The sequence below is a fragment of the Ideonella lacteola genome (assembly GCF_038066555.1).
Classification (GTDB): Bacteria; Pseudomonadota; Gammaproteobacteria; order Burkholderiales; family Burkholderiaceae_C; genus Ideonella; species Ideonella lacteola.
The window spans coordinates 57,147-114,817 of sequence record NZ_JBBUTG010000019.1 but is presented as its reverse complement, the minus strand read 5'-3'; the positions used below and the strand labels follow the sequence as shown (position 1 = coordinate 114,817).

Annotated in this window: 37 protein-coding genes (2 of these 37 cut by a window edge); 23 read left to right on the top strand and 14 right to left on the bottom strand. The window is 66.2% G+C overall.

The genetic code is table 11. The features are described from left to right. The 8 genes from AACH06_RS23165 to AACH06_RS23130 form a co-directional block, all read left to right on the top strand. Positions 1-2,085 carry the 3' portion of a methyl-accepting chemotaxis protein gene (locus AACH06_RS23165; RefSeq protein WP_341428153.1) on the top strand. The gene continues 513 nt to the left of window position 1, outside the view, so only the last 2,085 of its 2,598 coding nucleotides appear in the window; its start codon lies off the left edge, out of view; its stop codon occupies positions 2,083-2,085. Positions 2,086-2,095: 10 nt separating this feature from the next. Then, a complete protein-coding gene (locus AACH06_RS23160; RefSeq protein ID WP_341428152.1) occupies positions 2,096-2,632 on the top strand; it encodes a chemotaxis protein CheW in 537 nt (178 codons plus the stop codon). A 10-nt stretch (positions 2,633-2,642) separates the two neighbouring features. Then, positions 2,643-3,437, top strand: a complete 795-nt coding sequence (locus tag AACH06_RS23155) for a CheR family methyltransferase (RefSeq protein WP_341428151.1) — start codon at positions 2,643-2,645, stop codon at positions 3,435-3,437. Then, positions 3,379-3,954 (top strand): chemotaxis protein CheD, encoded by a 576-nt coding sequence (locus tag AACH06_RS23150; protein ID WP_341428150.1) that lies wholly within the window; start codon positions 3,379-3,381, stop codon positions 3,952-3,954. The genes AACH06_RS23155 and AACH06_RS23150 overlap by 59 nt, the downstream gene beginning before the upstream one ends. Before the next feature lies 1 nt (position 3,955). Further along, positions 3,956-5,047, top strand: coding sequence for a protein-glutamate methylesterase/protein-glutamine glutaminase (locus tag AACH06_RS23145; RefSeq protein ID WP_341428149.1), 1,092 nt, complete (start codon positions 3,956-3,958; stop codon positions 5,045-5,047). Positions 5,048-5,123: 76 nt separating this feature from the next. Then, positions 5,124-5,510, top strand: a complete 387-nt coding sequence (locus tag AACH06_RS23140; RefSeq protein WP_341428148.1) for an MAPEG family protein — start codon at positions 5,124-5,126, stop codon at positions 5,508-5,510. A gap of 80 nt (positions 5,511-5,590) precedes the next feature. After that, positions 5,591-6,379 (top strand): DUF2189 domain-containing protein, encoded by a 789-nt coding sequence (locus tag AACH06_RS23135; RefSeq protein WP_341428147.1) that lies wholly within the window; start codon positions 5,591-5,593, stop codon positions 6,377-6,379. Continuing rightward, the gene (locus AACH06_RS23130) at positions 6,376-6,597 is read left to right on the top strand and encodes a DUF2788 domain-containing protein (RefSeq protein ID WP_341428146.1); all 222 of its coding nucleotides are present in this window, start codon (positions 6,376-6,378) and stop codon (positions 6,595-6,597) included. Before AACH06_RS23135 ends, AACH06_RS23130 begins: the two co-directional genes overlap by 4 nt. A gap of 30 nt (positions 6,598-6,627) precedes the next feature. Here AACH06_RS23130 and AACH06_RS23125 read toward each other — a convergent pair whose 3' ends face one another. The 4 genes from AACH06_RS23125 to AACH06_RS23110 all read right to left on the bottom strand — a co-directional run bounded on the left by AACH06_RS23125 (position 6,628) and on the right by AACH06_RS23110 (position 12,771). Then, positions 6,628-8,817, bottom strand: coding sequence for a M3 family metallopeptidase (locus AACH06_RS23125; protein ID WP_341428145.1), 2,190 nt, complete (start codon positions 8,815-8,817; stop codon positions 6,628-6,630). A gap of 161 nt (positions 8,818-8,978) precedes the next feature. Beyond that, on the bottom strand, positions 8,979-9,716 hold the full coding sequence (phbB, locus tag AACH06_RS23120; protein ID WP_341428144.1) for an acetoacetyl-CoA reductase: 738 nt from the start codon (positions 9,714-9,716) through the stop codon (positions 8,979-8,981). Positions 9,717-9,853: 137 nt separating this feature from the next. Then, positions 9,854-11,038, bottom strand: a complete 1,185-nt coding sequence (locus AACH06_RS23115; protein WP_341428143.1) for an acetyl-CoA C-acetyltransferase — start codon at positions 11,036-11,038, stop codon at positions 9,854-9,856. 146 nt (positions 11,039-11,184) lie between these two features. Further along, positions 11,185-12,771, bottom strand: coding sequence for a PHA/PHB synthase family protein (locus AACH06_RS23110; protein ID WP_341428165.1), 1,587 nt, complete (start codon positions 12,769-12,771; stop codon positions 11,185-11,187). Positions 12,772-13,061: 290 nt separating this feature from the next. Here AACH06_RS23110 and AACH06_RS23105 point away from each other — a divergent pair, with 290 nt between their 5' ends. Beyond that, on the top strand, positions 13,062-13,301 hold the full coding sequence (locus AACH06_RS23105) for a hypothetical protein (RefSeq protein ID WP_341428142.1): 240 nt from the start codon (positions 13,062-13,064) through the stop codon (positions 13,299-13,301). Positions 13,302-13,353: 52 nt separating this feature from the next. On the opposite strand, the gene pgeF is transcribed toward AACH06_RS23105, so the two are convergent. Genes pgeF through AACH06_RS23090 form a run of 3 tightly spaced genes read right to left on the bottom strand, consistent with a single transcriptional unit; the run spans position 13,354 to position 15,593 of the window. Then, entirely contained in the window at positions 13,354-14,205 is an 852-nt protein-coding gene (gene pgeF, locus AACH06_RS23100; RefSeq protein WP_341428141.1) for a peptidoglycan editing factor PgeF, read from the bottom strand. After that, a complete protein-coding gene (gene maiA, locus AACH06_RS23095; RefSeq protein WP_341428140.1) occupies positions 14,205-14,837 on the bottom strand; it encodes a maleylacetoacetate isomerase in 633 nt (210 codons plus the stop codon). The genes pgeF and maiA overlap by 1 nt, the downstream gene beginning before the upstream one ends. 51 nt (positions 14,838-14,888) lie before the next feature. Then, positions 14,889-15,593 carry a fumarylacetoacetate hydrolase family protein gene (locus AACH06_RS23090; protein ID WP_341428139.1) on the bottom strand — a complete coding sequence of 235 codons (705 nt, stop codon included), beginning with the start codon at positions 15,591-15,593 and terminating at the stop codon, positions 14,889-14,891. 167 nt (positions 15,594-15,760) lie between these two features. Here AACH06_RS23090 and AACH06_RS23085 point away from each other — a divergent pair, with 167 nt between their 5' ends. The 4 genes from AACH06_RS23085 to AACH06_RS23070 all read left to right on the top strand — a co-directional run bounded on the left by AACH06_RS23085 (position 15,761) and on the right by AACH06_RS23070 (position 31,644). Then, a complete protein-coding gene (locus tag AACH06_RS23085) occupies positions 15,761-16,306 on the top strand; it encodes an NUDIX hydrolase (protein WP_341428138.1) in 546 nt (181 codons plus the stop codon). A gap of 49 nt (positions 16,307-16,355) precedes the next feature. Beyond that, on the top strand, positions 16,356-18,611 hold the full coding sequence (locus AACH06_RS23080; protein WP_423222071.1) for a type I secretion system permease/ATPase: 2,256 nt from the start codon (positions 16,356-16,358) through the stop codon (positions 18,609-18,611). Continuing rightward, the gene (locus AACH06_RS23075; protein ID WP_341428137.1) at positions 18,611-20,056 is read left to right on the top strand and encodes an HlyD family type I secretion periplasmic adaptor subunit; all 1,446 of its coding nucleotides are present in this window, start codon (positions 18,611-18,613) and stop codon (positions 20,054-20,056) included. Before AACH06_RS23080 ends, AACH06_RS23075 begins: the two co-directional genes overlap by 1 nt. A 176-nt stretch (positions 20,057-20,232) precedes the next feature. Beyond that, positions 20,233-31,644 (top strand): Ig-like domain-containing protein, encoded by an 11,412-nt coding sequence (locus AACH06_RS23070; protein ID WP_341428136.1) that lies wholly within the window; start codon positions 20,233-20,235, stop codon positions 31,642-31,644. A gap of 66 nt (positions 31,645-31,710) precedes the next feature. On the opposite strand, the gene AACH06_RS23065 is transcribed toward AACH06_RS23070, so the two are convergent. Then, complete coding sequence (locus AACH06_RS23065; protein ID WP_341428135.1) at positions 31,711-32,673, bottom strand: alpha/beta fold hydrolase; 963 nt, start codon at positions 32,671-32,673, stop codon at positions 31,711-31,713. Positions 32,674-32,789: 116 nt separating this feature from the next. On the opposite strand from AACH06_RS23065, the gene AACH06_RS23060 reads away from it, so the two are divergent. The 3 genes from AACH06_RS23060 (at position 32,790) to AACH06_RS23050 (ending at position 37,264) form a co-directional block, all read left to right on the top strand. Continuing rightward, entirely contained in the window at positions 32,790-33,692 is a 903-nt protein-coding gene (locus AACH06_RS23060; RefSeq protein ID WP_341428134.1) for an AraC family transcriptional regulator, read from the top strand. 14 nt (positions 33,693-33,706) lie between these two features. Continuing rightward, positions 33,707-36,400, top strand: a complete 2,694-nt coding sequence (locus tag AACH06_RS23055; RefSeq protein ID WP_341428133.1) for a protein kinase domain-containing protein — start codon at positions 33,707-33,709, stop codon at positions 36,398-36,400. Between the two features lie 393 nt (positions 36,401-36,793). Further along, complete coding sequence (locus tag AACH06_RS23050) at positions 36,794-37,264, top strand: RICIN domain-containing protein (protein ID WP_341428132.1); 471 nt, start codon at positions 36,794-36,796, stop codon at positions 37,262-37,264. Between the two features lie 172 nt (positions 37,265-37,436). Here the strand turns inward: AACH06_RS23050 and AACH06_RS23045 are convergent, their stop codons facing one another. Then, positions 37,437-39,341: a bifunctional diguanylate cyclase/phosphodiesterase gene (locus AACH06_RS23045; RefSeq protein ID WP_341428131.1), complete on the bottom strand. Its 1,905-nt coding sequence runs from the start codon at positions 39,339-39,341 to the stop codon at positions 37,437-37,439. Between the two features lie 44 nt (positions 39,342-39,385). After that, positions 39,386-40,153: a transglutaminase-like cysteine peptidase gene (locus AACH06_RS23040; protein WP_341428130.1), complete on the bottom strand. Its 768-nt coding sequence runs from the start codon at positions 40,151-40,153 to the stop codon at positions 39,386-39,388. A gap of 199 nt (positions 40,154-40,352) precedes the next feature. Here AACH06_RS23040 and AACH06_RS23035 point away from each other — a divergent pair, with 199 nt between their 5' ends. Further along, entirely contained in the window at positions 40,353-42,248 is a 1,896-nt protein-coding gene (locus AACH06_RS23035; protein WP_341428129.1) for a TolC family outer membrane protein, read from the top strand. Here AACH06_RS23035 and AACH06_RS23030 read toward each other — a convergent pair. Continuing rightward, a complete protein-coding gene (locus AACH06_RS23030) occupies positions 42,229-43,806 on the bottom strand; it encodes a M28 family metallopeptidase (RefSeq protein ID WP_341428128.1) in 1,578 nt (525 codons plus the stop codon). The two genes, AACH06_RS23035 and AACH06_RS23030, sit on opposite strands and share 20 nt — an antisense overlap. Positions 43,807-43,973: 167 nt before the next feature. Between AACH06_RS23030 and AACH06_RS23025 the strand changes: the two genes are divergently transcribed. Genes AACH06_RS23025 through AACH06_RS23015 form a run of 3 tightly spaced genes read left to right on the top strand, consistent with a single transcriptional unit; the run spans position 43,974 to position 47,385 of the window. Beyond that, on the top strand, positions 43,974-45,275 hold the full coding sequence (locus tag AACH06_RS23025) for a nuclear transport factor 2 family protein (RefSeq protein ID WP_341428127.1): 1,302 nt from the start codon (positions 43,974-43,976) through the stop codon (positions 45,273-45,275). 25 nt (positions 45,276-45,300) lie between these two features. After that, positions 45,301-46,632: a L,D-transpeptidase family protein gene (locus AACH06_RS23020; protein WP_341428126.1), complete on the top strand. Its 1,332-nt coding sequence runs from the start codon at positions 45,301-45,303 to the stop codon at positions 46,630-46,632. Positions 46,633-46,683: 51 nt separating this feature from the next. Beyond that, complete coding sequence (locus AACH06_RS23015; RefSeq protein ID WP_341428125.1) at positions 46,684-47,385, top strand: hypothetical protein; 702 nt, start codon at positions 46,684-46,686, stop codon at positions 47,383-47,385. 34 nt (positions 47,386-47,419) lie between these two features. Here the strand turns inward: AACH06_RS23015 and lpdA are convergent, their stop codons facing one another. The 3 genes from lpdA to aceE form a co-directional block, all read right to left on the bottom strand. Further along, positions 47,420-49,219, bottom strand: a complete 1,800-nt coding sequence (gene lpdA, locus AACH06_RS23010) for a dihydrolipoyl dehydrogenase (RefSeq protein WP_341428124.1) — start codon at positions 49,217-49,219, stop codon at positions 47,420-47,422. A 113-nt stretch (positions 49,220-49,332) separates the two neighbouring features. Beyond that, complete coding sequence (gene aceF / locus AACH06_RS23005) at positions 49,333-51,027, bottom strand: dihydrolipoyllysine-residue acetyltransferase (RefSeq protein ID WP_341428123.1); 1,695 nt, start codon at positions 51,025-51,027, stop codon at positions 49,333-49,335. 19 nt (positions 51,028-51,046) lie between these two features. Then, the gene (gene aceE, locus AACH06_RS23000) at positions 51,047-53,752 is read right to left on the bottom strand and encodes a pyruvate dehydrogenase (acetyl-transferring), homodimeric type (RefSeq protein ID WP_341428122.1); all 2,706 of its coding nucleotides are present in this window, start codon (positions 53,750-53,752) and stop codon (positions 51,047-51,049) included. Positions 53,753-53,951: 199 nt separating this feature from the next. Here aceE and AACH06_RS22995 point away from each other — a divergent pair, with 199 nt between their 5' ends. From AACH06_RS22995 to folD, 3 genes are all read left to right on the top strand, one after another. Next, on the top strand, positions 53,952-56,525 hold the full coding sequence (locus AACH06_RS22995; RefSeq protein ID WP_341428121.1) for a PAS domain S-box protein: 2,574 nt from the start codon (positions 53,952-53,954) through the stop codon (positions 56,523-56,525). Beyond that, positions 56,522-57,145, top strand: a complete 624-nt coding sequence (locus tag AACH06_RS22990; RefSeq protein WP_329716619.1) for a response regulator transcription factor — start codon at positions 56,522-56,524, stop codon at positions 57,143-57,145. Before AACH06_RS22995 ends, AACH06_RS22990 begins: the two co-directional genes overlap by 4 nt. Positions 57,146-57,262: 117 nt before the next feature. Then, positions 57,263-57,671, top strand: partial view of a bifunctional methylenetetrahydrofolate dehydrogenase/methenyltetrahydrofolate cyclohydrolase FolD gene (folD, locus tag AACH06_RS22985; protein ID WP_341428120.1) — the 5' portion only. Its footprint extends 446 nt past the window's final position; only the first 409 of its 855 coding nucleotides appear in the window; it begins with the start codon at positions 57,263-57,265; its stop codon lies off the right edge, out of view.

The window sequence follows — 57,671 nt, the reverse complement described above, 5'->3', positions numbered from 1 at the left end:
AACCTGATGACGGCGCTGATGGATCACCTGCCCCGAGCCGTCAACGAAGCCACCACGCTTCGAGCGATGGGTACTCAGGTAATGCACAACAAGCAGGTTTCCGCAGTCGACCGGGTGGCACTGCAAAACGAGATCGAGCGGATCACGTACTTCTTTGACCGCGGGTTGGGCCAGGTGACCCACGCGATGCACATGAACAAGGACTTGGAAGAGGCGCTCACCGCCCCATTGAACAAGGCCAAGGCCGAAACCGCCAAACTGACGGCGGCTATCAATGATTTGGCCGCCAAAGGCCGAGACGGCATCTCGGAACAAGCCTTCCAGGCGGTTGGCGCTGCCGCCGTCGAGGCCCAAGACCAACTGCTGGAGGCTGGCGCGAATACGCTCGAAGCGATCTTGACCGTTCGGGTGGATTCGATCACTCGTACGCGCAACACGCTCATCGGCAGCATGGCGCTCATGGCGCTGTTGGCGGTGGGGCTGGTGGTGGCGATCGTCCGATCAGTCACCCGCCCGCTGGGCCGGGCCGTGGAAGCCGCCACCGCCGTGGCCGAAGGCGACTTGTCGATGAAGCTGGATGACTCGGGCACCGACGAAGCTGGTCAACTGCTCTCCCAATTCGTCCGCATGCAGAACGCCATCCGTGAACGCAATGATCGCGACACCAAGCAAATGCAGGAGATGTCTCGGATACGTCAAGCGCTCGACGCCGTGTCGGCCAACGTGATGATGGCCGACGCAGACTCGAAGATCATCTACATGAACAGATCGGTGCTGTCGATGATGAAGCGCAATGAAGCGGCTCTGCGACAAGGGCTGCCAGGCTTCGATGTAGAAAGGCTGATCGGTCAGAGCTTCGACAATTTCCACCGCAACCCTGCGCACCAGCGCAGCTTGCTTGGCGGGCTGAAGAGCGAGCACAAAGTGCAGATCAAGGTCGCGGGACTCTCGTTCAGCCTGATCGCCAACCCCATCTTCGACTCGGCTGGGACGAGGCTTGGCACCGTGGTGGAGTGGGGTGATCGCACCGAGGAAGTGGCAGCAGAACAAGAGATTTCTGCGATGGTCAACGGTGCGTCACAGGGCGACTTCTCCCAGCGTATCGACACCTCCGGCAAGGCGCCGTTCTTTGCCTCCTTAGGCAGCTTGTTCAACGAACTGGTGTCTACCGTCAGCAAGACGATCGTCGAAGTGCGCGCCGCGGCAGAGCAACTGACCTCTGCATCGTCGCAGGTGTCGTCCACCTCACAGGCGCTGTCCCAATCGGCCTCCGAGCAGGCCGCGAGCCTGGAAGAGACCACCGCCTCGCTGCAGGAGATGGCAGCCTCGGTGAAGCAGAACTCGGACAACGCCACGGTCACCGACGGCATGGCCTCGAAGGCCGCCAAGGAAGCCATCGAAGGCGGCGAGGCCGTCGGCCAGACGGTGGAAGCGATGAAGTCCATCGCGAAGAAGATCTCGATCATCGACGACATCGCCTACCAGACCAATCTGCTGGCGCTGAACGCCGCGATCGAGGCGGCCCGGGCCGGTGAGCACGGCAAGGGCTTCGCGGTGGTGGCTGCCGAGGTGCGCAAGCTGGCCGAGCGCAGCCAGGTGGCCGCACAGGAAATCGGCCAGCTGGCCAGCGAATCGGTGGGCACGGCCGAACGTGCCGGCGCGCTGCTGGGCGAGATCGTGCCGTCGATCAACAAGACCTCGAACCTGGTGCAGGAGATTGCCGCCGCCTCGGCCGAGCAATCCAATGGCATTGGCCAGGTGACCAACGCGATGAACCACCTGAACACCTCGACGCAGCAGAACGCATCGGCCTCCGAGCAGTTGTCGGCCACCGCCGAGGAGCTGTCGGCCCAGGCCACGCAGTTGCAAGAGTTGATGGCCTACTTCCGCCTCGCCGACGACGGCGCCGGCGCGCCGGCCCCGATGGCGAGCAGCGGCGGCTCGCGGCGCGCCAGCCCGGCTGGCAGCAGCCAGGCGGTGCAGCGCGCACGCCAGGCTGCAGCGCAACGCGAAGCCGGCGGCCGTCGCGGCAAGGGCGGCGCCCAGGTCGACTCGGTCGACGAAGAGGCTTTCGCACCGTTCTGAGCGGCACACCATGGAAGCGCTTGACGTTTCAATCGACAGCGACGCCGACGGCGCAGGCGCGGCTTCGCAGCAACTGCTGCGATTCGCCCTCGGCGACGACGCCTACGGCGCGCCGATCGACCGCATCCGGGAGATCCTCGAGGTGCCCCCGACTACTGAAATGCCGCGCATGCCCTCGTTCGTGCTGGGCGTGATGAACCTGCGCGGCGCCGTGGTGCCGGTGATCGACCTGGGTGCGCGCTTCGGCCTGGCCGCCACCCGCATCGGCCGGCGCAGCTGCGTGATCGTGGTCGACAGCTCGACAGAGCCGACCAACGGCTCGGCGCGCCAGCCGCTGGGCCTGCTGGTCGACGCGGTGCACGAGGTGCTGGACATCGATGCGGGGGCCCTGGCCCCTGCACCCAGCCTGGGCACCCGGATCGCGCCGGAGTTCATCGCGGCCGTGACGCGCGCCCGCGACCAGTTGCTGACCATCATCGACCTGGATCGGGCGTTGAACAGCGACGATCTGGCCCAACTCATCTCCGCCGAAGCGGCACACGCCTGAGGCCACCCCCATGAACCTCTCCAACGAGTCGTTCCAGGCTGTGGCCGACCTGTTCCACGGCATTTCAGGCATTCGCCTGGCGGAGTCGAAGCGCTCGCTGGTGGCCGGCCGACTGCAGAAGCTGGCGCAGGTGCAGGGCATGCGGAGCCTCGACGACTATGTCGACCGCCTGCTGAGCGACCGCGACCCTGACGAGATCATCCGCGTCGTCGACAAGCTGACCACCAACGAAACCTACTTCTTCCGCGAGCCGCAGCACTTCCAGTTCATGGCCGAGGTGCTCGGCCGCTGGCCGGCAGGCAAGCCGTTTCGGGTCTGGAGCGCAGCCAGCTCGTCGGGCGAAGAGGCCTACAGCATCGCGATGCTGCTGGCCGAAAAGCTGGGGCCTTCGGGCTGGGAAGTGGTGGGTACCGATCTCTCCACCGAGATGGTGGCCTCGGCGCAGCGGGCGCTCTACCCGATGTCCCGTGCCCGACACACACCACGCGAATACCTCAAGCGCTATTGCCTGCGGGGCGAAGGCGCCTACGACGGCCAGCTGCTGATTTCGAAGGCACTTCGGCAGCACGTGCGATTCAGCACCGCCAACCTGATGGAGCCCTTGCCTGACCTGGGCCGATTCGACATCATCTTCCTGCGCAACGTGCTGATCTACTTCGACTCGCCGGCGAAGACCGCGATTGTCGAAAGCGTCAGCCAACTCCTTCAGCCCCATGGCTACCTTTTCGTCGGCCACGCCGAGTCGCTTGCCCACCTCCAAGTCGGGCTCCGCGCCGAACGCACGGCCGTCTACACCCGCACCTGAAGCCCATCGCCTGGGCGGCGAGAAGCTGGCCAGGGCTGGCGAGGCGCTGTTCCTGATGCCGGGCGAGTGGTACTTCGGCCGCGAGGCGATGAGCGTGCGCACGCTGCTGGGCTCGTGCGTGGCGGTGACGCTGTGGCACCCGGTCAAGCAGATGGGCGGCATGTGCCACTACCTGTTGCCAGAGCGCCGTGGCCCAGCGGGTGCGCCGGACGGACGCTACGGCATCGAAGCGATCGAATTGCTGGTGCAGCGGCTGAAGCGGGCCGGCACGCAGCCCGATGAATACGTGGCGCACCTCTACGGCGGCGCCGACACCATGCCGGATGCCACCGGCGTGAAGCTGAATGTCGGAGAGCGCAACATCGAGACCGGCTGGACACTCATCGACAAGTACGGATTTCAACTCGATGGCGTGGACGTGGGCGACCACATACCGCGTAACGTGACGCTGCACCTGGCCAGTGGCGAGGTGCATGTGAAGCGCGGCACACGCCACCAGACGCCGCAAGGGGAATGACATGCCAGCGATTCGCGCCGTGATCGTTGACGACTCCGCCATCGTGCGCAAGCACCTGGGCGATCTGCTGACCGCCGGCGGCATCGAAGTCGTGGCCACCGCACAGGACCCGCTCTTCGCGTGGCCGAAGATTCAGACCCTGCGGCCCGATGTGATCGTGCTGGATGTCGAGATGCCGCGCATGGACGGCATCAGCTTCTTGCGCAAGGTGATGGCCGAGCAGCCCACGCCGGTGGTGATGTGCTCGACGCTCACCCAGGCCGGTTGCGAAACCACGCTGCAGGCGCTGGCCACGGGCGCGGTGAGCTTCGTCACCAAACCCAAGATGGGATTGAAAGACTTTCTGGAAGACAGCAGCAACGGCCTGGTGGACGCAGTGCGTGCCGCGTCACGCGCCAACCTGCGCGCCATCGCACGGCCGGCCGTGGCCGCGAGCCAGGGTGCCCGGCCGGCGACGCCGCCACCCTCCATCGGCGCGTTGGCCGAAACCACCGACCGTGTCGTCGCCATCGGCGTGTCGACCGGCGGCGTGCAATCGATCGAAGTGGTGCTGCAGGGCCTGCCTCGCAACGCACCCGGGGTGATGATCGTTCAGCACATGCCCGAGCGCTTCACGGCCTCGCTGGCGGCCCGGCTGAATGCCATGTTCGATCTGGACATCGTCGAAGCCAAGGACGGCGACCGCGTGATCAATGGACGCGTGCTCATCGCCCCCGGCGGCAAGCACATGCGCCTGAAGCGCAGCGGCGCGCAATACCTGGCCGAGGTGGTCGATGGGCCCCTGATCAATCGCCATCGCCCCTCGGTGGATGTGCTGTTCCGCTCGGTGGCGCAACACGCCGGCCGCAACGCGATCGGCATCGTGATGACCGGCATGGGCGACGATGGCGCGCGAGGGCTGAAAGAGATGCGCGACGCCGGTGCCATCACCGGGGCGCAGGACGAGGCGAGCAGCGTCGTCTACGGCATGCCGCACGAGGCCTTGCGCATGGGCGGCGCCCGCGATGTGGTGGCGCTGCGCGACATCGCATCGTGGATCCTGCAGGCCAGCCGCGACCCTTCCGGAAGCCGAGCCAAGGCAGCCGCGCACTGACCCAGGCCGCTGCAGGCCCGAGCGCCTGTGGTTCGGACGGATACTGCCGGGCTTCGCAGCTTTGTTCCGCCCGCACATGCATTACGTCCACATCGTGGCGATGGTCGCCGTCCTGCAGTACATCTTCTTCTCCGCACTCGTCGGCCGGGCGCGTGGCACGTACGGCGTGAAGGCGCCGGCGGTCGTCGGCCACGAGATGTTCGAGCGCGCCTACCGGGTGCAGATGAACACGCTGGAACTGCTGGTCGCGTTCATCCCGGCGTTGTATGTGGCGGCGCACTACTGGGCCCCCGCCATCGTGGCCGGTTCCGGCGCCGTTTATGTGATTGGGCGCTTCATCTACTGGCGCGCCTACGTCGCCAATCCCTCCAGCCGCCAGCTCGGCTTTGTGCTCAGCATGCTGCCCGTGATGGGCCTGGCGCTCGCCGCGCTGGTGCCCGCGGTGATCGCCGTGGCGCGATAGGGGCGGCTCGCCCCATCGGTTGACGGCGGCTTGCGCCGCGTCAAGCCGGGGCAGCCGGTCTGCAGGCAGCATGCCGCACCATGCCCAATCGCCTGACCGAACGCGCCCTGCAACAGTCCCGCAGCTTCGGGGTGCGGCGCATCCCGGCGCTGCGACCCCTCGGCTGGCTGGCGCGCGGCTGGCAAGACCTCATCGCCCGCCCCCTGCCCGGCCTGCTGCATGGGGTGGCCTTGGCGGGCTTCGGTGCCCTGCTGATCTGGTACGCACGGCACCAGTTCTGGTGGCTGGCGGGCGCCATCTCCGGCTTCCTGCTGGTGGCGCCAGCGCTCGCCACGGGCCTCTACGCCATCAGCCGCGCATTGGAGCGGGGTGAACCGGCGGGGCTCTCGACGGCGCTGCGGGCCTGGATACCGCAGGATCACCGCATGGTGGTCTTCGGGCTGTTGCTCGCGCTGGCCGGCACCGGCTGGATGCTGACCTCGGCGTCGCTGATCACCAGCGCCCTGCCCGGCCAGGTGAATCGTCCGGTGGATTTCATCCGCCTGGTGGTGCTGCCTGACCACGGCGTGCTGTTCGAAACCTGGCTCGCCCTGGGGGCGCTGATGGCGGCGCCGGTGTTCGCCTCCAGCGTGGTGGCGATGCCGATGCTGCTCGATCAGCGCATCAGCGTGCTGGGGGCGGTGTTCACCAGCTGGCGGGCGGTGATGGAGCACCCCGCGCCGATGGCGCTGTGGGCACTGCTCATCCTCTCGCTCACCACGCTCGGCATGGCCACGATGATGCTCGGCCTGGTGGTCGTGCTGCCTTGGCTGGCCCACGCCAGCTGGCACGCCTACCGCGATCTGGTGCGGCCGATCGGGGAGCATTGATGTTCGGCTTCACCGAGGAACAGATCGCCAATTTCGGGCTGACGTTCGGCGTGACCGCGTTCATGCTCTACATGGCATTCATCATCTTCCAGCTGGCACGCGAATCGAAGGCCGGCCGCTTCGGCACCTTCGTGCTCTTTCTCGGCCTGGGCGTCGGGCTGGTGGGCTTCGCGGCCAAGGGCCTGATCAAGTTCTTCATGGCCGGCATCGTGGAATAGCGGCCCCGTGCGGCCCCGCCGTCGACAAGGTCAGGGCGTGGACTTGGCCGCCCCAGGCGCAGGTGACGACATCGGAGCAGCAAACCCATCGGCCCGCAGCAAAGCGCCCACCTCGGGGTCGCGCCCCCTGAAGTTGCGGAACGCCTGCGCCGGATCGACGGTGTGGCCCACGGCCAGCACGGTGTCGCGGTAGCGCCGTGCCACCTTGGCATCGAAGGGGTCGCCCGCCTCGATGAACGCGCCAAATGCGTCGTGTGACAGCACTTCAGCCCACAGGTAGCCGTAGTAGCCCGCGGCGTAGCCGTCGCCCGCGAACACGTGGCCGAACTGAGGGATGCGGTGGCGCGCCGCCATCGCGGCCGGCATGCCCAGCTCGGCAAAGGTCTTTTTCTCGAAGGCGCGCGGGTCCACCGGGGTGGCGCCCTCGAGGTGCAATTTCATGTCGAGCAGGGCCGAGGCCAGGAACTCGACCTTCCAGAAGCCTTTGTCGAAGTTCTTGCTGCGCTCGATCTTCGCCACCAACGCGGGAGGCAGCGACTCGCCCGCCTCATTGACCAGCATCGCCAGCACCGGCGGCGTGGGCAGCCAGTACTCGTTCACCTGCGACGGAAACTCACCGAAATCCAGCACCGATCGCGGGCCCGCGAGGCTGGGGTAGGTGACGTCCGAGCACAGCCCGTGCAGCGCGTGGCCGAACTCGTGGAACATCGTGACGGCATCGTCCCAGGTGATGAACACCGGCTCGCCGGCACGGCCGCGCTTGAAGTTGGAGTTGTTCGAGACGATCGGGCGCACCTCGCCGCCAAGCCGGCCCTGAGCGCGGTAGCTGTCCATCCAGGCGCCCGAGTTCTTGCCCTCGCGCGCATACGGATCGAAGTACCAGAGCCCGACATGGCCGCCCTGCGCATCCAGCACACGGTAGACGCTGACATCGGCATGGAACACCGGCACGTCGCTCACCCGCTCGAAGCGCAGGCCATACAGCCGGCCTGCCGCCCAGAACATCGCCTCGCGCACCTTGTCCAGCTGCAGGTAGGGCGTGAGCTCGTCGACATTGAAATCGAGCTGGCGCTTGCGCAACTGTTCGACGTAGTAGCGGTAGTCCCAGGGCTGGATCTGGAAGCCGCCCTTCTCCTCGTCGACCAGGGCCTGCATGTCGGCCACCTGCTGCCGAACCTGAGCGACCGCCGGCCCCCACACCTTGAGCATCAGATCGATCGCGGCCTGGGGCTCGTGCGCCATCGTGTCCGACAGCTTCCAATGCGCGTAGGTGTCGAAGCCCATCAGCTTCGAGCGTTCGGCGCGCAACGCCAGCACCTCTGACACGATGCGGTTGTTGTCGTGCGCGTCGCCGTTGTCGCCGCGGCCCACGAACAGGCGCCAGGCCTTCTCGCGCAGCGCGCGCCGGGGCGAGCGTGAGAGGAACGGCTCCATCGCCGACCGGGTGTTGGCGATCACCCAGCGGCCTTTCAGGCCCCGCTGCTTCGCTTCCATCGCCGCGGCTTCGATGTCACCAGCCCCCAGGCCGGCGAGGTCGGCCTCGTTGTCGATGACCAGGCCCTGCCCACCCTCGTCGGCGAGCAGGTTCTGGCTGAAATCGGTGGCCAGCACCGCCAGACGTTGGTTGATGGCGGCCACCCGCCGTTTCTCGGCAGGCCCGAGCCGGGCGCCTTGCTTGTCGAAATCATGGCGATACGACCAGACCAGGCGCTGTTGCTCGGGGCTGAGCTGCTTCATCTCGTCGGAGCGGTACACCGCCTCGATGCGTTGAAACAGGCGGGCGTTCTGCGCCAGTTCGTCTTCGAAGGCAGCGAGCCGGGGCTCCATCTGGCGCTGCACCTTCTGCAGGGCCGGGCTGCTCAACGAGCCGGTCCACACACCATAGAAGACCCGCACCCGGTGAAGCAACTCGCCCGAGCGTTCGAGTGCCAGCACCGTGTTCTCGAACGTGGGCGGCGCCGGGTTGCCGGTGATGACCGCGATCTCACGCCGGTGCGCGGCCATGCCCGCCATCAGGGCGGGCGCGAAGTGCTCGACCCGTACCCGGTCAAACGGCGGCACGCCACCATAAGGGCCCGCCCAGTCGGCCAGCAGCGGGTTGCCGGCGCGCGGGGCGGCGGCGGCCTGTGCCGCTCGGGCGGGCGCCGGCGCAGCCGATGCCCATGTGACGACGGAGGCCAGCAGCAAGGCACTGGTCGACCAAATGGCTGCACGCCGCATGAAATGTCTCCCTCTATTGGACCGGGCCACCATGAAAAAGCGGCCCGAAGGCCGCTGAATGTAGCGCGTCGCGCCCGGCAGAAAGCTCTGCCGCAGCGCCCGCCTCGCCCACCCCGCGCGCCGACGCTGTCGGCCGTGCCCAGTGGCGAGCGGAAAGCGTGTCAGCCCATGTGCAGGCCGCCGTTGCAGGAGAAGTCTGCACCGGTGGTGAAGCCCGAGTCGTCACCTGCGAGCCAGGCCACGACCGAGCCGATTTCTTCGGGCGTGCCCAGGCGCTTGACGGGAATCGTGGCCACGATCTTCTCGAGGATCTCGGGCTTGATCGCGCGGACCATGTCGGTGCCGATGTAGCCCGGGCTCACGGTGTTCACCGTCACGCCCTTGGCGGCCAGCTCTTGGGCCAGCGCCATCGTGAAGCCGTGCATGCCGGCCTTGGCGGCCGAGTAGTTCGTCTGGCCGGCCTGGCCCTTTTCGCCGTTGACCGACGAGATCTGGATGATGCGCCCCCAGCCCTTTTCCACCATGCCCGACACGACCTGCTTGGTCACGTTGAACATCGAGTTCAGGTTGGTGTCGATGACGGCGTCCCAGTCGTCGCGGGTCATCTTCAGGAACATGCGGTCACGCGTGATGCCGGCGTTGTTCACCAGCACGTCGATGGTGCCGTGTTCGGCCACGGCCTTCGAAAAGGCGTCCACCGTCGATTCCCAATCGGCCACGTTGCCCACCGAGGCGTAGAAGGTGAAGCCCAGCGCCTTTTGCTCGTCGAGCCACTTCTGGAAGTCGCGGCTCGGACCACAGCCGGCAATGACCTTGAAGCCCTCTTTGTGCAAGCGCTGGCAAATGGCGGTGCCAATGCCACCCATGCCCCCGGTCACGTACGCCACTTTCTGTGCCATTTCAGTCTCCTTTTTCCAATCCAACCATGTTCCGGGCGGCCCCGGGGCCAACGCCGACTATTGCGCGTGTGCGCCCTGCAGGGCAGCCCGTGAAAGCCCTAGGCTGACACTATCGTCACCAACGTCACCCCCACGCTTCAGCGCTCGACCGTCAGCGCCACGCCCATGCCGCCGCCAATGCACAGCGAGGCGATGCCTTTCTTGGCATTGCGGCGCTGCATCTCGTGCAGCAGCGTCACCAGGATGCGGCAGCCCGAAGCGCCGATCGGGTGGCCGATGGCGATGGCGCCACCGTTGACGTTCACCTTGCTCGTGTCCCAGCCCATTTCCTGGTGCACGGCGCAGGCTTGGGCCGCGAAGGCCTCGTTGATCTCCAGCAGATCGAGGTCGGCCGGCTTCCAACCGGCACGCTCCAGCGCGCGCCGGGCCGCCGGCACCGGGCCCATGCCCATGTAGGCCGGATCCAAGCCCGCGCTGGCGTAGCTGGCGATGCGCGCCAGCGGCGTGAGGCCCAGCTGCGCCGCCTTGGCCGCTGTCATCACCACCACGCCAGCCGCGCCATCGTTGATGCCCGAGGCATTGCCCGCCGTGACCGAGCCGGCCTTGTCGAAAGCGGGCCGCAGGCCGGCCAGCGCTTCGGCACTGGTCTTCTTGTTGATGAACTCGTCCGCGTCGAAGACGACCGGGTCGCCCTTTTTCTGCGGAATCGTCACACCGACGATTTCGTCTTTGAACTTGCCCGCTTCCTGAGCGGCCGCGGCCTTCTGCTGCGAGCCAAGCGCCAGCGCATCCTGCTGTTCGCGGGTGATGCCGTACTTCTTGGCCACGTTCTCGGCCGTGATGCCCATGTGGTACTGGTTGTAGACGTCCCACAGGCCGTCGTTGATCATCGTGTCAACCAGCTTCCAGTCGCCCATGCGCTGGCCGTCGCGTGAGTTCGGCAGCACGTGCGGCGCCAGGCTCATGTTCTCTTGGCCGCCGGCGATCACGATCTCGCTGTCGCCATCACGGATGGCCTGGGCCGCCAGCATCACCGCCTTGAGGCCCGATCCGCAGACCTTGTTGATCGTCATGGCCGGCACGCCATGCGGCAAACCGGCCTTCACCACCGCCTGGCGCGCCGGGTTCTGGCCGGAGCCGGCCGTCAGCACCTGGCCGAGGATGACCTCGTTGATCTGCTCGCCCGCGAGGCTGCTGCGCTCGAGCAGGGCCTTGATCACGGTGGCGCCGAGATCCGGTGCGGCGGTCTTGGCCAGCGTTCCGCCGAACTTGCCGACGGCAGTGCGGGCGGCGGCGACGATGACGATGTCGGTGGTGCTCATGGTGCGGGTCTCCTTGGAGTGGGGTGGCGAGTGGGGCGGGGCCTGAGGAATTTCAGTGCGTGATGCAGGGACGAAGACGGCGGTACGGCGATGCGCGGAGGCGCTTTGGCGTGCCAGGCGGTCATGGGTGTATGACTCTCAGCCTGTCAGGCCTTTTCTTTCACATAGCGGCCGGGTGCGGGCTCGATGACCTTGTGTTGGCGATCACCGGGCGTCTTGGGCGCGGCGACCATCGGGCCGGCGTGGCCCTTGAGCCATTGCGCCCAGTCGCCCCACCAGCTGCCAAGCACTTCTTTGGCGTTGGCCAGCCAGTCGTCGCCCTTGGGCGTGAGCTTGTCATTGACCCAGTGGCTGCGCTTCTTGGCGGCGGGCGGGTTGATCACCCCCGCAATGTGACCTGAAGCACCCAGCACGAATCGCTTCTTGCCCTTGAAGATTTGCGTGGATGCGTAAGCACCCTTCCACGGCACGATGTGGTCTTCACGCGAGGCGTAGAGGAACACCGGGGCCTCGATCTTGCCCAGGTCGAGCTTTTCGCCGCAGACCGTGAGCTTGCCCGGCAGCTTCAGCTCGTTCTGCAGATAGGTGTGCCGCAGATACCAGCAGAAGAACGGCCCAGGCAGGTTGGTGGAATCGCTGTTCCAGTAGAGCAGGTCGAACGGCGGCGGTGTTTCGCCCTTGAGGTAGTTGCCGACGACGTAGTTCCAGACCAGATCGTTCGGCCGCAGGAAGCTGAAGGTGGTGGCCAGCTCCTGGCCCTTGAGCAGCCCGGGGCCCGTGGGCGCATTGGGCCCGAGCGTCATCTCACGCACCTGCACCGAGGTCTCGTCGATGAAGACGTCGAGGATGCCGGTGTCAGCGAAATCAACGAAGGTGGTGAGCAAGGTGACCGACGCCGCCGGCTGCTCGCCACGCGCCGCCAGCACGGCAAGCGCCGTCGCGAGAATGGTGCCGCCGACGCAAAAGCCGAGCGTGTCGATCGTCTCCTGCCCCGAAATGGCTTGCACCACCCGGATGGCCTGGATGGCGGCGTGCTCGATGTAGTCGTCCCAGGTCTTGCTGGCCATCGACTCACCGGGATTGCGCCAACTCACCACGAAGGTGCGATGCCCCTGCTCGACGGTGTAGCGGATCAGCGAGTTCTCCGGCTGCAGGTCGAGGATGTAGAACTTGTTGATGCAAGGCGGCACGAACAGCATCGGCCGCTGGTGCACCTTGGCGGTGAGGGGCTTGTATTCGATGAGCTGGAAGAACTCGTTCTCGTACACCACCGAGCCTTCCGTGGTGGCCACGTTGCGACCCACCTCGAACACGCTCTCGTCGGTCTGCGAGACATGCCCCTGCTGCAGGTCATGCACCAGATGCTGGATGCCCTGCGTGATGCTCTCGCCGTGGGTCTCCAGCGCCTTGCGCTGGGCCTCTGGGTTCAGCGCCAGGAAGTTGCTGGGGCTCATCGCATCGACCCACTGCTGCACGGCGAAGCGCACACGCGCCTTGGTCTTCTCGTCGCCCTGCAGGCTCTCGGCCATCTGCATCAGCGTGCGGGCGTTGAGCAGGTACATCTGCGCGGTGTAGGCCGCGCCGGGGTTGGCAGCCCAGTCCTTCGCGGCAAAGCGGCGGTCGCCCACCGGCTTGGGCGCCTTGTCGCCCTCCCCCCCGGTGGACAGCGCCTCGACGGTGCTGTTCCACAGTGACGTGGCCTGCTTCAGGTATTCGCCCTGGAGCTCGCTCATCGATTGCTGCGGCAGCGTCAAGCCGGAGAATGAGCGCCAGATGTCGCCCACGGCGTGTCCGAACGCGTCGGCCTGAGCTTGCGCCTGGGCTCCCAGGGCTCCGAATGCTTCCAAAGAGGGCTTCTTCGATGGGCCAGTCACTTCGAATGTCTCCTTGCGGGCGGGCCGCGGCTCGGGCTGGGATGGCCGCGTGAAAAAAAGCACGCGGCGCTGCAGGCATTGGACGGCCAGCAGCTTACCGCATGATGACTCGATTTTTCGTTACGTGAGATTACTTATCACTGCCTGAAATGCACATTGTCGCCCTGGGATGGATATTTGTCGTGGTGTTGATGAGCCTGGCCGAAGCCACCGCACCGAATGGAACGGTGCTGGGCGCGGTGTTCACGCTGCTCTTGTATGGGGTGCTGCCGGTGTCGATCATCGTGTACGTGATGAACACGCCGCACCGTCGCCGCGCCCGCCAGCGGAGGGACGCGGAGGATGCCGCCCTGGCCGCGAAAGCGCCAGACGACGAAGGTCAGTTGTAGGAATACCGAAGATCGGGCGCCCCCGGCGGGGGTCGCCCCTCGTGCCTGCCCGTCAGCGAATCCAGATCGCCGCGGCGTGGCGGCCCGTCAACCGATCGCGGCGGTAAGAAAAGAAGTGGCTCGGCTCGCTGTACGTGCACCACTGCCCGCCGCTGACGCGCGAGACACCGGCACGCTGCAATCGCCAACGCGCCAACCCCGGCAGATCGGCCCACCACTTGCCCGGCGCAACCCCCGGGCGAAAGAACGCGGCGGGCTGGGCGGCGGCATCAACGCCCAGACCCACCCCCGGCTCGGCACCGGATGACCCCCCGAACGCTTCGCGGACATCGTCGCCCACTTCAAACGCCTGAGGCCCGATGCAAGCGCCCAGCCAGGCGCTCACCTCGCTGGCTTCGCACGCCGCGGCCTGGCACAGCGCGACCAGCGTGGCTTCGAGCACGCCACCCGCCAGCCCTCGCCAGCCGGCGTGTGCGGCCCCCACGGCACGCGCGCCGGGCGCCGCCAGCAGCACCGGCAGGCAATCCGCCACCAGCACCGTGCAGGCCACACCCCGCTCGGTGGTGATGCTGGCATCGGCCTGATGAAAGCCCCGGCCTGGCCCCAGGTCACCACGCCCCAGCCGCACCACCTGCGTGCCGTGCACCTGGTCGAGGTAGACCGGCTGGGCGCCCTCGAGCCAGCTCGTGAACCGGCGCTGGTTCTCATGGATGGAAGCCGGTTCGTCCGACGCATCCCCCCGCAAACCGGCGGGCCGCAAATTGAGGCTGTCGAATGGCGCACGGCTGACGCCGCCCCGGCGGGTGGCCATCACCCCGCCGGCTTCTGCAGGCAGACCCTCGGCGCACAAATAGTGGCCGGGGCCTGGCGAACCCACGGCGGGGCGGGGGGCGACGTTGGTCATCAAGCCGCGTCCGGGCATTTCTCCGGCCGCGTCGCCTCGAAGGCGTCCAGCTGCATGCAAGCGTCGAACACCCGCATGACATGAGGCACGTGGTCGACCCGGCACTCGAAACGCCGGGCGTTGAAGATCTGCGGCACCAACACGCAATCGGCCAGCCCCGGCGTGTCGCCCACGCAATAGCGCGAAGGCGACGCGGCCAACTGCTGCTCGACGGCCTCCAGCCCGGTTTCCACCCAATGGCGATACCAGCGGTTCTTCGCGTCTTCGTCCAGACCCATCGGCCCCGTCAGGTAGCGCAGCACACGCAGGTTGTTCAGCGGATGGATCTCGCAGGCGATGTCCTGAGCCAGGGCCCGGGCGCGCGCGCGGGCCACCGGATCTTTCGGCAGCAAAGGCGGTTCGGGGTGGGTTTCATCCAGGTACTCGATGATGGCCATCGACTGGTGGATGTGGTGATCGCCGTCCTTCAGCAAGGGCACCAGCCGCGTGGCCGACACCGCCGCGTACGACTCGGCCATCTGCTCGTTCTTCTGCAGGTGCACCGATCGGTAGTCGTAAGGCAAGCCCTTGAGGGCCAACGCGATGCGCACCCGGTACGAAGCAGATGAGCGGAAGTAGTTGAAGAGTTCCATGGTGCTGTGTTCCTCAGGCGCGCTCGGGCGCATGTCCTACTGCGTTGGCGCTCAGGCGCCCGCCGGCACGATCTGCAGTTGCAGCGTCCCCAGGCCATCGATCGAAGCCGTGAGCGTATCGCCCGCCACCACCGCGCCGACGCCGGCCGGCGTTCCGGTGAAGATCAGGTCACCCGGCGCCAACGTCCAGGCCTGGCTGAGCGTGGCGATGGTTTCGGCCACGCTCCAGATCAAGTCTTTCAAGTCGCCGGTCTGGCGCCGCTGGCCGTTGACATCAAGGCTGATCGACCCGTGCCTCAACTCGCCGGTGCCCGCCTTGGGGTGGATCGGGCCGATCGGCGCGCTCGCATCGAAGCCCTTGCCAATGCTCCACGGGCGGCCCTGCTTCTTCATGTCGTTTTGCAGATCGCGCCGGGTCATGTCCAGGCCGATGGCGTAGCCCCAGATCAGGCTGGCCGCTTGCTCGACCGGGATGTTGCGGCCACCGGAGCCGAGCGCCACCACCAGTTCCACCTCATGGTGCAGGTTGCTCGTCAATGGCGGATAGGGCATGTGGCCCACTGCACCGTCGGCCACCGGCAACACCGCATCGGCTGGCTTCATGAAGAAGAACGGCGGCTCGCGGCCGGTGTGCCCCATCTCGACCGCATGCTCGGCGTAGTTGCGCCCGACGCAGTAGATGCGGTGCACCGGGAAGGAGCGGCCATCGGTGGTCGGCACGGCCGCCTGAGAAGGCGGCTGAATCACATAGGTCATGGCAAGTGAGGAGCTCGAAAAGGCCAGTGATCGCTTGATGATGCCACGGCATCATGGCCCCGCCCGGCGTGCGGGGCTACGCGTGCGGGGCGAGGCCCGGCCATCACGATCGGCTGGCATGCCCTGGCAGGCGCCGGGGCCCCGCGCAGGCCCTACACTGCCCCACCATGCTCACGGGTCGTTCCATCGTCCACTGCCGCGCTTGCGGCACGAAGGTCAACTACGTGGTGCCCGCAGAGGACAACCGGCCGCGCGCCGTGTGCCCGAACTGCGCCACCATCCACTACGAGAACCCGCTCAATGTGGTGGGCACCCTGCCGGTATGGCAAGACCAGGTCTTGCTGTGCAAGCGCGCGATCGAGCCGCGCTACGGCCTGTGGACACTGCCCGCCGGTTTCATGGAGTTGGGCGAGTCCACCGCGGAAGGCGCGCTGCGGGAGACCGACGAAGAAGCCGGCGCCAAGGTCGAGTTGGAAGGCCTGTTAACGGTGTTGAATGTCGTGCGCGTCGGCCAGGTGCACTTCTTCTACCGGGCGCGGATGCTGGACACCACCTTGGCGCCAGGCACCGAGACGCTGGAGGCACGGCTCTTCCGCGAAGACGAGATCCCCTGGGATGAGCTGGCTTTTCGAACCGTTCGGGAAACCCTGATGCGGTACTTTCAGGACCGCCGGGCCGGCCACTTCAACGTGCACTGTGCCGACATTGCTTGAGCCCCGGACGCAGCCATGATCGAATGAACGAAGCGACCCGCCACCCCCAGTGACCGACGCCACGCAGAACCCGCCCGCCACGCCCGCTGCACCGCAGCCGCCCAACGGCCTGCCGGTTCAGCGTCCGTTACCTGCCCCCTCGGGGCGGCTGCGCGAGGATCTGCTTCAGACCGATGCCCTGCTCGACTGCCTGGTCGAGATCTGCCGCCTGCACGGCCGCAGCGCCACGCGGGCCTCACTGGCGGCCGGTCTTCCACTGGACAACGGCCGCCTCACCCTCGACCTGGCCGAGCGGGCTGCCGCGCGTGCGGGCATGGTCACCCGATTGGAGCGCGTGGCCGCTGCGTCCATCGAACCCGCTGCGCTGCCCGCCATCCTGTTGCTCAAAGACCAGAAGGCCTGCGTGCTGCTGGGTTGGGAGGGCGACGCCGAAGGCGCTTCACCCGGCACGGCGCGCCTGCTGCTGCCGGAAACCGGCCAAGGCACCGTGACGTGGGGAGCCGACGAGTTGGCCGCGCGCTCGATCGGCCTGGTGCTGCACGTGCGGCCGCACTTCCGTTTCGACGCACGAACGCCCGAAGTGCGCGCGCCGCGCGAGAGCCACTGGTTCTGGGGTGCCTTGCTGTCCCAGCGCTTCGTCTACCGCGACATCCTCGGTGCCGCGGCGCTGATCAACCTCTTTGCCATCGCGAGCCCGGTGTTCACGATGAACGTCTACGACCGGGTGGTGCCCAATGGCGCCCTCGAAACGCTGTGGTCGCTGGCCGTGGGGATGACGCTCGTGCTGGGGGCCGACTTGTTGTTGCGCAAACTGCGCAGCCGGTTCGTGGACGAGGCCAGCGCCCGCATCGACGTGCAGATTTCGGCCCGGCTGATGGAGCGGGTGCTCGGCATGCGCCTGGAGCACCGGCCCGAGTCGGTGGGCTCGTTCGCCTCCAACCTGAGGGGCTTCGAGCAGGTGCGCGATCTGATCGCGTCGTCCACCGTCACGGCCTTGATCGACCTGCCCTTCGCCCTGCTCTTCCTCATCGTCATCGCCATCATTTCGCCGTGGCTGGCCATTCCGGTGGTGCTCGGCTTTGGCGCGGTGCTGGCCTCGGGCTGGCTCATCCAAGGCAAGCTGCATGCACTGGCCGAAACCACCTACCGCGCCTCGGCAGCGCGCAACGCCACGCTGATCGAGGCGCTCACCGGCATCGAGACGATCAAGACGCAAGGCGCCGAGAGCAGCATCCAGTCGCGTTGGGAGCGCGCCAACGTCTTCCTCGCTGGTGCCAACGTGAAAATGCGGGCCTTATCGTCCGGCGCCAACTACTTCACCAACTGGGCGGTGCAGATGGTGACCGTGGTCACGGTGGTGGCCGGTGTCTACCTGATCGGCGAACGCATGGTCACGATGGGCGGCCTGATCGCCTGCAGCATGCTCGCCTCACGGGCCCTGGCCCCCGCCGGGCAGATCGTGGCGCTGCTGATGCAGTACCAGGGCGCACGCACGGCGCTGGCCGGGCTCGAGAAGATCATGGCGCAGCCGGTCGAGCGCGAGAGCGAAGCCCAGGGTGCCGCGTACATCCACCGCGCCACCTTGCGCGGAGAAATCGAGTTTCGCAACGTCAGCTTCAAGTACCCGGGCCGCAGCGACAACGCCATCGAGAACCTGTCGATCAAGATCCGCCCTGGCGAACGGGTGGCGCTGATCGGCCGCGTGGGCTCGGGCAAGAGCACCTTGCAGCGATTGATGATGGGGCTCTATCGGCCCACCACCGGCGCCGTGCTGCTCGACGGCATCGACCTGAACCAGCTCGACCCCGCCGACCTGCGCAAGAACGTGAGCTGCGTCTCCCAGGACGTGCTGCTGTTCTACGGCACCCTGCGCGAGAACATCACCTTCGGCCTGCCCTATGCAGACGACGGCTCGGTGGTGGCGGCGGCGGAAGTGGCCGGCCTGGCCGACTTCGTCAATCGCCATCCCCAGGGTTTCGACATGAACGTGGGCGAACGCGGTGACCGCCTCTCGGGCGGCCAGCGGCAGAGTGTAGGCATCGCGCGAGCGGTGCTGCACAACACGCCGGTGCTGCTGCTGGACGAGCCGACGAGCGCGATGGACTTCTCCACCGAGGCGGCCATCACCAAGCGCCTGTCGGATTTCAGCGCCGGCAAGACCGTGGTGCTGGTGACGCACCGCACATCGCTGCTGGCCCTGGTCGACCGGGTGGTGGTGATCGATGGCGGCAAGGTGGTAGCCGATGGCCCGCGTGACCGCATCATGGAAGCGCTGCAAAGCGGCCGCATCGCGAGGGCGGCGTGATGTCGGCATCGCCCACCGATTCGAACGTTCCGGCTCCAGTGGCCGCCGTGCCGGCCGCACCCTCCGCGCCGGCGCCAGCCCGCTGGCAGCGCGCTTGGCGCGGCATCGGCCAGGCCCTCAGCGGCCCGGAAGACCCGCAGGTGATACCCGGCATGGGCGACTTCGAGCGTGCCGCCGACGCCGTGATGTCCCGCCAGGCCACCCGACGGGCCCAGCACCTCGTGCGCGTGACCCTCGGCGTGGTCGTGGTGCTGCTGATCTGGGCCGCCTTCGCCCGTGTGGACGAGGTGACGCGGGGAGAAGGCCGGGTCGTTCCTTCGCGCCAGTTGCAGGTGCTGCAATCACTGGATGGCGGGGTGGTGGCCGACATCCTGGTGCGTGAGGGTCAGGTGGTGGAGGCCGGGCAGTTGCTGCTGCGCATTGACGAAACGCGCGCCACCTCTGGCGTGCGTGAAAGTGCCGCCCAGGGCTTTGCGCTGCGTGCGCGGGTGGCGCGCCTGCGGGCTCTGGCCGAAGGCGCGAGCTTCAAGCCCCCCGAGCCGGGTGACGAGGAGGAGCGCCGCATTCTTGAAGAAGAGCGCCGGCTGTATGAAGCGAAGGTGAGTGAGCTGAGCACGCTCATCTCGATCAGCCGCCAGCAGCTGATGCAGCGAGAGCAAGAGCGAACCGAGGCCGAGGCCAAGCGCAGCGCCGCCCTGCGCGGCCTGGAGTTGGCACAACAAGAGCTGAACCAGACGCGCCCGCTGCTCGCCACGGGCGCGGTATCGCAGGTCGAGATCCTTCGGCTGGAGCGCGATGTCACCCGCAACAAGGGGGAGTCCGAACAAGCGCAGGCGCAGATCGCCCGTGTGCAAGCCGCCATCGGCGAAGCCAGCCGGAAGATCCAGGAAACCGAGTTGTCGTTCCGCAACGAGGCCCGCAAAGATCTGGCGGAGGCGGTGGGCAAGCTCAACGTGTTGAGCGAAGGCTCGGTGGCGCTGGCCGACAAGGTGGACAAGGCGCAGGTCAAGTCCCCGGTGCGTGGCCGGGTGCAGCGGCTCTTGGCGAACACCGTCGGCGGCGTGGTGCAACCGGGCAAGGACATCGTCGAGATCGTGCCGCTGGACGACGCGCTGGTGCTGGAGGCCCGCGTCCTGCCCAAAGACATCGCCTTCATCCACCCAGGCCAGGCGGCGATGGTGAAATTCACCGCGTACGATTTCTCGATATTCGGTGGCCTGGAAGCCAAAGTAGAAAACATCAGCCCGGATACGGTGATCGATGAAAAAGGGAATGCCTTTTACGTCGTCCGCGTGAAAACGGTTCGTCCGAATTTCGACGACAAACTCCCCATCATGCCCGGCATGACCGCCGAAGTGGATGTATTGACCGGTCAGAAAACCGTGCTCTCTTATTTGCTGAAGCCGGTTTTGAAAGCCAAGGCCTACGCCCTGCGCGAGAGATAGCCGATATACCCGTCACCAGCCCGGGAGGGCTGGTATGCGAGCGCTCGGATCGCTATCCGAGTTTGTGCGACTTTGTCCGGTGACTTCGATCACAAGGTTCTGCCGCGACCTGCCGATAAGCAGATGCGGGCTTCTAAGCTCGCGCGCAAGGCAAGAGTCCGTCTGGAGCAACCCGCATGTCGTCGTCCGAGAACGTTTCCGCCAATCCATCGCACGGCCATCGTGCGGTTCATGTCGCGGTAAACCGCCCGGCCGCTGATCCGGCAGTCGTGCAGGACGCCGCCATTCGGGCGCTCATGGCCCAGGGCTATGTACCGGTTCGGCAGCTGACGGGCAAGGTGATGGGCGTCTGGGGCGCTGCATTGCTGAGAGATGCCGACGGGCACATCCATCCGCTGAAGGTGGGCCATGTGGTGGCACCGGGCGAGATGGTATTGACCGCTCAAGACGGCATCGTTCAGATCGCGGCCGCCAAGACGCCCGCCCCTGCAGACATTGAGCGGGTGATCGCCGAAGTCGACCAAGGTCAGGCCGATGCGGCGCCTGCAGCGGGTTTGCAAGGTGGAGACGGTGGAGATTTGCAGCCGGGCCTTCGGGTAGATCGGATCAGTGAATCCGTCACGCCGGCCACGATCGGCACCGAGCCGATTTCGGCCCCATCCAGCGAGTTTCGTGACGACGAGACGGGCAGCGCCCCATCGACTCAGACGCCGATCCCGTCGAATACCGCCACACCCGATTTGGTGACGGTGCCTGAAGACGGCAGCGTGAGTTTCGACCCGCGCGTCAACGACAGTTTTCAAGGCGGCGGGAGTCCGGCGGTGCAGACCGTGGCAGGCCAAGCCATTTCGGTGGGCAATCCGGTGGTGCTGCCGCAGGGGACGCTGACGCTGAATGACGACGGCACGCTCAGTTTCAAGCCCGCGCCCGACTTCAACGGCAGCTTCAACATCCCGTACACGGTCGACGATGGCAGCGGCCAGCCGGTGACCTCGACGATTGTCATCACCGTCACACCGGTCAACGACAGCCCAGTGGCGGTGGACGACACCGCCACGACCGCCGAAGGCACACCCCTGGTGATCGACCTGCGTAGCAATGACACCGATGCGGACGGCGACCCACTCACCATCACAGAGATCGACGGCCAGCCGATTGGCGCCCAATCACCCGTCACGCTCACCGATGGCCAGGGCCACCCGATCGGCACGGTGAGCCTCAACGACGACGGCAGCGTGACCTTCACGCCGGCCCCCGGCTACCGGGGCCCCGCCACCTTCGACTACACCCTCAGAGACGGCCAAGGCGGCACCGACACAGGACGCACCACCATCATCGTCGAAGCCGTGGACGACCGGCCCTTGACGGGCAGCGACACCTTTGCGACGAGCGAAGACGGGGCGATCACAGGCAACCTCGGCACGAACGACACTTTGTCGGCGGATGGGGGGAATGTCTTCGCGGTCGGTACTGGCCCCGCTCACGGCACCGTCGTTGTCAATGCCGACGGAACGTTCACGTACACGCCAGCTGCCAACTACAACGGGCCGGATTCGTTCACCTACACGCTGACCGATGCGGATGGCGATGTCTCCACGGCCACCGTCACGCTGAACGTCGGCGCGATCGACGACCTGCCCACGGCGAAAAACGACACCTTCTCGGCCACCGAAGACACCGCCCTCACTGGCAACCTCGCCTCCAACGACACGCTTTCGGGCGATGGGGGCAACGTCTTCGCCGTCGGTACCGGCCCCGCTCACGGCACCGTCGTCGTCAACGCCGATGGCACCTTCACCTACACACCCGCCGCCAACTACAACGGTCCCGACTCGTTCACCTACACACTGACCGACGCGGATGGCGATGTCTCCACCGCTACCGTCACGTTGAACGTCGGCTCGGTCGACGACCTGCCCACCGCGAAGAACGACACGTTCGCAGCGACCGAAGACACCGCCCTCACTGGCAACCTCACCTCCAACGACACGCTCTCTGGCGACGGCGGCAACATCTTCGCCGTCGGTACTGGCCCCGCTCACGGCACCGTCGTTGTCAATGCCGACGGAACCTTCACCTACACGCCCGCCGCGAACTACAACGGCCCCGATTCGTTCACCTACACACTGACCGACGCGGATGGCGATGTCTCGACGGCCACCGTCACGTTGAACGTCGGCTCGGTCGATGACCTGCCCACAGCCAATAACGACACCTACGCGGCGACCGAAGACACCGCCTTCACTGGCAACCTCGCGTCCAACGACACCCTCTCCGGCGACGGCGGCAACGTCTTCGCCGTCGGTACCGGCCCCGCCCACGGCAATGTCGTCGTGAATGCCGACGGAACGTTCACCTACACGCCGGCAGCCAACTACAACGGGCCCGATTCGTTCACCTACACGCTGACCGATGCGGATGGCGATGTGTCGACGGCCACCGTCACGTTGAACGTCGGCGCGGTCGACGACCTGCCCACGGCCAAGAACGACACCTTCGCTGCCACCGAAGACGCTGCCTTCACTGGCAACCTCGCGTCCAACGACACGCTCTCGGGTGACGGCGGCAACGTCTTCGCCGTCGGCACCGGCCCCGCCCACGGCACCGTGGTCGTCAACGCCGACGGCACATTCACCTACACGCCGGCGGCGAACTACAACGGACCGGACTCGTTCACCTACACGTTGACCGATGCGGATGGGGATGTCTCCACTGCGACGGTGACGCTGAATGTCGGCTCGGTCGACGACCTGCCCACGGCCAAGAACGACACCTTGGCCGCCACGGAGGACACCGCCCTCACCGGCAACCTTGCCTCGAACGACACCCTGTCAGGCGATGGGGGCAACGTCTTTGCCGTCGGTACAGGCCCCGCTCACGGCACTGTCATCGTGAATGCCGACGGAACGTTCACCTACACGCCAGCAGCGAACTACAACGGCCCCGACTCGTTCACCTACACACTCACGGATGCGGATGGTGATGGCTCCACGGCCACCGTCACGTTGAACGTTGGCGCTGTCGACGATCTACCCGCAGCCAATAACGACACCTTCTCGGCCACTGAAGACACCGCCCTCACTGGCAACCTCGCCTCCAACGACACGCTTTCGGGCGATGGGGGCAACGTCTTCGCTGTCTCGACCGGCCCGGCGCACGGCACAGTGGTCGTGAATGCCGACGGAACCTTCACCTACACGCCTGCCGCCAACTACAACGGCCCCGACTCTTTCACCTACACGCTGACCGATGCGGACGGCGATGTCTCGACAGCAACGGTGACTCTCAACGTCGGCGCGGTCGACGACCTGCCCACCGCGAAGAACGACACGTTCGCCGCCACGGAGGACACCGCCCTCACCGGAAATCTCGCCTCCAACGACACCATCTCGGGTGACGGCGGCAACGTCTTCGCTGTCGCGACCGGCCCGGCTCACGGCACGGTTGTCGTCAACGCGGATGGCACCTTCACCTACACACCCGCCGCGAACTACAACGGACCCGATTCGTTCACCTACACGCTGACCGATGCAGATGGCGACGCATCGACAGCGACGGTGACTCTCAACGTCGGCGCAGTCGACGACCTGCCCGCAGCCAAGAACGACACCTTCGCCGCTACTGAAGACACCACCCTCACCGGCAACCTCGCCTCTAACGACACGCTCTCGGGTGACGGCGGCAACGTCTTCGCCGTCGGGTCCGGTCCGGCTCACGGCACGGTAGTCGTCAACGCCGATGGCACGTTCACCTACACACCCGCCGCGAACTACAACGGACCAGACAGCTTCACCTACACGCTGACAGATGCGGATGGTGATGTCTCCACCGCTACCGTCACGTTGAATGTAGGCTCAGTCGATGACCTGCCCACAGCGAAGAACGACACCTTCGCGGCCACGGAGGACACCGCCCTCACCGGAAATCTCGCCTCTAACGACACCCTCTCAGGCGATGGCGGCAATGTCTTCGCTGTCGCGACCGGGCCCGCTCACGGCACCGTGGTCGTCAACGCCGACGGCACATTCACCTACACGCCGGCGGCGAACTACAACGGACCGGACTCGTTCACCTACACGTTGACCGATGCGGATGGCGATGTCTCCACTGCGACGGTGACGCTGAATGTCGGCTCGGTCGACGACGTGCCCACGGCCACGAACGAGACCTTCGCCGCCACCGAAGACACCGCCCTCACCGGCAACCTCGCGTCCAACGACACGCTCTCGGGTGACGGCGGCAACGTCTTCGCCGTTGGCACCGGCCCCGCGCATGGCACCGTGGTCGTCAACGCCGACGGAACCTTCACGTACACGCCCGCTGCCAACTACAACGGGCCCGATTCGTTCACCTACACGTTGATCGATGCAGATGGCGACGTATCGACAGCGACGGTGACTCTGAATGTCGGCGAGGTCGACGACCTGCCCACAGCCAAGAACGACACCTTCGCCGCTACTGAAGACACCACCCTCACCGGCAACCTCGCCTCTAACGACACGCTCTCGGGTGACGGCGGCAACGTCTTTGCCGTTGGCACCGGACCGGTTCACGGCACTGTCGTCGTCAATGCCGACGGAACCTTCACCTACACACCTGCCGCGAACTACAACGGACCCGATAGCTTCACCTACACGCTGACAGATGCGGGTGGTGATGTCTCCACCGCTACCGTCACGTTGAATGTAGGCTCAGTCGATGACCTGCCCACAGCGAAGAACGACACCTTCGCGGCCACGGAGGACACCGCCCTCACCGGCAACCTCGCCTCGAACGACACGCTGTCAGGCGATGGAGGCAACATCTTTGCGATCGGCACCGGTCCCGCTCACGGCACGGTCGTCGTCAATGCCGATGGCACCTTCACCTATACACCCGCCGCGAACTACAACGGCCCCGACTCGTTCACCTACAAGTTGACCGATGCGGATGGCGATGTGTCGACGGCCACCGTCACGTTGAACGTCGGCGCTGTCGACGACCTCCCCACGGCCAAGAACGACACCTTCGCCGCCATCGAGGACACCGCCCTCACCGGAAACCTCGCCTCCAACGACACGCTCTCAGGCGATGGCGGCAACGTCTTCGCCGTCGGTACCGGCCCCACGCACGGCATGGTCGTCGTCAACGCCGACGGAACGTTCACCTACACGCCGGCAGCGAACTACAACGGCCACGACTCGTTCACCTACACGCTGACTGACGCAGATGGTGATATCTCGACAGCGACCGTCACGCTGAACGTCGGCGCGATCGACGACCTGCCCGCAGCGAAGAACGACACCTTCTCCGCCACCGAGGACACCGCCTTCACCGGCAACCTCGCCTCCAACGACACGCTCTCAGGCGATGGCGGCAACGTCTTCGCCGTCGGTACCGGCCCCACGCACGGCACGGTCGTCGTCAACGCCGACGGAACGTTCACCTACACGCCGGCAGCGAACTACAACGGCCCAGATAGCTTCACCTACACACTGACCGACGCGGATGGCGATGTCTCGACAGCGACGGTGACTCTCAACGTCGGCGCGGTCGACGACCTGCCCACCGCGAAGAACGACACGTTCGCAGCGACCGAAGACACAGCACTCACCGGCAACCTCGCCACCAACGACACCCTGTCCGGTGACGGCGGCAACGTCTTCGCCATCGGCACCCGCCCCGCTCACGGCACCGTCGTCGTCAACGCCGATGGCACCTTCACCTACACACCCGCCGCGAACTACAACGGCCCCGATTCGTTCACCTACACGCTGACCGATGCAGATGGCGACGTATCGACAGCGACGGTGACTCTCAACGTCGGCGCAGTCGACGACCTGCCCGCAGCCAAGAACGACACCTTCGTCGCCACCGAGGACACCGCCCTCACCGGCAACCTCGCCTCCAACGACACGCTTTCGGGCGATGGGGGCAACGTCTTCGCCGTCGGTACCGGCCCCGCTCACGGCACCGTCGTCGTCAACGCCGATGGCACCTTCACCTACACACCCGCCGCGAACTACAACGGCCCCGACTCGTTCACCTACACACTGACCGACGCGGATGGCGATGTCTCCACCGCTACCGTCACGTTGAACGTCGGCTCGGTCGACGACCTGCCCACGGCGAAAAACGACACCTTCTCCGCCGTCGAAGACACTGCACTCACCGGCAACCTCGCTTCCAACGACACGCTCTCGGGCGACGGCGGCAACGTCTTCGCCATCGGCACAGGCCCCGCCCACGGCACCGTGGTCGTGAATGCTGATGGCACGTTCACCTACACGCCTGCCGCCAACTACAACGGGCCCGACTCGTTCACCTATACGCTGACTGACGCAGATGGCGATGTCTCCACCGCCACCGTCACGTTGAACGTCGGCGCGATCGACGACCTCCCCACAGCCAAGAACGACACCTTCTCCGCCACCGAAGACACCGCCCTCACCGGCAACCTCGCCTCCAACGACACCCTCTCCGGCGACGGGGGCAACGTCTTCGCCGTCGGCACTGGCCCCGCGCACGGCACCGTCGTCGTCAATGCCGACGGCACGTTCATCTACACACCCGCCGCGAACTACAACGGGCCTGACTCGTTCACCTACACGCTGACCGATGCGGATGGCGATGTGTCGACGGCCACCGTCACGTTGAACGTCGGCGCGGTCGACGACCTGCCGACAGCGAAGAACGACACCTTCGCCGCTACTGAAGACAACGCCGTCACAGGCAACCTCGCCTCCAACGACACGCTCTCGGGTGACGGCGGCAACGTCTTCGCCGTCGGCACCGGCCCCGCCCACGGCACCGTGGTCGTCAACGCCGACGGCACATTCACCTACACGCCGGCGGCGAACTACAACGGACCGGACTCGTTCACCTACACGTTGACCGATGCGGATGAGGATGTCTCCACCGCGACGGTGACGCTGAATGTCGGCTCGGTCGACGACCTGCCCACGGCCAAGAACGACACCTTGGCCGCCACGGAGGACACCGCCCTCACCGGCAACCTTGCCTCGAACGACACCCTGTCAGGCGATGGGGGCAACGTCTTTGCCGTCGGCACCGGCCCTGCGCATGGCGCTGTCGTTGTCAATGCCGACGGAACCTTCACCTACACGCCGACAGCGAACTACAACGGGCCCGATTCGTTCACCTACACGTTGACCGATGCAGATGGCGACGTCTCGACAGCGACGGTGACGCTGAACGTCGGCGCGGTCGACGACCTGCCCACCGCGAAGAACGACACGTTCGCAGCGACCGAAGACACAGCACTCACCGGCAACCTCGCGTCCAACGACACGCTCTCGGGTGACGGCGGCAATGCCTTTGCCCTCGGAACCGGCCCCGCGCATGGCACCGTGGTCGTGAATGCCGATGGAACGTTCACCTACACGCCTGCCGCCAACTACAACGGTCCCGACTCGTTCACCTACACACTGACCGACGCGGATGGCGATGTCTCCACCGCTACCGTCACGTTGAACGTCGGCTCGGTCGACGACCTGCCCACCGCGAAGAACGACACGTTCGCAGCGACCGAAGACACCGCACTCACCGGCAACCTCGCCTCCAACGACACCCTCTCGGGTGACGGCGGCAACGTCTTCGCCGTCGGTACCGGCCCCGCTCACGGCACTGTCATCGTGAATGCCGACGGAACGTTCACCTATACGCCGGCAGCGAACTACAACGGGCCGGACTCGTTCACCTACACGTTGACCGATGCGGATGGCGATGTCTCCACGGCCACCGTCACGTTGAACGTTGGCGCTGTCGACGATCTGCCCGCAGCCAATAACGACACCTTCTCGGCCACCGAGGACACCGCCTTCACCGGCAACCTCGCCTCCAACGACACCCTCTCCGGCGACGGCGGCAACGTCTTCGCCATCGGTACTGGCCCCGCTCACGGCACCGTCGTCGTCAACGCCGATGGCACCTTCACCTACACACCCGCCGCGAACTACAACGGGCCCGACTCTTTCACTTACACACTGACCGACGCAGATGGCGATGTCTCCACGGCTACCGTCACGCTGAACGTTGGCGCTGTCGATGACCTGCCCACAGCCAAGAACGACACCTTCACCGCCACCGAGGACACCTCTCTCACCGGCAACCTTGGCTCGAACGACACCCTGTCAGGCGATGGGGGCAACGTCTTTGCCGTCGGCGCCGGCCCTGCGCATGGCGCTGTCGTTGTCAATGCCGACGGAACCTTCACCTATACGCCCGCCGCCAACTACAACGGGCCCGATTCGTTCACCTACACGTTGACTGACGCAGATGGCGACGTATCGACAGCGACGGTGACTCTCAACGTCGGCGCGGTCGACGACCTGCCCACAGCCAAGAACGACACCTTCTCCGCTACTGAAGACACCACCCTCACCGGCAACCTCGCCTCGAACGACACCCTCTCAGGCGATGGCGGCAACGTCTTTGCGGTCGCGACCGGCCCGGCTCACGGCACGGTCGTCGTCAATGCCGATGGCACCTTCACTTACACCTCAACGGCCAACTACAACGGCCCCGACTCATTCACCTACACACTGACCGATGCGGACGGCGATGTGTCGACAGCGACGGTGACTCTGAACGTCGGCGCGGTCGACGACCTGCCCACCGCGAAGAACGACACCTTCTCCGCCACCGAAGACACCGCCCTCACCGGCAACCTCGCCTCTAACGACACGCTCTCGGGTGACGGCGGCAACGTCTTTGCCGTCGGCACTGGCCCCGCTCACGGCACCGTCGTCGTCAACGCCGATGGCACCTTCACCTACACACCCGCCGCGAACTACAACGGCCCCGACTCATTCACCTACACACTGACCGACGCGGATGGCGACGTCTCCACCGCTACCGTCACGTTGAACGTGGCTGCCGTCAACGACGCGCCGGTCTCGGCAGGGGGTGCGGTGACTGGCTCGGAGGACACCGGGCTGGTGTTCACCTGGGCCCAGTTCAACGTGTCCGACGTCGACAGCGGCGCCAGCAGCCTGGGTGTCCAGATCACCTCTCTGCCTGCCGATGGAACACTGCAGTTCTTCAACGGCACCAGTTGGGTCGCTGTCAGCTTGAACCAGACGGTGAGCCAGGCATCCATCGCGGCCGGCAACCTGCGCTTTTTTCCGGATGCCAACGAAAGCGGCGCCGACGCGTTCGGATCTGCCGGCACCGGCAACTTGAAGAACGACTACGCACAGTTCAGCTTCAAGCCCACCGATGGCACGACGCCAGGTGCAACCGCCAGCATGCGGATCGACATCACCCCGGTGGCCGATACACCGAGCCTGACCACCAAGAACCACAGCGTCACGGTGTTCACGACCAGCTTCGAAACCTCGGACACGGGCCTCAGCCAGGGCACGCTGAACCCCAACACCACCTCGACCAGCACGCTCACCCAGACCACGCTGGCAGGCTGGACACGCGTGGACACGCCGGACGCCTACGCGGGCGGCACCAATGTGTGGGAGCTTTGGAGCAATGGCGACACGATGGCCAACCAGTCCAACACCCAGATCGGCATCTCTGCCGGCACCGGCAATGGGCAGAACTGGCTGGAGCTGAACAACGCCGACAACAACGGTGCACTGGTGCAGACGCTCGGCCTCAGCCGCAGCGTGACCACCACGGCGGGCTATGTTTACGACCTGTCGTTCGACTACGCTGGCCGCCTCGGCTACAGCCAGGATTTCACCAAGATCACCGTGCTGGTGGATGGTGTCAAGGTGGCGAGCTATGCGGGCACCAGCGGATCCGACGCCCTGAACTGGGAGAACCTGCACTTCAGCTTCGTCGGCAACGGCTCGGCGCAGACGATCACCATCATCACCGACGCCACCCAGTTCAACACGAACGGCCGCGGGGCGATGATCGACGACATCAAGTTGACCGAGTCTCAAGGTGCCCTGGCGGGCAACGCGGCTGGCGGCACCAAGACTGAAATCGCGCTGTCGGGCTATATCAACACGGCCTTGGCAGACAACGACGGATCGGAATCGCTCTCGCTCACGATCGGCGGCCTGCCGGCCAACGCCACCATCGTCACCGCCAGCCATCCGGGCGGCTACACCGTGGTCAACGGCTCGGTGACGATCCCGGCCAGCGAGCTGGCATCGGCCAAGCTGCAGATCAGCTCCAGCTACCTGGGCGATCTGCCCCTCACGGTGACGAGCACGTCCCTCGAGCCCAACGGCAGCACCGCCACGACGACAGCCTCGCTCAACTTCAACATCCTGGTGGGCGCTGGCGATGTCGGCACAGAGGGCAGCACGCACACCTTGAGTTCGAGCACCACCGTGCTCAGCACCGCCACCGGCCTGCACGGCGAATACTTCGGCTACAACGACACGGCCAACCCCGGCCAGTTCTACAACCTGCAGTCGGGCGACGGCACCGTGGGCAACCTGGACAGCATCGCCGACATCACGGGCATCATCAACCTGCGCCAGGGCGGCAGCATCGTCGGCAGCTCGGCGTCGGCCAGCACCGCCGCCACCGATGCCTCGTTCAACGCCACGAGCATTTCCTACGGGCAGTCGGTGGCCGTGGCGAACAGCCTCGGCAGCAACTCACCCACACCCGTGGGCAACAGTATCACCACCGGCTCGCTCTACAACTTCCTTGGCGCATCGAATGCCGGCAGCGATGCGGGCAGCCTCAAGGCCACCAGCAGCTTTGGCCAAACGACCGACGCCATCATGCGCATGGTCGGTTCGGCGTATTTCAACGCAGGCACCTACGATTTCCAGGTGCGCGCCGACGACGGCTTCAGCATCCGCCTCGATGGCCAGGTGGTGTTGCAGTACGACGCGAACCAATCGCCCACCACCCGTTCCACCACCGTGCCGGTGGCCATCGGCGAAGGCTTCCACACCATCGAAATCGTCTATTGGGAGCAAGGTGGCAATGCCGAGCTGCTGGTGCAGTACAAGCCCACCGGGTCGGCCACCTATCAGACCCTCAGTCTGGACAACCTGGCGCTCCTTCAGACCGAAAACGCCCCCGCGCTGACCGAGCTGCAAGACATCATCGAGAACCCCACGGTGAATGGCCAGTACCTGATCCGCACCGGGCAGGAGGCCTATGGGGGCACGGGCGCCGACAGCATCACGGGCAGCGAAGGCCGAGACGTGATCCACGCCGGCGCTGGCAACGATTCGATCAACGGCGGCGGCGCGGCCGACCGACTCGAAGGTGGGGCGGGCAACGACACCCTCACCGGCGGCCTCGGCGCCGACACCTTCCGCTGGGAGCTGGCGGACCACGGCAGCCATGGCACGCCTGCGGTCGACACCATCACCGATTTCGATACGCGGGGCTACACCTCGGGGGGCGACCGGCTCGACTTGCGTGATCTGCTGGTCGGCGAGAACAGCGGCAACCTGGGCAACTTCATCAGCTTCGAGAAGGTGGGCAGCAACACGGTGCTGCACATCTCCAGCTCGGGCGGGTTCAGTGGCGGCTACAACGCCTCGGCCGAAGACCAGACCATCGTGCTGCAGAACGTGGATCTGACCAACGGATTCAGCACCAATGCCCAGATCATTCAAGATCTGTTGAACAAGGGCAAGCTGGTCACCGACTGACGACAGCAGCCGCCAGCACCGGCCCCCACAGTGGGCCGGCGCGGCAGCTTCACACCGGCGCGTGCGTCATTGGCGCAAGAAGGCCAGCAGGTCCGCGTTCAGACGGTCTTTGTGGGTGTCGGTGATGCCATGGGGGCCGCCGCTGTAGACGATCAGGCGAGCACCTTTGACGAGCTTGACCGTTTCCTTCGCGGTCATCTCGATCGGCACGATCTGGTCGTCGTCGCCGTGGATGACCAGCGTGGGGACATCGAACTTCTTCAGGTCGTCAACGAAGTTGCTCTCGGAAAACGCGCGGATCGAATCGAACGTGGCCTTGTGCCCGCCTTGCATCCCCTGCTGCCAGAATGAATCGACCAGGCCGGCAGAGACCTTGGCCCCGGGCCGGTTGAAGCCAAAGAAGGGGCCCCCGGCAATGTCCTTGTAGAGCTGCGCCCGGTTGTCCAACGAGGCTTTGCGCAAGCCGTCGAACACCTCCATCGGCACGCCGTTCGGGTTGGCGGGCGTCTTCACCATGATCGGCGTCACTGCCCCCACCAGCACCGCCTTGGCCACTCGGCGCGTGCCATGGCGGCCGATGTAGCGCGCGACTTCGCCACCGCCCGTGGAGAAGCCGACGAGCGTCACGCCCTTCAAATCGAGCGCTTCGATCACCGAAGCCAGGTCATCTGCGTATTGGTCCATGTGGTTGCCCGCCCATGGCTGCCCCGATCGGCCGTGGCCGCGCCGGTCGTGCGCCACCACGCGATAGCCCTGTTCGGCCAGGAACAACATCTGCGATTCCCAGCTGTCGGAGCTGAGGGGCCAGCCGTGGCTGAAGACGACGACCGGGCCGTTCTTGGGGCCCCAGTCCTTGTAATAGAGCGCTGTGCCATCGTTCGCGGCGATGTAGGAGGACGCTGGTGCGCTGCTGCTGCGCGAGGTGGCCGCAGGGGTGGCCTGCGCCTGCGCGGCCAGCGAGGCCGTGCCGAAGACCGAGGCCATGGCCATGGCACCGAGAAGCCGGGTGAACGAGGAACGGGTCTGCATGAAGTGCTCCTTGAGGTTGATCGCGCCGCCCACGTCGGCGACGGGATGAACTTTGCCCGCATGATCCGTACGATATATTTCATTTCATACGCCAAACTTGATTCATCGTCCCGATCATGACCCATCTACCCTCAGATCGGCTGGCCGGACTGCTGGAGCACTTTTCGGTCAGCGCGCGCACCTTCCAGGCGGGCGCGCTGTGCGGCATCAACACGATCGACGCGCACGAGCCCTTCGGTCAACTGCACCTCATCCAGCGCGGCGCGGTCGAGGTGCACCACGGCACCGCCAAGCCGCTGCGCATCGACGAACCCAGCTTGTTGCTGTATCCGCGGCCGCTGCCGCATCGCTTCGTCACCGATCGCGAGCACGGCGCAGATTTCGTCTGCGCGCATGTTCAGTTCGAGGGCGGTGCGGCCAACCCGATCGCGGCGGCCCTGCCTGCGGTCGTTCACCTGCCCCTGCATCAGTTGGTCAGTTGCCAGCCCCTGCTCCAGTCGCTGTTCGATGAAGCAGCGGCCAGCCACTGCGGCCGCCAGGCGATGCTCGATCGGCTGTTCGAGGCGGTGCTGATCCACATCCTGCGCGAGTTGATGGTTCAAGGGCGCGTGCAAGCCGGCATGCTGGCGGGCATGGCGCACGAGCGCCTGCGCAAGGCGCTGGTGGCGATGCACAACATGCCCCAACGCGAATGGACGCTGGAAGACCTGGCCGACCAAGCTGGCATGTCCCGCACCGTCTTCGCAAGCGCCTTCCGCGACACGCTGGGATGCACCCCGGGTGCCTACCTGCAACGCTGGCGGATCGGTTTGGCCCAGAAGCGGCTTCGCCAAGGGCAAACGCTGAAGCTCATCGCCACCGAGGTGGGCTACGGCAGCGAAGCCGCACTGTCGCGGGCGTTCAGCGCGCAGACCGGGCTGTCGCCGCGGGAGTGGCGCAAGTCGCAGACCCCGTCGAGTTCCGGGCAAGTCAACGATGCGCCAGCGACACTGCACGGCCAAGGACCTGCAACGCGATGACCCCTCAGCCCTCCATGGAAAGCCCCGCCTACAGCTACCGCTTCGGTACCGCCGAGTTCGACGAATCCCGAATGGAGCTTCGAGTCGGCTGCTTGCCCATCGACGTCGAGCCTCGTGCACTCGAAGTACTTCATTACCTCCTGCGACACGCGGGAGAGGTGGTCACCAAGGAGGAATTGCTGCGCGAGGTGTGGTCAGGCCGAGTCACGGTAGACAAGGTGCTGTCCAACGCCATCAACAAACTGCGACGTGCTCTTGGCGAATCGAACAGCAACCTCATCGCCACGCAGGCGCGCATCGGGTACCGGCTGGATGGCGCCGTCACACGCACAGCGGTAGGTCGGCAGCCACTGAGCCGACTGGACCTGAAGGCGGGTCATCCGGTACCAGGAAGAACCAACTTCGTCCTCCACCAGCAACTGGGTAGAACGCAGGCCCATGAGGTCTGGCTGGCCGAGCATGCGAAAACGCGCGAGTTGCGCGTCTACAAGTTTGCGCTCGACGCCGACCATCTGCGCTCACTGAAGCGTGAAGTGACACTGCTGCGCGTCCTGCAAGAGGGCCTGGCCGATACCAGCCATGTGGTCGAGGTCCTCGATTGGAACTTCGAATGGCCACCGTACTTCCTGGAATGCCGGTACGGCGGGCTCAACCTGGCGCAATGGGCGGGCCGGCACCTGCAGACGATGGAGGCCACGCAGCGGGTGGCGCTGTTTCTGCAGATCGTCGACGTCGTCGCTGCCGCCCACTCCGTCGGGGTGCTCCACAAGGATCTGAAGCCCGGCAACATACTCGTGAGCGGGGACGCGACACAGGCGCACGTCCGCCTCAGCGACTTCGGCAGCGGCCGCCTGCTGGAGCCGGAGCGATTGGCGCAATTCGGCATCACCCGCCTGGGCATGACCGTGGAAGACGCGGTCAGCCCCGACAACAGCTCGGGGACACCGCTGTACCTCGCGCCAGAGCTCTTCGCGGGCCAATCGCCCACCGTCAAGAGCGACGTCTACGCACTGGGCATCCTGCTCTATCAGTTGCTCACCGGCCGCATCGGGCAGCCGATGGCGCCCGGCTGGGCCAAAGAGATCGACGACGAACTGCTGCGCGAAGACCTGCAATCGGCCACCGAGGCCAACCCGGACCAGCGCCTGGCCCATGCGAGTGAGTTGTCCCGCCGTCTGCATCGACTGGACCAACGCCGCGCCGAACTGGCCGAAAGGCGGCGCGCCGATGAAACCGCCCAGCAGCTTCGGGAATCGCTGTCGCGAGCTCGGGCCCGCCGACCCATCGTCTTCGCGTTGTTTGCCGTTCTGGTGGTCGGGCTCTTGGTCTACGCTTGGCTGTGGCGGCAAGCCGAGGCCTCCAAGCTCCGGGCCCAAGACGAGCTGCGACGCGCCAACGCCTTGTCCCGGTTCTTGAACGAAGACTTGATCGGTCGATCCAATCCGCTCGTCTCCGCCAAGGGGCCTGACACCACGCTGCGCGAGGTGCTGACGGTCGCCCGCGATCGCGTGCCGGCCCGCTTTGCGGATCAGCCCGGCACCCAGGCGGCCATCCACGGAAGCCTGGCGCAGATGTTCAGCGCCATCGACCTGTTTCGGGATGCCGAAGAGCAAGCGCGCCAGGCGCTGGAACAGGCGCAACGTGACGACGGAGCCACCTCAGAGGCCACGCTGCAGGCTCAAAGCGTCCTGGTCCGCGCGCTCTCGCGGTTGGGACGGCTTGACGACGCGGAGCACCAACTTCGCCTGCTCGAACAATCGACTGCGAGGTCGAGCACGCCCGCGGCACTACAGCGGCTGGCCGCCGCCCGCAGCACCTGGTACATCGCCAAAGGCCAGTTTGGCGATGCGGCGGCGGCACTGCGACTGGCCATTGAGGGCATCGACCCCGGCGACCTCGACCAGATGGCCTCACGCGACACCTTGCGCCTGGACCTCATCACGACGCTGTCGCTGGCGGGCCAACGGGAGCAAGCACGGGCTGAAGGAAAGCGGCTGCTCGAAGAGGCTCAGGCTCGCTCCGGGAACAACGAACTTCTGATGGCCCTTGCCCGATTGGCTCAGGTACGCGCCGTCGGAAACGACCACGACGAGGCCGAACGGCTGCTGCTGCAGGCTCAGCCGGTCATCGTCGCGCAGCTGGGAGACAACCACTCCAGGCACCTGCAGTTGCTGGGCGAATTGCTGGGCGTCGCCTTTCGCCGCGGAGATTGGCCTCGTGCGACCCAATATGCGCAGCAAGTGCATGAGAGGGTTCGGTCGAAACTGGGAGACGGGCACGCGCTGACCTACGTCAGTCTGGTGAACTGGGCGCGGACATTGGACGAGGCGGGTCAAGCCGAAACCGCGCTGCAGAAAGCGAGAACGGGATATGAGAGGCTCCGGGAAATGGCCGGTCCGAGATCGCCTCAAACCCATGATGCGGCCTTTGTGCTGGCACTCATTGAACTGGAGCTCGGCCATATCGCCAGCGCGCAGACGCTGATTGACGAGTTGGATCCGTCAATCCTCGAATCCGGTCGTGCGACCGGCCAGTGGCCCGACGCCATCAATGCCCTGAAGGGGATTTCGCTGGCCCAACGGGGAAAGGGTATGGAGGCCAAGGCGCTGCTGGATTCAGCCCTGGAGGCCCTGGGCCGAGACGGCGGCGTCGAGAAACCCGACCGCTTGTACCTCGAAGCTGCCAAGGCGAGAAAGCATCTGAAATAGCTCCCTCCGCAGGGGGCGGCGGGGGGCGATGGTGAACGTTTGTCGACGCTGAGAATGTGCCGACACGGTCATCCGGGACCTGCCCTGCACATCCGTTTCCGATTCGTTCCTGATCCGTTTCCGCTGGACGTGGACTGAGCTTTCCTGGACTGACAGCATTCATCGCGCTGACCCAACGCCAAGCGCCCCCCGGAGAAAGAACCCATGGTTTTCAACCGGGGAGAACCGATTCAGCGTCTTGGCCGAAAGCCCAGCACCACTCGCCGGGAGAAACACCCACGTGGGTGTCCATCCAACTGCCCATGAAACCTGTCAGGAGAAATCATGAAGAGTCTTCTTGTTCGATGCGCCGCCTTTGCCGCCATTGCCACGTCGGTGGTGACGGCACCGTCAATGGCCGTTGCGGCCTATCACGGCCAAGGATTCATCGTCAATTCGTCGTACGGAAAGTGCCTGCAGTTCGCCCCGGGCGACCTCAGCAATTTCGTGACGATGCAATTGGGCTCTTGCGGAGGCAATTCGGCCATCCACCAGCAATGGAATTTCCTGGCCGTCGGGAACAACACCTACCTATTTCAAAACGCCATGAACTACACCTGCGCGGCCGTTGAAGACGACTCGCTGGCCAATGGCGCACGAATCGTGCAGCGCACATGCGACATGAACAATCGCAGCCAGCACTGGATTCAAACGGCCAAGGCGCCTTTCGGGACGAAGACGCGCTGGATCAACAGCCTCAGCGGCAAATGCCTGGATGCCTGGAACCGCAACAACGGCACGGTACTTCAGCAATACGACTGCGCCTCTTCCAGCAACTGGCCACAACAGGGGTTCCATGAGGACCTCTTCCCTATCGGCAGCTGATCGCCAGCGGCCTGGTCCATCAAGGCCAGGTCTCTGCGCTCAAGGGGTCGCCAGGCTCGGTGCGTGACGCACTGAGCCATCTGCCTGCAGCCTTTCAGCGGCCAGAACCCGGTGGACAGCCGCCCCGAGCCCGTGTCAGCACGGGCCCAACGCTTCTGGCCACCGGCTCAGTTCAAGATGCCGGCACCACCGGCCCCGTCAAGCCGTCGAGGCCGCAGGTGGCCAAGGCGGTGGCGTCATCGGACGAGGTGACGCCTTCGGCATAGACCTTCAGCCCGATGCCGTGCAGCATGCGGACAGCGCCTGCCACGTGCTCGCGGCGGGCATGGTCGCCCGACAGGCCTTCGACGAAGCTGGCGTCGAGCTTGACGAAATCCAGCCCCACTTCGAGCAGGCCAGAGGCCTCGGTGAGGCGCTCGCCTGCGTGTTCAAGGCCGACGCGCGCGCCACAACCGTGCATCTGGGTGACCATCTCCCGGACGAGCTCGATGTTGCGCAAGGCGCCGTCTTCCGCCACTTCCAGCCACAGGCCGGGCGCTTCGGCGGTGAACGCCGACAGCAAGGCGCGCAAGTTGGGCACGAAGCTGCTGTCCGTCAAAGAGCCAGGGCTGATGTTGACCGCGCGGGCCATGCCGTCCTTGGCGATCGCGGCCAGGGCCAGCTTGGAGGCCAACAGGTCGATGCGCGAGGTGAGTTGGGTGCGGCGAGCCATGGGCAGCCACTGGGCGGCCGGCACCATTTCGCCGTCGTCTTCGAGCTGCAGGCGCAGCGGGCACTCGCGGTGCACCACGGCACCGTGCATGTCCACCAGCGGGAACTCCACCAGCTGCGCACGCTGCTCGGTCACCGCCCCTTCGAGCCGGGCTCGCCAGGCGTCTTCGCCCAGCACCAAGCCATCGCCGGTGTCGTCGAGCTCGACGGCGTAGGCGCCGCGCGTCTCGGCCCGGGCCAGCGCCTGGTCGGCCGCCGCCAGCAACGACGACATCGGCGCGCCGTGCCACCAGCGCACCGCCCCCACCACCGCGTTGGCGGTCGGGTCGTGAGAGCGCAGGAGGTTGCGCAGGCGTGCGGCCACGTCCACCGCCGGCTCGCGCAGCGAGCCGACATCGGGCAGCACCATGGCGAAGTCAGAGCCGTTCAGGCGTCCCACTTCGTACGATCCCGCACGGCGGGCCGATTCGACGATGGCCGCCGCCGATTCCTGCAGCAGGCGGTCGGTGGTCGCGTGGCCCAGCTTGCGGTTCAGGCCTTGCAGATCGGCCAGGCGCACCAGCACGATGGCACCGCCGGCACTGCCGTCTTCGCTGCCGAGCATCACCTTCAGCCGGCCCATGAAGTGGGCGCGGTTGGACAAGCCGGTCAAGGCGTCGCAATTGGCCTGGCGGCGCAGTTGCTCGACCTGGGCCGCCTGCTCATCGAACATGCCCTTGAGCCGGGCCACCATGGTGTTCATCGCCCGGGTCACTTCGCGCAACTCGGGCACCACCGGCTCGCTGATGGTGATGAAGCGGCGTTCAGTGAGCGCCACCGCCTGCTGCACCGTGGCCTGCAGCGGCAGGCGAATGCGTCGCACGGCGAAGCCGGCCAGCGTGCCCAGCGCCACGGCCAGCATGGCCAGCAGCCCGGCGGTGCGCAGGGTGTTTTTCCAGAGCTGGTCGTGGGCGAAGCTCGAATGGCTGCGCACCTCCAGGCGGCCGATCTGCTTCCAGCCATCGCTCACCTGGGCAGAGCCTGGCGTCGGGGCGATGCCCAGCAGATGCACGAACCAGCCCGGCGCGTTGCTCGCCTTGGGATCGGCGCGGCGCTCTTGCAGCACCTTGCCGTCAATGCCGCTCAGGCGGACGAGCTCGTAGTAGCCCGTGTCGAACTGGCTGGCGATGACCAGCTCCATCGCCGTCGGATCGCCCTTCTGCTGCGACAGCGTCAGAGCCAGAAACTGCGCCGTGTCGTTGTTCTTGAGCGCGAGCTGCGTCTCGAGGTATTGGCGTGCCGAATGGATGGTGATGCCGAATGCCGCGGCAAACGCCAACACCAGCGTCAGCGCAAGCAGCAACCAAACCTGGCGGATCAGTGACATGGTCCCTCCTGGGGCATGCTTATACCTCGTTCATGCATATGGAATTACTGGAAAAAGCCGTCCTGTCGCGCCTTGACCAGGGCGTCGCGCCAGCGCGAGAGCCGCTCGGCAGGCCCCGCACCGGCCACCGGCACCGGGCCGGCGCCTTCCCACAGGCCTTCGGCGTTGAAGCTGAACACGGGTGACAGATCCGGCCGGCGGCTCGCCGGGCGCAGCTCGCCGACCAGGTTGTCCATCACGTAGGGATCGGCCTCGGGCGTGGGGTAGTAGGCCAGCACCATGTGCGGCTGCACCACGCCCGCCGCGGCGCCCCCGGCGGCCAAGGTGGCGCGCACGTAGACCAGCCGCAGCTTGCGGTGCGGCATCCCCAGCGCCGTGAGGGTGAAGTACTTGGCGATCGCGTAGTCCTCGCAATCGGCCATCCCCTTCTGCAGCGCTTCAAGGGGGCTGGCCCAGTAGTCGACCTGGCCCCAGATGTCGATGTCGTCGCGGTATTGGAGGCGACGGTTGAAGAAGTCATTGACGGCGACGGTCTGGCTCATTTCGTCTTGCGATTGCACGGCCGACATCGCCTGGCGCAAGGCCTGGGCCCCGGCCACGGCCTGCTCGCCGCGGCGCGCGGCGGCCTGCACGATGCGCTCCGGATCCCACGCCTGGGCCCCGAGCGACATGACGGCGGCCAGCACCAACACCCAGCGCCAGCCCGCCCGCCAGACCCTGCCCCACAGCACCCCGGGCCACGAGGGCGCGGCATGGCGCCCGGCGACGGCGGCGACGTGAAAGACAGCGGGCATCGCAAGGTTGTCGGCCATCCTCGTGCTGACTTGAGCAACGTTCTCACCGGATCACGCCCGCGGCAGCTGCGCTGTCGCAGGGCGGCCACAGGGGCTGGGATTCCTGACGGCTCCTCGGGATACTTTCCGGCCAAGCTCGGTAGAGCGCAGAAACCCCAGACCTGCCCACCTACATTCCAACAGTTTGACGTTCGGCAGCCTCAAGGAGACGGCAAGCATGCAGAACAAACCCCTGGTCGCCCTCAGCTTGATCACCCTCGCCTGCGGCGCCGCGTTCGCGCAAGGCTCGCCTGCGACGGTATCGGCGGCGGCGGATAAAGCGATCCGGAGCAACCCCGAAGTGGCGGCGAAGTTCAATGCCTTGCGCGCGTCGGCGGAAGAGGTGGACGCGGCTCAGGCGGGCTACCTGCCGCGGGTGGATCTGACAGCCGAGGCGGGCCGCACGGAAGACCGCATCACCGGCCGAGACCCTGCCAACCAAAGCCTGAACCGCACCGGCGTGGCGCTGAACATCACCCAGGTGCTGTGGGACGGATTTGCCACGCGCAGCGAGGTGAGCCGGGTGTCGCACACCCGCATGGCCCGGTACTTCGAGTTCCTCGATGCCACCGAACAGGCAGCCCTGGAGGCGGCCCGCGCTCACCACGACGTGCTGCGCTATCGCCGGCTGGTCACGCTGGCTGAAGACAACTATGTGCAGCACAAGTACGCCTTCGACCAGATCCAGAGCCGGGTCCGCGCGGGCGTGGCGCGCGGGGTGGATCTGGAGCAATCAGGAGCCCGCCTGGCCTTGGCCGAATCGAATCTGGTCACCGAGAAGGCGAACCTGCACGACGTGACCGAGCGGTACCGGCGCATCGTCGGCGAGTTGCCGGCGGACGCGGCCACGCCTGGCCAGACCTTCGCCCAGGCGCTGCCCACCACGGGCGTAGCCGCGCTGGAGACGACCGCCCGCCGCAGCCCAGTGATCGCTGGTGCAGTCGAGAACCTGCGTGCCGTGCGCGCCCAGGGTGAAGCGCGACGCAGCCCCTTCCAGCCCCGGGTCGAAGCGCGCCTGCGCAGTGGTGAGGGCCGCAACTTCGATGGGGTTGAAAACCAGAAGCGCGACACCTCGGCCACCATCGCACTGACCTGGAACCTGTTCAACGGCGGTGCCGACGACGCCCGAGTACGCCAGCAGACGCACCTGCTCAACCAGGCGGCAGACTTGCGTGACAAGGCCTGCCGCGACGTGCGCCAGACGGCGGCGATCGCCTACAACGACGTGCGCCGGCTCGATGAGCAGTTGGGCTATCTGGACCGCAACACCATCGCGATCGAGAAGGCGCGCGACGCCTACCGGCAGCAGTTCGACATCGGCCAACGCAGTCTGCTCGATCTGCTGAATGCAGAGAACGAGCTTTACACCGCCAAGCGCTCGTACGCGATGGCGGTGGCCGACCGGGACATTGCCATCGTGCGCACCCACGCAGCCATGGGCACCCTGGTGGCGGCGTTGGGCCTGGCCCGGCCGGACACCGACTCGGTGGCGCCGGACGGTGCGCAATGGGCGGCCGGCGACGATGCCGCCACCCGATGCCCCCTGGAACCCACCGAGCTGGCCAGCATGACGCGGGCCGATCTGGACGCCAAGGCGCGCTCGATGGTGGGCGCGTCCGGGCCCCAATCGATGTCGCCCGCCCCTGCCCCGGCTTCAGCAGCGGCCCCGGCAGCGAGCATGCCGGTTGCGCCTGCGGCGGCCCCGTTGGTATCGGCCCCATCGCCCACGTCTGCCGTCGAGCAGCGCGTGCGCGACTGGGCGGCCGCCTGGGTGGCCAAAGACGTGACGCGCTATCTGAGCTTCTATGCCGACAGCTTCGCCACAGGGGCCGCGACGCATGGCGGCGACCGCCGCGCCCAATGGCGCGCCGGCCGCGAGCGCGCGCTGTCACGGCCCGGCGACATCAGCGTGCAACTGAACCAGCTCAGCGCTCGCGCGGTGTCGCCGACACGGGTGGAGGCCACCTTCGAGCAGGTGTATCGCTCACCCACCCACCGCGACACCATGCGCAAGACCCTGGTCTGGGAACTGCAAGCCGGCCAGTGGCGGATCGTCAGCGAGTCAAACCGCTGACCCGTTCGCGGCGATGCGCCGCACTGAAGTCGTGGTTGGCCAGGTTGAACACCACATAGGCCGTCGCCTTGGAGGCACGCTCCAGCACCACCGGGTCGTTGTTCGACAGGTTGTCGCACCAGCGGCGCGGCGTGTCGACGCAGCCGCCGTCGGTGCCGGGGATCTTGCCCTCGTAGTTGCCGATGGTGCCGCCCCAGATCGCCACTTCCCACGACTTCTTGCAGCAGTTCTGCTGGGTCAGGATGCCGGTGTTCGGGATGCCGATCAGGCTGAAGGCGTTGGAATCGGTGCCCTGGTTGCCGAACCAGGCCGACTGGGCCGGCACGTTGACAGACTTGAAGTAATCCTCGAAGAGCTGGTTGCCGACCTTCGACTCGGGCACGACGTTCGGCGGAAACTGGTCGACATTGGGCGCTTCGGCCGGATCGGCGATCAGGTAGTCGTAGTTGGGCGTGGCGGTCACGTCCGCATCGACGTCGAAAGCAATGCGTTGGCGCTGCGCGTCGGTCAAGTGCTTGGTGTAGTACTTCGAGCCCAGCAGGCCCAGCTCTTCGCCCCCGAACCAGATGTAGCGCAGGCGGTTGCGCGTGGGCGTCTTGGCGAGCTTGAGCGCAATCTCCAGGATGGTCGTCGAGCCCGAGGCGTTGTCGAGAATGCCGGCGCCGAAGATGGAGTCGAGGTGCGCGTCGACCACCACGGTCGAGTTGGCGTCTCCGTAGGGCGACTCGGCGATCAGGTTGTAGTCATCCCCTGCCTGACGGCGGGTGCGGATGTCGACACTCACCTCGGCCGTCTGGCCAGCGCGATGCTGCGCCAGCCACTGGGCGCCCACCCGGTGTGACACCGCTCCGATCACAGGGATGCGCGGCACCTGCGACAGGCGGGCCTCGAAGGCGCCACCAAAGCCCGGGCCCGCCGCCTCGGGCGACTCGGCAGCATCGGCGTCCACCACGTTGTAGAGGACCACCGCACGGGCGCCGGCTTGGGCCGCCAGTTCAACCGATCGGTCGTAGGGACAGGTACCGTGGCGCAGCAGAGCCACGCGTCCCGGGGTGAACCCGTGCCAATCGAGGGCCTGGCAGCCTGTGCCATCCCCCTCCACCGGCTGGATGGCCGCCGAGAATTGCCCCCCCGGCGAGAGCCGCGCCACGAACCAATCGCGGCCAAGCGACAGGGCAGCGCCGCCGGTCGCCAAGCGCGGCACGCCGTCGAGCACCTCGATGCTGTAGGGATAGGTCTGGATCTTGACCTTGTAGCCCGCCTTGCGCATCAACTTGGCCACGTGGTCGACCGAGGCCTTGTAGCCGGCCGTGCCCGTATCCCGATTGCCATGGCCTTTGGAATCGGGGTTTTCATCGGCAATTGTCTGGAATTCGCCGAGCCGCTTCCACAGCCGGTCCTGTCGAATGCATTCCAGCAGCTTGTCCACGGTGTCGTTCGCGCGGGACTCGCACTCCTTGTGGCTGGGACCGTCCGCCTGCGTTTGCGCGCGCGCCAAGGGTGTGACCAAGGTCAGGCCCAGGGCCGCCAGGGCCAGCAGGTTGCGTGGGTACGTCATGTCTGTCTCCTCTGAGTGGATTGCGTTGTCGGCGGCGCCACACCGGGGCAGACGAACAGGCGTTTTTCGATAGACTCGCCCCAGCCAATACCGGGGCTCACCGCTCCTCGGCCAGAGGGCCCGTGAGCCCCGTAGAGCCACAACGAGCCTGAGAGACCAAGCCATCCATGCGCCTGCGCACTGCCACGCTGCCCCGTTCACCACTCGGCTTCGCTGCCGCCGCCGTCCTGGTGGGGTTGGCAGGCGCCGGCCCCCTGGCCGCCCAACCGGTGGACACCGCCGCCAGCTCGGCGCCCGCAGCAGCCCCCGCATCGGCTGAAACCGCAGAGATACAGCGCCTGATCAAGGAAGGCCAGCATAGCCAGGCCCTCAAGCTGATCGATGAGGCCCTCGTCAAGAATCCTAAAGACCCGCAGATGCGCTTCCGGCGCGGCGTCGCGCTGTCCATGCTCGACCGCAAGCCGGAGGCACTGGCAGTCTTCCAGAAGCTGGTGGACGACCACCCCGACATGCCGGCCCCGTACAACAACATCGCGGTCATCTACGGCGCCCAGGGTGACTACGAAAAGGCCCGGCAGGCGCTGGAGCGCGCGATCCGCACCAACCCGGCTTACGCCACCGCGTACCAGAACCTGGGTGATGTGTACGCGCAGCTCGCAAGCCAGGCCTACACCAAGGCCTTGCAACTCGACAAGGGTGACGCCACGGTGCCGCCAAAGCTCGCCCTGCTGCGCGAGCTGACCTCCGGCGCCAACACCGCGCCACCGCCCGCACCTGCAGCCGCCGTGGCCGCAGCCAAGCCCGTGGGCCGCTCGCCGGCGCCCACCACGGTCGCTGCGGCCGCACCAGCACCGGCTGTCTCGCCAGCGCCGCCGACCACGTCGCCCAACCCGTCGCCGACCACGTCGCCCAAGCCGGCGGCGCCGCCCCCGGCCCCCTCGCCGGCGGCCAACCCACCTGCCCCGCCCACGGCTGCGGCCCCTGCCCCGGCAGCCAGCAAGCCGCTGCCACCGGCCGCTCCCCCATCGGCCGCAGCCCCCAAGCCTGCGGCCGCCGTGGCAAGCGCAGTGGCAACTGCCCCCACGCCGACGCCCGCTTCAGCGGCCTCGCCCGCGCCTGCCTCTCCAGTGGGCAACTCGGCCGAGGTCGAAGCCGCCGTGCGCGCCTGGGCTTCGGCCTGGAGCAAACGCAACATGACCGAGTACCTCGGCGCCTACACGCCCGAGTTCAGTGGCCAGTCCAGCTCGCGCAAGGCGTGGGAGCAAGACCGCCGCGACCGCATCGCCACCCGCAAGCAGATCAAGGTCGAGCTGGTCGACCTGCGGGTCACGGTGGACGGCGACCAGGCCACCGCGAAGTTCAAGCAGGTCTACAGTTCAGATGCGCTCTCGGCCACCAGCCGCAAGACACTGTCACTCGTGCGCTTGAACGGCCGCTGGGTGATCAAGAAAGAGGCCGTGGGCGGTTGAGCGCCCCGTGGTTCGGCTCGTGACGATGAAGATGCAGACCCCGACATCCCCCCGCAAACGGCGTGGCGCCGTTGTGCTGGGGGCGCTCGGCCTGCTCAGCCTGTGCATGCTGTCAGTCCACGACTCCCGGGTGCTCGGCTGGTGGTCGCGCGAAGCGCACGCCACGGCGGCGCCGCTTGCACCATCGGCCGCTTCGCGGGTGATGCGACTGGCCGACGACCTGCCCACGGAGCCTCGCGTTGGTTTGCCTGAGGCTGCCCTGCAGGGCAGCCCCGAGTCTCGCCTGATGGCGCTTTACCGCCTGGTGGGTGAGGGTCGACTGGCCGATGCGCTGGAGGGCAGCACCGCCTTGCTGCAGAAGTACCCGCACTTCCGTCTCGCACAGCTTCTGCAGGCCGATCTTCTCGCCGCACGTGCCGCGCCACTGACGACCTGGGGCGGCGGCGCCCCCGACCGAGGCGACCTCGCCCCGCTGCGCGACGAAGCGCTGCAACGGCTGGCCGCGCTGCGCGAGCGCCCCCCGACCGGTGCGATACCGGCCGAGTTCGTGCTGCTGCCGCCCAGCCAGCCGTATGCGATTGCCGTGGACGCGTCGCGCAGTCGCCTGTACCTGTTCGAGAACGGCGCCCATGGCCTGACGCTGATCGACGACTTCTACGTGTCGGTCGGCAAGCAAGGCGTGGACAAGCTGATTGAAGGTGACCAGAAAACCCCGCTGGGCCTGTACTTCATCACCGGCCAGATCGACCGCAAAGCGCTCGAAGACCGCTTTGGCGTGGGCGCGCTGCCGCTGAACTACCCCAATGCCTATGACCGCACCCGCGGGCGCACCGGCAAGGGCATCCTGCTGCATGGCGTGCCCTCCAGCACCTATTCGCGGCCGCCGCTGGACAGCGATGGCTGTGTCGTGCTGGCCAACGATGACCTGATGGGCCTGGCCGCCCGTCTGCCACAGCGCGACACTCCGGTGCTCATCGCCCGTCACATCGAATGGCGCCAGCCCGGCGCCAACCGGCAGGCGCTCGAATCGACCCGGTTCATGCCCACCTTCGAGCGCTGGCGCACCGCCCGCCTCGCGGCCAACGCCGACCAGCTCGCATCGTTCTACCCGGGCACCTCCAGCGCCGACGCCCAGCTCAACCTGACCCGCTCGCGCCAACGTACCGCCAGCGCCCCCGCACCGACGGCCATCGACGAAACCAGCTTGATCTCATTCCGAGACGACCGCGAACTGATGGTCGTCACCTTCCGCGAGCAGGCCCTGGACAACGGCGAACGCACCGAACACCTGATGCGCCAGTACTGGGGCCGCGAGGGCAACGACTGGCGGATCGTGGCCGAAGGCCAGGTGCACTGACGCACACGCCATCACCGCGCCTCGTCGGCTCACCTTCGTTCGCGATCGAACATGCTGCGGAGACTGCTATCCAAGTTGCGCCGGTCGGCAGGTCCTTCTCAAGCGCCCGTCCAGACCGATGTTCCGGTGAAGGTCTCAAGCACCGAGGAACCTTCGCCGCCGTGGTCATCGGTTGTGCTGGTGCGCCAGGAAGACCCGGCCAATCGGTTCGGCCTCGAAGGCTACGAGTGCGAAGCCTTCGCCACGTCGATGACGTCCACCACGGGCGACCCACAGATCGCCGCCCACTTCGCCACCTCGCGCACAGCGCGGAACGAATCGATCGCGGGCACCCTGCCGGAAGGCGCCGTAGAACACCCGTGCGACCTGTCTTATCCCTGCCCGGGCGGCGTTGCGGATGGACCGCTGCGCAAAGCCGAGGTGATGGAGGACAAGTGGGACATCTACCTCTACGGGCAGCGGATCTACTTCTGCCGAAGCTGGACAGGCCGACTGGTGTTCGTGGTCGACTTTTCACTCGACGGGGCGCGCCTGCACTTCCACCGGATCTGGTCCCAGGCGGGAATTGACGCACCCATGCCGGTGAGACAAGTGGACTACCTGATCAAGAGCCACCTGGAGCGCCGGCGTGCGCCGCATCCGCTGCCCTCTTCCCTGGCCAGAGAGCCCGGTGCGATCGCCATGTACTCGTTCAGCGAGTACGGCCGCATCTGCTGCTTCGGCAGCTACGAAGACACGACGACGATTCCCTGAGACGGGGCCGGGGCGCTTGCCCCGGCGTCATGCGCTACTTTTTCTGCGGTGGCAGATCGGTGCAGCTGCCGTGGGCCACCTCGGCCGCCATCCCGATCGATTCGCCGAGTGTCGGATGGGGGTGGATGGTCTTGCCGATGTCGACGGCGTCGGCGCCCATTTCGATGGCCAGCGCGATCTCGCCGATCATGTCGCCCGCATGGGTGCCCACGATGCCGCCGCCCACGATGCGGTGGGTTTCTTCATCGAAGAGCAGCTTGGTGAAGCCCTCGTCGCGGCCATTGGCGATGGCGCGGCCCGAAGCCGTCCACGGGAACAGCCCCTTCTTGACCTTCACGCCCTGCGCCTTGGCCTGGTCTTCGGTGAGGCCAACCCAGGCGACCTCAGGATCGGTGTAGGCGACGCTGGGGATGACACGCGCGTCAAACTGCGCCTTGGCGTCGCCAGCAGCCACCTCGGCGGCCACATGCGCCTCGTGCACCGCTTTGTGGGCCAACATCGGCTGGCCGACGATGTCGCCAATCGCGAAGATATGCGGCACGTTCGTCCGCATCTGCACATCCACCGGGATGAAGCCGCGATCGCCCACGATCACGCCGGCCTTGTCGGCACTGATCTTCTTGCCGTTGGGCGTGCGGCCGACCGCCTGCAGCACGAGGTCGTAGGTCGATTCGCTCTTCTGGCCCGCGCTGTCCTCGAACTGAACCTTGATGCCCTCCGGCGTCGCCACCGCGCCTACTGTCTTCGTCTTCAACATGATCTTGTCGAAGCGGTGGGCATTCATCTTCTGCCACACCTTGACCAGATCGCGGTCTGCCCCCTGCATCAGGCCGTCGAGCATCTCGACCACGTCCAGGCGCGCACCGAGCGTCGAGTACACCGTGCCCATTTCGAGCCCGATGATGCCGCCGCCCACGATGAGCATCTTCTTCGGTTGCCCGCTCAGCTGCAGCGCACCGGTGGAATCCACGATGCGGGGGTCGTCTGGCAAGAAAGGCAGACGAACCGCCTGCGAACCCGCAGCGATGATGCAATTCTTGAACCGGATGGTCTTGGTGGCGCCGGTCTTGTCCTGCCCTTCGCCGGTCGTCTCTTCGACCTTCACGTGGTGCGGATCGATGAACGCGCCGTAGCCGCGCACCACCGTCACCTTGCGCATCTTGGCCATGGCCTGCAGGCCACCCGTCAGCTTGCCGACCACCTTGGCCTTGTGGGCGCGCAGCTTGTCAATGTCGACCTTGGGCGAGCCGAACTCGATGCCCAGATCGGCCATGTGGCTGACCTCGTCCATCACCGCGGCCACGTGCAGCAAGGCCTTCGAGGGGATGCATCCGACATTCAGGCACACGCCACCGAGCGTCGCGTAGCGCTCGACGATGACTGTCTTCATGCCCAGGTCGGCGGCGCGGAACGCGGCCGAATAGCCGCCCGGCCCGGCACCCAGCACGAGCATGTCGCACTCGATGTCGGCGCCCCCTGCATACGATGCGGCCGCCGGCGCGCTCGCGGCGGGTGCCACGGCCGGCGCCGCCACCGGGGGCACCCCAGCGGACGGTGCCGCGGCAGGCGCCGGGCTGGGGCTGGACGCCGCGGCCTCCGACGCCTCCAGCAGCAGGATGGTGCTGCCCTGGCTGACCTTGTCACCCAGCTTGATCTTCAGTTCCTTGACGGTACCGGCGTGGGTGGACGGGATCTCCATCGAGGCCTTGTCGCTCTCGACGGTCATCAGGCTCTGGTCGACCTTCACAGTGTCGCCCGCCTTGACCAGCAGCTCGATCACGCCGACATCCTTGAAGTCGCCGATGTCCGGCACTTTCACTTCGATCGTTGCCATTCTTGTCTCTCAATCTTGGTGGATCGGGGCGGGCTCGATCGCCGTCGAACCGGCAGATCGATCGAGTGCCCTGGCGGCGGACGGTGGCGCCCCACAGGCACCACCGTCGGCCATCACAACGCGATGCGGCGGAAGTCGGCCAGCAGCGAAGCGAAGTAGACGTTGAAGCGCGCCGCCGCGGCGCCATCGATGACGCGGTGATCCCACGACAGCGACAACGGCAGGATCAGGCGCGGCACGAACTGCTTGCCGTCCCAACGCGGCTCGGTGCTGCTCTTGCACACCCCCATGATCGCGACTTCAGGCGCATTGATGATCGGCGTGAAGTAGCGGCCACCGATGCCGCCCAGCGAACTGATGGAGAAGCAGCCGCCGGTCATGTCGGCCGGGCCCAGCTTGCCATCGCGCGCCTTCTTGGCCAGCTCGCTCATCTCCTGGCTGATCTGCAGGATGCCCTTCTTGTCGGCGTCCTTGATCACTGGCACCACCAGGCCGTTGGGCGTGTCGGCCGCGAAGCCGATGTGGAAGTAGTTCTTCAGGACCAGGGTGTCGCCGTCGAGCGAGGCGTTGAACTCGGGGAACTTCTTCAGCGCGGCGACCGCGGCCTTGATCATGAAGGCCAGCATCGTGACCTTGATGCCGCTCTTTTCGTTCTCTTTGTTCAACTGAACGCGGAAAGCTTCGAGCTCGGTGATGTCGGCATCGTCGTGGTTGGTGACGTGCGGGATCACCACCCAGTTGCGGTGCAGGTTGGCGCCGCTGATCTTCTTGATGCGGCTCAGTTCCTTGCGCTCGATCGGGCCGAACTTGCTGAAATCGACCTGCGGCCACGGCAACAGGCCCGGGAAGGCGCCACCGGCGGCCGCTGGCGCCGCAGCGGGCGCCTTGGCCTTTTGGGCGGTGGTTTGCTGGTCACCGGCCATCACCTGCTTGACGAAGTTCTGCACGTCGTCCTGGGTGATGCGCCCCTTGGGGCCGGAGCCCTTCACCTCGGCCAACGGCACGCCCAGCTCACGAGCAAAGCGGCGAATCGAGGGGGAGGCGTGAGGCAGGTTGGTGGGTGCGGCCGTGGGCTCGTGGGCGGGCAGCGCCGCCGTGGGTGCCGTGCGCTCGACCGGCGCGCTGGTCAGCGTGCCGGGGGCGCTGCCGGTGGCCACCACCGTCTGGGCCACGGCCGGGGCAGCCGCCGCGGCAGCCGGAGCCGACGCGGTGCCGCCAGCGCCTTCCAGCACCACGAGTGGCGATCCCTGGCTGACCTTGTCGCCCAACGCGACCTTGATCTCCTTGACCACCCCGGCATGGGACGACGGAATCTCCATCGACGCCTTGTCGCTCTCGACGGTGATCAGGCTCTGCTCTGCCTTGACGGTGTCACCCACCTTGACCAGCAGCTCGATGACGGCCACATCCTTGAAATCGCCGATGTCGGGCACGACCACGTGGATGACGCCGCCGCCCGCCGGGACGGCAGCCACCGGTGCGGGAGCGGGTGCAGGCACGGGCACCGCTGCAGACGCGGGGGCGGCTGCCGGCGCCGCCGCAGGGGCAGGCGGCGGGGGCGCGGTTTCGGCGGCGCTTTCCAGCACCAGCAGCACCGTCCCTTCGCTGACCTTGTCGCCCAGGCCGACCTTCAGCTCCTTGACGACACCGCCATGGGTCGACGGGATCTCCATCGAAGCCTTGTCGCTCTCGACCGTGATCAGGCTTTGTTCCGGCTTGATCGTGTCACCGGGCTTGACCAGCAGCTCGATGACTGCCACGTCCTTGAAGTCCCCGATGTCGGGGACTTTCACTTCCACCAATGCCATTCGTTGTCTCCAGCCCGGTTCAGGCGTACAGCGGGTTGATCTTGTTCGCGTTGATGCCGTACTTGGCGATGGCTTCCGCCACCTTGGCCGCGGGTACGGAGCCCTCGTCGGCCAGCGCCTTCAGGGCGGCAACCACAATGTAATGGCGGTTGACCTCGAAGTGCTCGCGCAGCTTGGAGCGGAAGTCGCTCCGGCCGAAGCCATCGGTGCCCAACACCTTGAAGGTGCGGCCCTTCGGGATGAACGCGCGGATCTGCTCGGCGTAGTTCTTCATGTAGTCGGTCGAGGCGATGATCGGGCCGGCTTGCTTGTCGAGCTGCTGCGCGACGAAAGGCACCTTGGGCGTCTCGGTCGGGTGCAGCAGGTTCCAACGCTCGCAGTCCTGGCCATCGCGGGCCAGCTCGTTGAAGCTGGGGCAACTCCAGACGTTGGCCGCCACGCCCCACTCGGTTTCAAGCAGCTTCTTGGCAGCGATCGATTCGCGCAGGATGGTGCCCGAGCCCAGCAGGTTGACGCGCGGCGTCTTCTTCGCGCCCTCTTCCAGCAGGTACATGCCCTTGATGATCTGCTCTTCGGTGCCGGGCTTGAGGCCGGGCATCGCGTAGTTCTCGTTCAGCAGGGTGATGTAGTAGAAGACGTTTTCCTGGTTCTCGACCATGCGCTTCAAGCCGTGATGCATGATCACGCCCACCTCGTGCGCGAAGGTCGGGTCGTAGCTGACGCAGTTCGGGATCGTGCCCGCCAGGATGTGGCTGTGGCCGTCTTCGTGCTGCAGGCCCTCGCCGTTCAGCGTGGTGCGGCCCGAGGTGCCGCCCAGCAGGAAGCCGCGCGCCTGCATGTCGCCCGCTGCCCAGGCCATGTCGCCGATGCGCTGGAAGCCGAACATCGAGTAGTAGACGTAGAACGGGATCATGACGCGGTTGTTCGTCGAGTACGACGTCGCCGCGGCGATCCACGAGCCCATTCCGCCCGCTTCGTTGATGCCCTCTTGCAGGATCTGGCCGGCCACGTCTTCCTTGTAGTAGGAAACCTGGTCGCGGTCCTGCGGGGTGTACTTCTGCCCTTCGGGGTTGTAGATGCCGATCTGGCGGAACAGGCCTTCCATGCCGAAGGTACGCGCTTCGTCGACGAGGATGGGCACGGTGCGCGGGCCCAGCGTCTTGTCGCGCAGCAGCGCAGTGAGGAAGCGTACATAGGCCTGCGTGGTCGAGATCTCGCGGCCTTCCGCCGTCGGATCGAGCACCGACTGGAAGGCGGAGAGCTCAGGCACCGGCAGCGATTCTTCGGCCTTGGTGCGGCGCTGCGGCAGGTAGCCGCCGAGGGCCTTGCGGCGCTCGTGCAGGTAGCGCATCTCCGGCGTGTCGTCGGCCGGCTTGTAGAACGGGATCTTCGCCAGCTCGCTGTCCGGGATGGGGATGTTGAAACGGTCGCGGAAGGCCTTGATGTCTTCGTCCGTCAGCTTCTTGGCCTGGTGGGCGATGTTCTTGCCCTCGCCGGCCTTGCCCATGCCGAAGCCCTTGACCGTCTTGACCAGCAGAACGGTCGGCTGGCCCTTGGTGTTCACGGCGCGGTGATAGGCGGCATAGACCTTCTGCGGGTCGTGACCGCCACGGTTCAGACGCCAGATGTCCTCGTCGCTCATCTTCGAGACCATCTCGAGCAGCTTGGGGTGGCGGCCGAAGAAGTTCTTGCGGACGAAGGCGCCGTCGTTGGCCTTCATGGCCTGGTAGTCGCCGTCCAGCGTCTCCATCATGACCTTCTTGAGCAGGCCATCCTTGTCGCGCGCCAGCAGCGGATCCCAGTACGAGCCCCAGATCAGCTTGATGACGTTCCAGCCGGCACCGCGGAACTCGCCTTCGAGCTCTTGAATGATCTTGCCGTTGCCGCGCACGGGGCCATCCAGGCGCTGCAGGTTGCAGTTGACGACAAAGATCAGGTTGTCCAGTTTTTCGCGGGCAGCCAAACCGATCGCGCCCAGGCTTTCCGGCTCGTCCATCTCGCCGTCGCCGCAGAAGACCCAGACCTTGCGCTTGCTGGTGTCGGCAATGCCGCGGGCGTGCAGGTATTTCAGGAAGCGCGCCTGGTAGATCGCCATCAGGGGGCCCAGGCCCATCGAGACGGTCGGGAACTGCCAGAACTCGGGCATCAGCTTCGGGTGCGGGTAGCTCGACAAGCCCTTGCCGTCGACTTCCTGGCGGAAGTTCAGCAATTGCTCTTCGTTGATGCGGCCTTCCATGAAGGCACGGGCATAGATGCCGGGCGCCGAGTGGCCCTGGATGTAGAGCAAGTCGCCGCCATGGTCGGGCGTGTCGGCGTGCCAGAAGTGGTTGAAGCCGGCGCCGAACATCGTGGCGACCGAGGCAAACGAGGAGATGTGGCCACCCAGATCGCCCCCGTCTTCGGGATGAAGGCGGTTGGCCTTGACCACCATCGCCATCGCGTTCCAGCGCATGTAGGCGCGCAGACGCTCTTCGATCTCGATGTTGCCCATGTAGTGGGCTTCATCTTCGGGCTCGATGGTGTTCACATAGGCCGTGGTGGCCGAGAACGGCATGTCCACACCATGCTGGCGGGCATGCTCGAGAAGTTGCTCCAGCAGGAAGTGGCCGCGATCGCGCCCCTCCGATTCGAGCACGGCCGACAGGGCGTCGAGCCATTCGCGGGTTTCCTGCGCATCCGCATCGTTGGCGGCAGCGCCCAGGAAAGGTTCAGGCAGGGCGGACATGGGTGTCTCCTCGTCGTGAATGGCCAGCAAGCGGCCGACATCTGGGTCGGCGCCGAGTGTCGCACAGCCTGCACGCATTTTCAAATCGTGGCTAGCCATTTCATATCATGGAATAACACAAGCCGGCGTCGGGGGCTCGTGGCCGGCGTCCACAACACCGCCCCGCCCAGGACGAAGTCGGCCCCCGATAATCCGGCCAATGGTCCTGGCACGCGAACCACTCAAACCCTCCCCTTCCCGGCTGCAGCGCCTGTTCGGACGCTGGTGGCGCCAGCAGTCGCCCGCCCGGCAGGACCGTTTCGCCACCATCGGCCCGCTGGTATCGGTGCTGATGTTCCTGGCGGCCATCACCGCCGCGTTCTGGTACCTGCGCAGCGAGGAAATCGATCGCGCCACCGATGCGCTGCGCCGCGACACCGAGGTGGCGCAGCAGCAGATCCGGCTGCACCTCATCGAAAACCAGGAGCAGCTCGTCCGGATCGCCCGGGAACTGGTCACCAAGGACATCGACACCGCCGAGTTCCTCAGCCAGGCCGGCGCTTTCCAGCGCGAACGACCCGAGGTGCGCCACTTCACCTGGGTGAATGCGCAGCGCAAGGTGCGCGCCAGCCAGGCCGTGCTGAGCTTCCACCCTGAAGAGGGCAGCGGCGCCGCCATGGCCGACCCCTCGCTGCCTGCCGAGGGGCGCCGCAATGAAGCCGAATACGCCTTCATCGCCGCACGCGACACGCGCCAGCCGGTCTACTCGCGGCCGTTCACCGATGCGAGCGGCCTGTGGGTCTTTCAGGTGCAGATCCCACTGATCGACCGCAGCAACTTCGTCGGCACATTGATCGTCGAGTATTCGGTCGAGGCGCTGGTGCGGTTCTTCGTGCCCACCGAGGTCACGCGCCGCCACCTGGTCAGCGTGTTGGGCCCCGACAGCCGGGTGCTCGTCAGCACCGTGAGCTCGATGCCTGGCCAGCCGGCGACCGCCCCTTCGCTGCAGTACGACCTGCCGCTGGCCCCCATGTCCAACGGCTTGACGCTGCGTGGCCAGGGCTACCGCACCTCCATCGGCCTCATCGGCAACACCTTGTTCTGGATGGTCGTCGCGCTGTCGGTGCTGACAGTGTGGATGCTGCTGGGCACCTGGCGTCACATGCGGCGTCGCGCCCAGATCCAGAACGCGCTGGTGCAGGAAACGAACTTCCGGCGGGCGATGGAAAACTCCATGCTCACCGGCATGCGCGCGATGGACAAAGACGGCCGAGTCACCTATGTGAACCCGGCGTTCTGCGCCATGACCGGCTTTGCCGAAGCCGACCTGATCGGCCGCTACCCGCCCTTCCCCTACTGGCCGCCCGATCGCATCGAAGAGAACACCCGCCTATTGCAGCAAGAGTTGCAGGGCCGCAGCCCGGTCGGCGGCATCGAGGTGAAGGTGATGCGCAAGGACGGCTCGCTGTTCGATGCGCGCATGTACGTCTCGCCGCTGATCGACCCCAAGGGCCAGCAGACCGGCTGGATGACCTCGATCACCAACATCACCGAGGCCAAGCGTATTCGCGATCAGCTGTCGGCTTCACACGAGCGCTTCACCACCGTGCTGGAGGGCCTGGACGCGGCGGTGTCGGTGCTGTCGGTGCAGCACAGCGAGTTGCTGTTCGCCAACCGGTCGTACCGCCTGTGGTTCGGCGCCGATGCGCGCGGCCATGCCATCCTGGCCAACAGCTCGAACGGCGCGCCCTACCTGCCCGAGCCCGATGAAGAGGTCGACGGCCTGTCGGGCCTGCCGACGCAGCCGCTGACCGAGACCGGCGCCCAGCCGCGTGAGGTCTTCGTCGAGTCCCTGCAGATGTGGTTTGACGTGCGGGCGCGCTACCTGCAGTGGACCGACGGCCGCCTCGCCCAGATGCTGATCGCTACCGACATCACCGCACGCCGCCGTGTCGAAGAGCAGGCGCAGCAGCAGGCCGAGAAGGCCCAGGTTACCAGCCGCCTGATCACGATGGGCGAGATGGCATCGTCTGTCGCGCACGAGTTGAACCAGCCGCTGGCCGCCATCAACAACTACTGCAACGGCATGGTCAGCCGCGTGCGCGCCGGCTCGATCGGCACCGACGACTTGATCGCCGTTCTGCAAAAGACCGGCCGCCAGGCCGAGCGGGCCGGCCAGATCATCCACCGCATCCGCTCGTTCGTGAAACGCAGCGAGCCCCAGCGCCAGCCTGCGCATGCGCGGGACATCGTCGAAGACGCGGTCGAGTTGGCCGGCATCGAGCTGCGCCGGCGCAAGGTGAACATCCACACCTACGTGGCCCAACGGCTGCCGATGCTGAATGTGGATCCGATCCTCATCGAGCAGGTGCTGCTGAACCTGCTGAAGAACGCGGCGGAGGCGATCGACACCGCCAAGATGCCCAACTCGCGGCGCCACATCGAGCTGCGGGTGGTCCCGCGGCACACGCCTGAAGAAGGTGGCGTGATCGAGTTCAGCGTGACCGACATGGGCCCCGGCATGAAGGAAGAAGTGCTGGCCAGGCTCTACGAAGCGTTCTTTTCCACGAAAGCCGAAGGCATGGGCATCGGCCTGTCGCTTTGTAGATCAATCGTTGAGTCCCACAGGGGCCGGATCAGGGCGCAGAACATCTACAATGGCGGGTCCGTCACCGGGTGCCGCTTCGCGTTTACCCTGCCGGTCGATCTGTCCCAACGCGCTGAAGCCCACCCCGTGCCCGATACCGTGCCCGACGTGGCTGCAGCGTCGAACCCGAACGCCTCTGCCTCATGAGCCTGATTCCGAAAAAGGGTACCGTTTACGTGGTCGACGACGACGAGGCGGTGCGAGATTCACTTCAATGGCTGCTCGAAGGCAAGGATTACCGGGTCAAGTGTTTTGATTCCGCCGAGTCCTTCCTGTCGCGGTTCGACCCTCGCGAAGTGGCCTGCCTGATCGCCGACATCCGGATGGATGGCATGAGCGGCCTGGAGCTTCAAGACCGCTTGCTCGAACGCAAGAGCCCGCTGCCCGTTGTTTTCATCACCGGCCACGGTGATGTACCGATGGCGGTGACGACCATGAAGAAAGGCGCGATGGATTTCATCGAGAAGCCTTTCAAGGAAGAAGAGCTGGTGGTGCTGGTGGAGCGCATGCTCGACCAGGCCCGTGTCGCCTTCTCTCAGTACCAAGAGCAGGCCAGCCGCGATGCATTGCTGTCGCGCCTGACGACGCGCGAGGCCCAGGTGCTCGAGCGCATCGTCGCCGGCCGGCTGAACAAGCAGATCGCGGACGACCTGGGCATCAGCATCAAGACGGTGGAGGCGCACCGCGCCAACATCATGGAAAAGCTCAATGCCAACACCGTGGCCGATCTGCTGAAGATCGCGCTCGGCGCCACCCACAAAGCTTGAACGCGGGCACGACCTTCTTCACGCTCGTCTCCCATACCGACACCAACGGGGCCTTCAGGGCCCCGTTTGTCCTTCTTGCGCAGTTTCTTTGAACCCTTCTTTCCCGAGGACCACCCCATGACGGCACAACTCATCGACGGCAACGCCCTTTCGCGCCAACTCCGCGGCGAGGTGGCGCAGCGCGCGGCTGCGCTCACGGCACGCGGCGTGACTCCCGGGCTGGCCGTCGTGCTGGTGGGGGACAACCAGGCCAGCGCCGTCTATGTGCGCAACAAGGTCAAGGCGTGCGCCGACAACGGACTGCATTCGGTGCTGGAAAAGTACGATGCATCGATGACCGAGGCGGAGCTGCTCGCCCGCGTCGAGGCACTCAACGAAGACCCATCGATCCACGGCATCCTCGTCCAACTGCCGCTGCCTGCCCACATCGACGCACACAAGGTCATCGAGACCATTTCGCCTGAGAAGGATGTCGACGGCTTCCACGTGGCGTCGGCCGGCGCCTTGATGGTCGGCCAGCCCGGCT

Coding starts and splice junctions, on each gene's coding strand:
- AACH06_RS23020 (WP_341428126.1), top strand. CDS start 45,301: ATGAAGATGCAGACCCCGACATCCCCCCGCAAACGGCGTGGCGCCGTT.
- AACH06_RS23030 (WP_341428128.1), bottom strand. CDS start 43,806: ATGACGTACCCACGCAACCTGCTGGCCCTGGCGGCCCTGGGCCTGACC.
- AACH06_RS23075 (WP_341428137.1), top strand. CDS start 18,611: ATGTCGGCATCGCCCACCGATTCGAACGTTCCGGCTCCAGTGGCCGCC.
- AACH06_RS23065 (WP_341428135.1), bottom strand. CDS start 32,673: ATGCAGACCCGTTCCTCGTTCACCCGGCTTCTCGGTGCCATGGCCATG.
- AACH06_RS23040 (WP_341428130.1), bottom strand. CDS start 40,153: ATGGCCGACAACCTTGCGATGCCCGCTGTCTTTCACGTCGCCGCCGTC.
- phbB (WP_341428144.1), bottom strand. CDS start 9,716: ATGGCACAGAAAGTGGCGTACGTGACCGGGGGCATGGGTGGCATTGGC.
- AACH06_RS22995 (WP_341428121.1), top strand. CDS start 53,952: ATGGTCCTGGCACGCGAACCACTCAAACCCTCCCCTTCCCGGCTGCAG.
- AACH06_RS23125 (WP_341428145.1), bottom strand. CDS start 8,817: ATGCGGCGTGCAGCCATTTGGTCGACCAGTGCCTTGCTGCTGGCCTCC.
- AACH06_RS23135 (WP_341428147.1), top strand. CDS start 5,591: ATGCCCAATCGCCTGACCGAACGCGCCCTGCAACAGTCCCGCAGCTTC.
- AACH06_RS23025 (WP_341428127.1), top strand. CDS start 43,974: ATGCGCCTGCGCACTGCCACGCTGCCCCGTTCACCACTCGGCTTCGCT.
- aceE (WP_341428122.1), bottom strand. CDS start 53,752: ATGTCCGCCCTGCCTGAACCTTTCCTGGGCGCTGCCGCCAACGATGCG.
- AACH06_RS23160 (WP_341428152.1), top strand. CDS start 2,096: ATGGAAGCGCTTGACGTTTCAATCGACAGCGACGCCGACGGCGCAGGC.
- AACH06_RS23085 (WP_341428138.1), top strand. CDS start 15,761: ATGCTCACGGGTCGTTCCATCGTCCACTGCCGCGCTTGCGGCACGAAG.
- AACH06_RS23050 (WP_341428132.1), top strand. CDS start 36,794: ATGGCCGTTGCGGCCTATCACGGCCAAGGATTCATCGTCAATTCGTCG.
- AACH06_RS23090 (WP_341428139.1), bottom strand. CDS start 15,593: ATGACCTATGTGATTCAGCCGCCTTCTCAGGCGGCCGTGCCGACCACC.
- lpdA (WP_341428124.1), bottom strand. CDS start 49,219: ATGGCAACGATCGAAGTGAAAGTGCCGGACATCGGCGACTTCAAGGAT.
- AACH06_RS23155 (WP_341428151.1), top strand. CDS start 2,643: ATGAACCTCTCCAACGAGTCGTTCCAGGCTGTGGCCGACCTGTTCCAC.
- AACH06_RS23145 (WP_341428149.1), top strand. CDS start 3,956: ATGCCAGCGATTCGCGCCGTGATCGTTGACGACTCCGCCATCGTGCGC.
- AACH06_RS23110 (WP_341428165.1), bottom strand. CDS start 12,771: ATGAGCGAGCTCCAGGGCGAATACCTGAAGCAGGCCACGTCACTGTGG.
- maiA (WP_341428140.1), bottom strand. CDS start 14,837: ATGGAACTCTTCAACTACTTCCGCTCATCTGCTTCGTACCGGGTGCGC.
- AACH06_RS23055 (WP_341428133.1), top strand. CDS start 33,707: ATGGAAAGCCCCGCCTACAGCTACCGCTTCGGTACCGCCGAGTTCGAC.
- AACH06_RS23105 (WP_341428142.1), top strand. CDS start 13,062: ATGCACATTGTCGCCCTGGGATGGATATTTGTCGTGGTGTTGATGAGC.
- AACH06_RS23060 (WP_341428134.1), top strand. CDS start 32,790: ATGACCCATCTACCCTCAGATCGGCTGGCCGGACTGCTGGAGCACTTT.
- AACH06_RS23115 (WP_341428143.1), bottom strand. CDS start 11,038: ATGAGCACCACCGACATCGTCATCGTCGCCGCCGCCCGCACTGCCGTC.
- aceF (WP_341428123.1), bottom strand. CDS start 51,027: ATGGCATTGGTGGAAGTGAAAGTCCCCGACATCGGGGACTTCAAGGAC.
- pgeF (WP_341428141.1), bottom strand. CDS start 14,205: ATGACCAACGTCGCCCCCCGCCCCGCCGTGGGTTCGCCAGGCCCCGGC.
- AACH06_RS23045 (WP_341428131.1), bottom strand. CDS start 39,341: ATGTCACTGATCCGCCAGGTTTGGTTGCTGCTTGCGCTGACGCTGGTG.
- AACH06_RS23140 (WP_341428148.1), top strand. CDS start 5,124: ATGCATTACGTCCACATCGTGGCGATGGTCGCCGTCCTGCAGTACATC.
- AACH06_RS23015 (WP_341428125.1), top strand. CDS start 46,684: ATGCTGCGGAGACTGCTATCCAAGTTGCGCCGGTCGGCAGGTCCTTCT.
- AACH06_RS22990 (WP_329716619.1), top strand. CDS start 56,522: ATGAGCCTGATTCCGAAAAAGGGTACCGTTTACGTGGTCGACGACGAC.
- AACH06_RS23070 (WP_341428136.1), top strand. CDS start 20,233: ATGTCGTCGTCCGAGAACGTTTCCGCCAATCCATCGCACGGCCATCGT.
- AACH06_RS23035 (WP_341428129.1), top strand. CDS start 40,353: ATGCAGAACAAACCCCTGGTCGCCCTCAGCTTGATCACCCTCGCCTGC.